This window comes from Teichococcus aerofrigidensis, from assembly GCF_054073225.1.
Genome location: NZ_JBSXMU010000002.1, coordinates 1 through 55568, shown reverse-complemented (window position 1 = coordinate 55568; position 55568 = coordinate 1). Strand labels below are relative to the sequence as shown.

Here is a 55568-nt window from a genome sequence, read left to right as displayed (position 1 = left end):
CTGGTGGACGGGCGGACCGCCTCCTCCGCCGAGATCGTCGCCGCCGCCCTTTCGGATCGGGCCCGGGCCGTCGTCGTGGGCAGCGCGACGCTGGGCAAGGGGTTGATCCAGATCGTCTATCCGCTGGCCAATGGCGCGGAGGTGCTGGTCTCCTGGTCTCGCGTCCTCGCCCCCCTGGGCTGGCCGGTGCAGGGGCTGGGGATCATCCCGGCCGTCTGCACCAGCCTGGGAGCGGACTCGCTGCGAGGCGCGTTGCAGGCCCTGTCGCAGGGCACCTCTCCCATGGCGCCCGTCCTGCAACGCCTTCGCCAGGCCCGGGCCCCGGTTCCGGCCAGCGAGGTCGCCGCCCTCCGGGCGCAATGTCCCCCGGCCGAGGGCCGCCCGTGGGATCAGGAGGCCGCGCGCTACCTGATCGATCATCCCGCGGCCTATCAGGCGGCGGCCGGCCCCTGAATCGGCTTGACTGGCCGCACAGGATGGCTAGGTTGCGGCCTCTCGCGTCGCACCCGGGTGCGCGGCTTTGTGCCCCCGGCTTGAGGTGCTTCAAGGCGCCCACGGAAGAACGTTATGGCCAAGTCGAACACCATTCTGATCAAGCTCGTCAGCACGGCTGACACCGGGTACTTCTACGTGACCAAGAAGAACACCCGCAACACCACCGGGAAGATGGAGATGCGGAAGTATGATCCGGTCGTGCGTAAGCACGTCGCCTTCCGCGAATCCAAGATCAAGTAAGCACCCCAGCCGGGCGGCAACCGCCGGGAAGGCCGCGTCCGAGGAGGGTGCGGCCTTTTCCGCATGTGGCGCCTGGCTGCCCGGCGTCAGCCAGGCTATCTGCTCCAGTCGTCGGCCGTGGCCAGCTGCACGCGGTTGCGGCCCAGGGCCTTGGCCCGGTAGAGAGCGGCATCGGCGGCGCTGACCAGCCGCGACAGCCCCTCACCCTGCACCGCCAGGGCCACGCCGATGCTGGCGGTGATGGGCAGCGGCAGGGCCTGGGCGGTCATCACCGGCTCATCGGAAATCGCCCCCCGCAGACGTTCGGCGACCTGCATGGCCTCGGCTTCCGTCGCGCCCGCCATGGCGATGACGAACTCCTCACCGCCGAAGCGCGCCACCACGTCGATGGCCCGGATATGCTCCTTCATCCGCGCCGCCACGGCCCGCAGGACCTCATCCCCCGCCGCATGTCCATAGGTGTCGTTGACCGACTTGAACCGGTCGACATCGATGAGCAGCAGGGCGGTATCCCCGTTGCGCAGCAGGCCTTCCAGATGCCGCGTCACATAGCGCCGGTTGCGCAGGCCGGTGAGGCTGTCCGTCACCGCCATCTCCAGCGACCGGTCCAGATCGGAACGCAGCTGCTCCTGGTACCGCTTGCGGCGCACCTGATTGCGAGCCCTGGCCCGCAGCTCGTTCGCATCCACCGGTCGCAGGACGTGGTCGTTCGCCCCGAGGTCGAAGCCACGCAACACCTGCGCCCGCTGGTCAGAGTCGCCGATCAGCAGGATCGGCAGATCGCGCATCCCCGCCTGCGCCCGCAGGCGGGATGCCAGGCGCAGTCCCTGCCCCTCATCCAGTGAAAGGCTGAGCAGGACCAGATCGAAGCTGCCATGGTTCAGCAGAGCCCAGGTCTCCGCGCCGTCCCGGGCGACAGCCAGGGAAACCCCATCCTCCCGCATGACACCGCCGATCAGCTCAGCCTCGTTCACGTCCTCCGTCGCCAGCAGGATCGAGGCGCCGGTGATGTCTTCGGAAGGGCGCGACTGTGGCTCGAAGCCCAGATCATGGGCAGCCTCCACGCGAACCCTGAAGGCGTCCAGAACCTGCTTCATGCGCAGCAGGGCGCGCAGGCGCGCGAAGAGCGTAGTGTGGTCCACGGGCTTGGACAGGAAGTCGTCCGCTCCGGCCTCCAGCCCCCGCACCCGCTCGGCCAGGTCGACGAGCGCCGTGACCATGACGACGGGGATATGGGCCGTTGCCGGATTGGACTTCAGCTTGCGGCAGACCTCGTAGCCGTCCATCCCCGGCATCATGACATCGAGCAGGATGACGTCCGGCAGCCAGTCGAGCGCCCTGACCAGGGCTTCCGGGCCCGAAGAGGCCAGCGCGACCTCATAATACTCCGCGTTCAACCGGGCCTCGAGAAGCGGCAAGTTGGCAGCGATGTCATCCACAACCAGAACCCGGGCGGTCATCTCGAGTGCTAAGCCTCCCCACGGGCCAGGACGACATGGCCAGGTAAAGTATCATGTCGTGCCCGAGACGGAAATGGTGGGTTTTGCCGACAATAGTTTACGCTATCCGGCAATCCATCAGCCTGCACTTGCTGCCTCCGCATTCAACAGAGCCGTTATGAATTCCGATCAAGGCAGAAGCAAAGCACTTTCAATATGGAAGCACGAGATCGCTACCGGCCGCCGGACAGCGGAACCTGTGAGGCAATCCGTGCCGCTCATCTCATGAAGACAGGCGGGACATGCCACGATGCGGGGAAGGACCATGTCCCCTTCCCGCATCCCCTCGTGGCTCACGGCCGAGGCCGACTCAGTCGCGCAGCAGCTCGTTGATCGAGGTCTTCTCCCGCGTGCGCGCATCCACGCGCTTGACGATGACCGCGCAATAGAGGCTCGGCCCCGGAGTGCCATCCGGCAGCGGGCGGCCGGGCAGACTTCCCGGCACCACCACGGAATAGGGCGGAACCTTGCCGATAAAGACCTCGCCCGTGCCGCGGTCGATGATCTTCGTGGAGGCGCCGAGGAAGACGCCCATCGCCAGCACGCTCCCCTCCCCGACGATCACGCCCTCCGCCACCTCGGAGCGCGCGCCGACGAAGCAGTTGTCGCCGATCACCACCGGGTTGGCCTGCAGGGGCTCCAACACGCCACCGATCCCGGCGCCGCCGGAGATGTGGCAGTTCGCACCGATCTGGGCGCAGGAGCCGATCGTCGCCCAGGTGTCGACCATGGTGTTGGCGCCGACATGGGCACCGAGATTGACGAAGGAAGGCATCAGCACCACGCCGGGCGCGATATAGGCCGAGCGCCGCACCACCGCGCCCGGCACGGCGCGGAAGCCGGCCTCGCGGAAGCGGTTCTCTCCCCAGCCGGCGAACTTCAGCGGCACCTTGTCATAGGCGCCGAAGCCGGTCGGGATGACGGCGGACTCCTCCAGCCGGAAGGACAGCAGCACCGCCTGCTTCAGCCACTGGTTGACCCTCCAGCCGCCCGCCCCGTCCGGCTCCGCCACGCGTGCCTTGCCGCTGTCCAGAAGCTCCAGCGCCGCCTCCACCGCCTCCCGGTCCGCCCCCTTCGTGGCGGGCGAGAGATCGGCGCGACGTTCCCAGAGGGCTTCGATGGTGGCGGCAAGCGACATGGCGGCTATCCTGCTCGGAAAATCTCTGCCGCCGGTATCGGAGGCGTGGCGAGCGGTGTCAACGCCGGCCGCCACGCCTCAGGGACGGATCAGCGTCCCCGCACCGCCATTGGTGAACAGCTCGATCAGCACGGCATGCGGTACGCGCCCATCGACGATCACCGCGCCCTTCACGCCGCGCTCGATGGCGTAGATGCAGGTCTCGACCTTGGGGATCATCCCGCCGGAAATCCAGCCGGCCTCGATGCCCGCCCGGACCTCGGCCACCGTCATCTCGGGGATCAGGCGTTTCTCGGCATCCAGCACCCCGGCGACATCGGTCAGCATGAGCAGGCGCGAGGCGTTCAACGCCCCGGCGATGGCGCCGGCCGCGGTGTCGGCATTTACGTTGTAGGTCTGCCCGTCCGCGCCGACGCCCACGGGCGCGATCACCGGCACGATATCGGCGGCGATCAGCAGCTCCAGCACATGCGGATCGACATGCTCCGGCTCGCCGACGAAGCCCAGATCGAGAACCTTCTCGATCTGGCTGTCAGGGTCCCGGTAGGTCCGCTGCAGCTTGCGCGCCCGGATCAGCCCGCCATCCTTGCCGGAGATGCCCACGGCGATGGCGCCGGCGCGAGTGATGCATCCCGCGACCTGCTTGTTCACCGTGCCGGAGAGGACCATCTCCACCACATCCACCATCTGCGCATCCGTGACGCGCAGGCCCTGCACGAAGGTCGACTGCACGTTCAGCCGCTTCAGCATGGAATTGATCTGCGGGCCGCCGCCATGCACCACGACCGGATTGACGCCCATCTGTTCCAGGACCGCGATGTCGCGGCCGAAACGCAGCGCGCTCTCCTCCTCGCCCATGGCGTGGCCGCCATACTTCACGACGACGATCTGATCGTCATATCGCTTCAGGAACGGAAGCGCCCGGGCGAGAATCTCCATCTGGTCGCGCGCATTCTCAGTCATGGGCGTTCCTTCCGCCAAGCTGCAGACAGGCGCCTCTAAGACGGCAGGCGCCGCAGGGTCAAGGGCCTGCCGCCGCGCGGGACCGGGGTGGCCCGGCTACTCCGGCTCGGCCAGGGAGGAGAGTTCGGCGCGCAGCAGGTCGATGCCGGTGCCCTTCTCGCTGCTGGTGGTGATCACCAGCGGGTGGGCGGCCGTGTGCTGCTTGACAAGGGCGGCCGCCTCCTCCTGGCGCTGCTTCAGCCAGAAGGGCTTGGCGTCGTCAGCCTTGGTCAGCACGATCTGGAAGGTCACCGCCGCCTCGGAGAGAAGCTCCATGGCGGCGCGGTCGGAGGCCTTGGTCTCGATGCGCGCATCCAGCAACAGTACCACGCGGCGCAGATTGGGACGTCCGCGCAGGTAGTCGAACATCAGGCCCTGCCAGTCCTCCTTCACGCTGCGGGAGGCCTGGGCGTAGCCGTAGCCAGGCATGTCCACCAGCACGAGGCGGCCGCCCAGGTCGAAGAAGTTCAGCTGCTTGGTGCGCCCCGGCGTGTTCGAGACCCGCGCCAGGCTGTTCTGGCCGGTGAGCGCGTTGACCAGGGAGGACTTGCCGACATTGGAGCGGCCGCAGAAGGCCACCTCGGGCAGCGAGACCTCGGGGAGCTGGTCCAGCCGCTGCGCCGCGAAGAAGAAGTTGCAGGGGCGGCAGAACAGCAGCCGCCCCTGTTCGATCAGGGCGGCGCGCGCCTCGTCGTCGCGCGCCTCCAGCAGCCCGCCGGCGCTCACCCCTTGGCCTTCGCGGTCTTGCCCAGGGCCTTCTGCTGCCGCCGGGCCGCCCGCTCATGCCGCATGATGTAGTACTGCTGGCCCACGGAGAGCAGGTTGTTCCACGACCAGTAGATCACCAGGCCGGCCGGGAAGCTGGCCAGCATGAAGGTGAAGATCACCGGCATCCAGGTGAAGATCTTGGCCTGGATGGGGTCCGGCGGCGTCGGGTTCAGCTTCTGCTGCACGAACATCGTGATACCCATGATGATCGCCCAGACCGGCATATGCAGCATCGCCGGCGGATCCCACGGGATCAGCCCGAAGAGGTTGAACAGGTTGGTCGGGTCCGGCGCCGAGAGATCGTGGATCCAGCCGAAGAAGGGCGCGTGGCGCATCTCGATGGTGACGAAGAGCACCTTGTAGAGCGCGAAGAAGACCGGGATCTGGATCAGGATCGGCAGACAGCCGGACGCCGGATTGATCTTCTCCGTGCGGTAGAGCGCCATCATCTCGGCCTGGGCCTTGGCCGGATCGTCCTTATAGCGCTCGCGGATCTCCGTCATCTTCGGCGCCATGTCCTTCATGCGCGCCATAGACTTGTAGGCCTTGTTGGCGAGCGGGAAGAAGGCGAGCTTCAACGCCACCGTGAAGACCAGGATGGCCACGCCGAAGTTGCCGAACAGCTTGTACAGCCAGTCGAGCGCGTAGAAGAAGGGCTTGGTCAGGAAGTAGAACCAGCCGAAGTCGATGGCCTTGTCGAAGTCGGTGATGCCGAGTTCCCGGGCATACATGTCCAGGAGGTGCACTTCCTTGGCGCCGGCGAACAGGCGGGTGTCCATCGTCGCCGTCGCCCCGGCCGCCACGGTCTGGGCCTGCGGCGCCGCGAAATCGACCTGCCAGCGATCCTGGCCGTTCTCGGTCAGGTGGCGCCAGCTGGCCCGCAGCGTCGCGGCCGTGTCGACCGGCGCGATGGCGGAGAGCCAGTACTTGTCCGTGAAGCCGGCCCAGCCACCCTGGGTGTCCTGCTGGAGCGCGATGCCATTGGTCGCGTCGCTGCGGGCGGTCTTGAAGGTCTGCTCGTTCAGCCGGCCGCCCAGCACGCCCACGAAGCCTTCATGCAGGATATAGTAGCCGGCGACATGCGGCGTGGACTCGCGCCGGATCCGCTGCCAGGGCAGCACGGAGACCGGCTCGGCGGCGTTGTTCACGACGCTCTGCTCGGCGCGGAACATGAAGTTGCGGTCGAGGCTCAGGACGATGCGGAAGACTTGGCCCTGGCCATTGTCCCAGCTCAGCGTCACCGGGCTGTCCGGGCCGAGCGGACCACCGCTCGCCGTCCAGTCCGTGTCGTTGCCGGGAACGCGGGTGCGGCCATCCGCCGCCGACCAGCCCCACTGCGCGAAGTAGGGCTGGACCTCCTCGCGCGGCGCGAAGAGCCGGACCAGCGGGGAGTTCGGCGCCGTGGTCTCGCGATAGTCGCGGAGCACCAGGTCATCCAGCTTGGCGCCGCGCAGCAGCACGCTGCCGGCCAGGCGCGGACTGTCGATCTTGAGCCGTTCCGGCGGCGGCAGATTGGCCGCGGCCGCGGCCGTGGCGTCCGCCGAGCCCGGATTGGCCGGTGCGACGGCCTGGGGCGTTCCCGAGGCGGGGGCGGAGCCGGAAGCCGGGGCCTGCTGGCTGATGGCCGCGGGCGAGGTTTCGGGCGCCGGCGTGGTCTCCCGCTTCCAGAGGTCGAAAGCCAGGAGAATGCCGATCGAAATCGCGATCGCGGCGAAGAGTCGCTTCTGGTCCATCGGATCCGTGCCGTCAGGCCTTCTTGTGCGCCACCGAGGGCGGCGAAGGGGAGGAAGGCGCCTCAGCGGGCGCCGCGGATGTCGTCTCCGGCTCCGTCACCGCCGGCACGGGGTCATATCCACCCGGATGCCACGGATGGCAACGCAGGATGCGCCGGGCGGTCAGCCAACTGCCCCGGAGCGCGCCGTGCCGATCCAGGGCCTCGATCGCATAGGCGCTGCAATGCGGATGGAAGCGGCAATGACTGCCGATCACGCCTCGCAGGGTCAGCTGATAGGCACGGACCGCGCCCTTCAGGACCGTGGCCGCCGGGCCGGGTCCTCCCGGCCGCAGGCGGTTCATGGCTGCAGGACGCCGGCCTGACGCAAGGCTCCGCGCAGATCCGCCAGCAGCTGATCGAAGCGTCGCTTCCGGGTTCCCTCGCGCCCCACCAGGACCAGGTCCCAGCCGGCCGGCGCCCCGGCACCGAGAGTCAGGCGCGCCGCCTCACGCAGGCGACGCTTGGTCCTGTTGCGGACCACGGCATTGCCCAGCTTCTTCGTGGCTGTGAAGCCGACGCGCAGCGGGGCACCGGTGCCGGGCAGGGCCTGCAGCAACAGGGTCGGCCGCGCGGCGCGGCCGCCCTTGCCGGCGACGCGAAGGAATTCGCGCCGCCGCTTGAGCCGGGGCGGCGAGGCCGCCATGAGCGCCTCCGCGATGCAGGCCCGAAGGCTCAGGCCGAGAGCTTCTTGCGGCCCTTGGCGCGGCGGTTGGCCAGAACATTGCGGCCACCGACGGTCGCCATCCGCGAGCGGAAACCGTGCCGGCGCTTCCGGACGAGCTTGGAGGGCTGATAGGTACGCTTCACGACGCGCTACTCCGAAATAAGGTCCAACCGGGCCGCCCTACCCGGAACGCCCGGTTATGTCACGGCACAGGCCGGCCATCCCGCGAGGGCAGCCGGCGAAGGTGGGGACGTATAGTGAGGCGCATCACGCGCCGTCAACCATGGAGGCCCCGACGGCGGCCGGTGAGGCTCCGGCACGCCACCCTCCCCCCTTGCGCAACCCCTTTCGCCGCCGCCACTTGTGCCGGCGCGCCCGGCCGGCATCCTGCCGCGCCGCATGGGACTCGGCGGCGGCCATCCGCCGCGAGGTTGGGGGAGGAGACGAGCGAAGATGCGTGACCTGGACGTGGCGATCATCGGTGCCGGTGCCGCCGGACTCTCCGTTGCCGCCATGGCCGCCGGGCTCGGCCGCAAGGTCACGGTGTTCGAGCGCGCCCCGGCCGACCACCGCCGCCCGGCCGATGCCGCCATCATGGTCAAGGCCCTGCTCGCCGCCGCGCATCGGATGCAGGGCCTCCGCCAGGGTCGCGACCTCGGCATCGTGGCCGAGGGCGTGACGGTGGACTGGCCCCGGCTCCGCCACCACCTCGCGGCCACGGCGGCGGGCTCGGCCGGCCGCTCGGCGCTGCAGGAGCTGGCGGGCCACGGGGAGGGCCATGGGGAGGGCCAGGAGGCGGGCCACGGGATCGAGGTGATCGGCGCGCGCGCCTTCTTCACGGGACCGGATCGCATCCAGGCGGGCGACAGGAGCTACCGCTTTCGCCGTGCCGTGATCGCGGCGGGCTGTGAACCCCTTCTTCCGGATCTGCCCGGCCTGGTGAACGCGCCCTGGTGCACGCCGGACGGACTGGCGGAGCTGCCCGCCCTCCCCACGCACCTGCTGGTTCTTGGCGGCACGCCCATGGGGCTGGAGGCGGCGCAGGCCTTCGCGCGGCTTGGCAGCCGCGTCAGCCTGATCGAGGCGTCGCCCAACCTCCTGGCGCAGGAGGATGCGGAGCTGCGGCTGCCGCTGCGGGAGGCGCTGCGGCGGGATGGCGTGGGGCTGCATGAGAACACGCGCGTCCTGGCCGCGGAACGGACCGGAGCCGGCATCGCGCTGCTCACCGCGGAGGGGGCGCGGATCGAGGGCAGCCACCTGCTGATCGCGCTGGGCGAGACGCCACGGCTGGCGCCCCTCGACCTGGCGGCCGGCGGCATCGCCGCCAGCGAGCGCGGCATCGCCACCGGGCGGGACCTGCGGAGCCGCAGCAACCGCCGGGTCTGGGCAGCGGGCAATGTCGCCGATCCCGAGGGGCTCGGGCCGCGCCGCTTCACACGATTGGCGGCACGCCATGCCGAGGTCATCGCCCGCTCCATGCTGTTCCGGCGGCGGGCCGTGCTGGACTATGCCCGCCTGCCCTTGCGGCTGGACACCACGCCGCAACTGGTCCGTGTCGGGCTGACGGCGCAACAGGCCCGCGAGCGCCACCGGGAGGTCGAGGTCCTGCGGCAGGACTTCTCCGGCCTTGATGCGACGCTGGCCGGAGGGACGATGACAGGCGAGGTTCAACTGGTGCTCGGTCCGGGCAGGACGCTTCTGGGCGCCGCCGCCGTGGGGGATGGCGTGGGCGAACTCGGCGCCCTCTTCACCCTGGCGCTCGAGCGCGGCGTGCGGCTCCATGAACTGGCCACGCTCGATCTGCCCTGGCCAAGCCTCGCGGAAGCGGCCCGGCTGGCGGCCGATAAACCCTACGCCGGCCAGCGGTTTTCGCCCATTCTGCGGCAACTCGCCTCCTGGCTGGGCCGGCTCCCCTGACCATCGCCCGCGATACAATAAGGAGAATCGCATGGAAAAGACCCTCGAGGGCCGTGGCGCCCTGATCACCGGCTCCACGAGCGGGATCGGCCTCGGCATCGCCAAGGCACTCGCCAGGGCGGGCGCCAAGGTGATGCTGAACGGCTTCGGCTCGCCGGAGCAGATCGCCGAGGCGCGGCGGGAGGTGGCCAAGGCCGGCAACAGTGCGGAGCCCGCCCATTCCGCGGCCGATCTCTCGAAAGCCGAGGAGATTCGCGCCCTGTGCCAGGAGGCGGAGGCGGTCCTCGGCCAGGTCGATATCCTGGTCAACAATGCGGGCATCCAGTTCACCAGCCCGGTCGAGGATTTCCCGGACGAGAAGTGGGACGCCATTCTCGCCCTGAACCTCTCCTCGAACTTCCACGCGATCAAGGCGTTGCTGCCCGGCATGAAGGCGCGGGGCTGGGGCCGCATTGTCAACGTGGCCTCGATCCATGGCCTGGTCGCTTCGCCGGAGAAGGTCGCCTATGTCGCCGCCAAGCACGGCGTCGTCGGCCTGACACGGACCGTGGCGCTGGAGATCGCGGAAAGTGGCGTGACCTGCAACGCCGTCTGCCCGGGCTTCGTCCGCACGCCCCTGGCGGAGAAGCAGGTGACGGCGCTCGCCGAGAAGCACGGCATCACGCCCGAGGCGGCCCTGAAGGATTTCCTCCTCGTCAAGCAGCCGAGCAAGCGCTGGGTCGAGGTGGAGGAGGTGGCGCGGATGGCGCTGTTCCTCTGCGGTCCGGAAAGCAGCAGCATCAATGGCGCCGCACTGTCCATCGACGGCGGATGGTCGGCCGCATAATACTTCAGAATCAAGGTATTAAAGAACTCTATCGAGATTCGGGATGGGCTTCAGCCCTCCCGAGCCCTCCAGGACAGCGCCAAAGCCTGAATTTCACACAAGGATTGAACAAAAGCCTTTTAAGTACCTGAATATAAACAATATTCCATATTCAGTGCCGCAGCCACTTCAGCTGGGCCAGGCCATCCCGACGGATCACTACAATGGCCAGTTGGCGAAATCGCCGCGCCAGTTTGAGGGCTTTGCGCGTACTGCATCCGATGAGGCAATGCTCCTCGCGCCATCCCTGCCCGTATCCCGCGCCTCTGATCAGCGGAACACGCCGTGCAAGGGCCTCCAGGCGCATCTGAGCACGGCGGTTCCAACCCTCGGGATGGCGGCGGGCCAGCGGATTCCAGGCCGTTATGATAGCGCCCTGACGCTGGCCTTGCGCTTGGAGAAGGGCCCGCATCGAGGGGCTGCGTCGGCCGATCCGCGCGGTCGCGCCGCCGGCCTCGTAGCGCGTCTGGTGGAAACTGCGCACCAGTCGTTCTGATATCATGCGGGAAGATGCAGCAATAAACCTTTGAGATAGGCGCTTTCAGGCAGCATCGGATGCACCGGATGGTCCAGCCCCGCGCCCGTGGTGGCCAGCAACCGCGCCGGCCGGCGGGCACGGCCGAGACCATAGGCGATGGCGTCGGTGAATTCGCCGGTCGAGACGTGGTGCGAGCAGGAGGCGATGAAGAGAAAGCCTCCGGGCTCGACAAGCCCCGCCGCCAGCCTGGCCAGGCGCGCATAGCCCCGCAGCGCCACGGCGTGATCCTTGCGCAGCTTGGCGAAGGCCGGCGGGTCGGCCACCACCAGGCCATAGCGCCGGCCCGCGCCCAGCATCTCCTCCAGCACCACCATCGCGTCCCCGCGCCGGGCCGAGACGATCTCGCCGAAGCCGTGGCGGGCCGCCGTGTCCATCGCCAGGGCCAGGGCGGGTTCGCTGCGGTCGAGCAACTCGATGCTCCGCGCGCCCTGCGCCGCCGCCGCCAGCCCGAATCCTCCGGTATGGCAGAAGGCATCCAGCACGCTGCGATCCCGGGCCAGGGAGGCAACACGGGCCCGGTTGTCGCGCTGGTCGAAGAACCAGCCGGTCTTCTGACCGGACAGCAGGTCGATGGAGAAATCCAGCCGCCCCTCGCGGACGTGCGCCGTGGCCTCCTCGCCCAGCAGCAGGCCGCTGCTGTCCGGCAGGCCCTCCAGCTTGCGGGCCGGCGCGTCGTTGCGGGCCACGATGGCGCGCGGGGCGATCAGCCGGGACAGAGCCTCCACCAGCAGCGGCAAGGCCCGGTCCATGCCCGCCGTATTGGCCTGTATCGCCAGGACGTCGCCATAGCGGTCGATGACCAGGCCGGGGAGGCCATCGGCCTCGGCATGCACGAGGCGATAGTAGGGGTCCGGGTAGAGGGCGCTCCGGAGCGCGAGGCACTCCGCCAGGCGTGCGGTGAAGAAGTCGAGGTCCAGCTCGACCCCTGGGTCCTCCGAGAGGAAGCGGGCGGCTATCAGGCTGTGGGGATTGAACAGCCATGTGCCGTAGGGCCGCCCGTCATCGCCCACCAGCCGCACCGGCAGGCCGGGCGCCAGGCCGCGCGCCGCCGGCCCCATGGCGATCTCGTTGGAGAAGGCCCAGGGGTGGCCGGCCCTGACACGCCGGTCGCGTCCGGGAAGCAGCCGCAACACCGGGCGGTCCTGCGGGCGGTCGAGGGGGGCGGCCTGGGGGAGATCCATGCCGCGGCTCATAGCCCGGCGGCGCCGGGGCCGCCACTCAGCGGCGGGAGGCCAGCAGGATGCTGGTCAGGATCAGCGCCAGCGCCACGGCATGCTGCCAGCCGAGCGGCTCGCCCAGCAGCAGCACCCCGGCCAGCACCGCCAGCACCGGCACCAGCAGCGTGCCCATGGCGGCGATGCCGGCCGGCAGGCGCCGCAGCGCGGCGAACCAGGTGATGTAGCAGACGGAAAGCGGCAGCACGGCCATGTAGATCACGCCGGCCCAGCCCAGGACGGACACCCGGCCCCATTCCGGCCTCTCCGCCAGCCAGGATGCGCCGAGGATCGGCAGACAGCCCAGCCCGACCTGCCAGACGACCTGGGTCAGCGGCGGCAGCCGCAGCGGCCGGCGCTTGCTCATCACGGCGCCGGTCCCGAAGCAGAGCGCCGCGGCCAGGATCAGCGCCACGCCGGGCAGCTTGCCGAGCCCCAGGCCCAGCGGCTGGCCGCCGACCAGCACCACGACTCCCAGCAGGCCGAGCGGCAGCGCCAGGGTCTGCGCGGCGCCGGGCTTCTCCCCCAGCATCAGCCAGGCCAGGAGCGTCGTCCAGACCGGCAGCGTGGCCGAGACGATGGCGCCCTCTCCCGAGGAGAGCCAGGTCAGGCCGAGGGTGGAGAGGCCCATCCAGGCGCTGAAGTTGAGCAGGGCAGCCAGGGCCAGGCTGGACCATTCGCCGCGCGGCACCCGCAGCGGCAGGCGCATCAGCATCGCGGCGATGGCGAGGCCGGCCGCCGCCAGGAGCGCGGCACTGCCGCGTGCGGCCAGCGGCGGAAGGTCCTGCAGCACCGTCTTCAGGACCGGCCAGGTGAAGCCCCATCCGGTCGCGGTGACCAGGAGGAGGGCGAAGCCCGTCCGCCGATCGGAGGATGGCGCTGCGGCGAGGCTGGAGATGTCGGAAACTCCCTGGACCATCCCCCCGGCGCGGTGTCTCCGGGCGGCGACTCCGGACCATTGGCCCGGGCAGGCTTGCAGAGGTGTGCCGAGCCGGCAAGATGAGCCCCCTGCACCAGCGAGAGGTCACGATGTCAGGCACCAATCAGCGGATCGACGCCAAGCGTCTCTGGGACACCCTCATGGACATGGCGACCATCGGCGCCACGGCGAAGGGCGGCGTCCGGCGCCTGACGCTGACAGAGGTGGACAAGGCCGGCCGGCAGCGCTTCACCGAATGGTGCGAGGCGCTGGGCCTGACGGTCCGGGTGGACGCGATCGGCAACATGTTCGCCCGGCGCGAGGGGCGCGACAGCAGCCGCCTGCCCGTGCTCATGGGCAGCCATCTCGACAGCCAGCCCTCGGGCGGCAAGTTCGACGGCGCGCTCGGCGTCATCGCCGGGCTGGAGGTGATGCGCAGCCTGAAGGACCTCAACATCGTCACCGAGGCGCCGATCGAGCTGGTCAACTGGACCGACGAGGAGGGCAGCCGGTTCGGCCATTCGCTGATGGGCAGCGGCGTCTGGGCCGGCATCTATACGCTCGACAAGGTCTATGCGCTGGAGGATGTGGAAGGCGTCAAAGTCGGCGAGGCGCTGGAGGCCATCGGCTACAAGGGCGAGCATCCCGCCCGCCCCTTCCCCGCCGACGCCTATTTCGAGCTGCATATCGAGCAGGGCCCGATCCTGGAGAAGGAGGGCCGGCAGATCGGCGTCGTCACCGGCGCCCAGGCGCAGGTCTGGTACGACGCCACGATCACCGGCCAGGATTCCCATGCCGGCACCACGCCCCCCTCCGCCCGGCGCGACGCGCTGGTCGCCGCGGCGCGCGTCATCGAGAAGGTCGACGCGCTGATGCGCGCGCGCGGCGAGGACGGCCGTGGCACGGTGGGCTTCCTCCAGGTGTCGCCGAACAGCCGCAACGTGGTCCCCGGCGAGGTGCGCTTCTCGGTCGAGTTCCGCCACCCCGTGGACGCGGAGATCGACGGCTTGGCGGAGAGCTTCCCCGCCGAGGCACGCAGGCTGGTGGAGGAGAATGGCTGCGCCCTGGAGCTGACGGAGCTGTTCCGCATCCCCGCCCAGCCCTTCGATCCGTCCTGCGTCGATCTGGTGCGCCAGGGCGCGGCCAAGCTCGGCTATTCGACGCGGGAGATCGTCTCCGGTGCGGGGCATGACGCGGTCTATGTCGCCCGCAGCGTGCCGACGGCGATGATCTTCACGCCCTGCAAGGACGGGCTTTCGCACAACGAGGCGGAAAGCATCCTGCCGGAAGAGGCCGCGGCCGGCTGCCAGGTGCTGTTCGAGGCCGTGGTGGCCCGCGCCAACCGCGCGCTCTGAAGCAGGCGGGAGGGCGCGGGCCCTCCCGTCTTTATTGGCCATCATTGTGCTATGTTATATCGTAGCAGAATGAGCAACGACCGCACGCTGCGGGACCAGATGTGGTTCCGCCATCCCGGCCCGGACTGGGAGGCCTTCGACGCCCTGCCGCCCGCCATACGCCAGCGCCTGCGCGAGCATGCCTATGATGCCTGGAGCGTGAACGCGCTGCTGCTCTGGCGCTATCTGCGCCGCCGGCATGCCTCGTCCCGGCGGGCCGAACGCGTGCTGCTGCGCCATCTGGATCACTGCGAGACCCTAGAAGGCGCGGCCTTCGATGCCGCCTACCGGGCGCGGCATGGCCGACCCTTGCCGCATCATGCCGCCGGAGCCAGCATCCTGCGCTATGGCGCGATGAGGAAGGGATTGACCGGCGGGGATGCCGGCGGGGATGATGGTAGCGGCGGGCGGACTTGAACCGCCGACCCCGGCATTATGAGTGCCGTGCTCTAACCAGCTGAGCTACACCGCCACACCGTCTGGGAGGCGCCGTTTAAGCGGCCCGGCCGGCGCTGTCAACCGCCTCGGGACGGGGCAGGATGAAGCCGCCGCCGAGCACCCGCTCCCCCGCATAGAGCACGCCACCCTGGCCCGGCGCGGCGATGGCCGGCTGCTCCAGCCGCAGGCGAAGGCACCCGGCCCGCGCGTCCCAGCTCGCCACCGCCGGCTGCGGCATCTCGCGGGCGCGCAGCTTGACCTGGCAGGCGAGCGGCGCCTCGGGTGGCGGAATCAGCCAGTTCACCTGCCCGAGTGTCACCTCATGCGTGCTCAGCTCGCCTCGCGGCGCGACGACGATCCGGCGGCGCGGCGCGTCCAGGGCGGCGACATAGAGCGGCTCCTCGCCATCCCGCGAGGCCTGGCCCAGCCCCCGCCCCTGCCCGACGGTATAGCGCCCGATACCCTGGTGGCTGCCCAGCACGCGGCCATCGATGTGCTCGATGCGCCCGGCCTCGCCGGCCTCCGGCCGCAGGCGGCCGACCAGCTCATGATAACGGCCCTGCGGCACGAAGCAGATGTCCTGGCTGTCCGGCTTCTCCGCCACCGCGAGTCCGAGCCGCTGAGCCTCGGCCCGGACCTCCGCCTTGGAGGCATAGTCGCCGAGCGGGAAGCGGCTGAAGGCCAGCTGCTCCGGTGTCGTGGCGAAGAGGAAGTAGGACTGGTCGCGGGCGGCGTCGGCGGCGCGGCGCAGCTCGGGGCCGTCCGGCCCCTCCACCCTGCGGACGTAATGGCCGGTCGCCAGGGCCTCCGCGCCCAGGTCACGGGCCAGGACGAGCAGGTCCTGGAACTTCACCGTCTGGTTGCAGCGCACGCAGGGGATGGGGGTTTCGCCGCGGGCATAGGAGGCCGCGAAATCCTCGATCACCGCGTCCCTGAAGCGCTGCTCCCGGTCCAGCACATAATGCGGAATGCCGAGGCGGTCCGCCACGTCGCGCGCGTCGTGGATGTCCTGGCCGGCGCAACAGGCGCCCTTCTTCTGGACGGCGGCGCCATGGTCGTAAAGCTGCAGCGTGGCGCCGATCACCTCATGGCCCCGTTCCTTCAGGAGGCCGGCGACCACGGAGGAATCCACACCCCCCGACATGGCGACGAGAATCCTCATGCCGCGGCGTTCAGCCCCATCTGCCAGAAGGCCGCCTCCAGCCGCGCCGCCTCGGTGAAGGTGGCCGAGAGGGTCGCGAAGCGGACCTCGCCGCCATGGCTCACGCCCAGCCTGTCCAGGCGCAGGGCGGCGTCGCTGGCCAGCGCCTGATAGCCCGGCGAGGAATAGGTCTCGATCCAGCTTTCGTAGGGATTGCCCTGGCGCAGCCGGCCGGGATGCGCCCGGATGCGCTGAGCGATCTCGCCATAGCCGATGGTGCAGGGCGCCAGCGCGACCTCCAGGTCGAGGATGTCGCCTGCCATGCCGCGGTCGAGCACCCAGCGCGTGTAGGCGACGGTCTCGGCCGCCTCGGGCGTGGCCAGCACATCGGCCTCCGACAGGCCCCATTCGCTGCAATAGGCGAAATGCATCTGCATCTCGGAGAGCAGGGCGTTGAGGGCGGAGGCCTTGCTGCGCAGCGCGTCGAGGCTCTCCGCCTTGAAGGCCGCCAGCGCCTTGGCGCGCGCGAACTGCACCAGGAACAGCCAGTCCTGCACCAGATAGCGCTGGAAGGCGGCCTTCGGCAGCGTGCCCTCGGCCAGCCCCTGCACGAAGGGATGCCAGCAATAGGCGCTCCATTGCGCCTCCGCCGCCCCGCGCAGGCACCGATAGAGACCGCCGGGCTGTCCGAGACTGGGTTTCATGGCGGAACTCAACCGGCGTTTCGCGTGCCGGCCGGAAGCTTGACCACGAGCCCGTCCAGCTCGTCGCTCATGATCAGCTGGCAGCCCAGGCGGGAGGTCTCCTGCAGGTCGAAGGCGAGGTCCAGCATGTCCTCCTCGTCCTCGGAGGGGGACTCCAGCTTCTCGAACCAGCCGGCATCGACGATGACATGGCAAGTGGAACAGGCCAGGCTGCCCTCGCAGGCGCCCTCGATGTCGATGTCGTTCCGGTGCGCGATCTCGAGGACGGACAGGCCGAGCGGGGCCTCGACTTCGCGGCGCGTCCCGTCGCGCTCGATGAAGGTCATTTTCGGCATCGCCGTCTGTCTACTCCGCCGCGTCTCGTGTTTCGGAAAGGGCTTCGCGCCAGGCCTCGGCCAGCAGGGCGGCCGCGCGGTCCATATCGGCAGGCGAAGTAAAGCGGCCAATGCCGATCCGCAAGGTCGCGCGCGCTTCCGCCTCCGGCAGTCCGAGGGCACGCAGGACATAGGACGGCTCGACCTCGGCCGACGAGCAGGCGGAGCCGGTGGAGACGCAGAGCCCCTGAAGCCGTGCCAGCATGGCCTGGGCGGAGGCGCCGCCGGGGAAGGTCAGGCTGAGGTTGCCGGGAACGCGACGCGCCGCGTCACCATTCAGCCGCAACCCGGGGATCGTGGCGCGGAGCGCGGCCAGCAGACGGTCGCGGCATGTCCGGATCCTCTCCGCATCCGCCTCCCGATCGGCCCCCGCCAGCCGCGCCGCCTCGCCAAGGCCGACCAGCAAGGGCGCCGGCAGGGTTCCCGAGCGCAGCCCGCGCTCCTGCCCGCCGCCGGAGAAGAGCGGCTCCAGCCGGACACGGGGACGGCGGCGGACATAGAGGGCGCCCACCCCCTTGGGGCCATAGATCTTGTGTCCCGAGAGGGACAGCAGATCGACCGGCAGGGCACCGAGGTCGAGGGGAACGCGGCCCGCGGCCTGGGCCGCGTCGCTGTGCAGCAGCGCGCCGGCGGCCTTGACCGGCGCCGCCAGGGCGGCGAGGTCCTGGATGACGCCGATCTCGTTGTTCACCGCCATGACGGAGACCAGGAGCGTCGGCACGCGCAGCGCCTCGACCAGCAGCGCCGGGTCCAGCAGGCCGTCGTGGCCGACCGGCAGGATCACCGGCTCGAAGCCCTCCTCCGCCAGGTCGCGCACGCTTTCCAGGACGCATTTGTGCTCGGTCGCCAGGGTGATCACCCGGCGCCGCCCGCTCCCCTGCCGCCGGGCGAAGCGGGCCGCGCCCTTGATGGCCAGGTTGTTCGCCTCGGTCGCGCCGGAGGTGAAGACGATCTCGCGGGCCTCGGCACCGATCAGCGCCGCGACCTCGGTCCGCGCCGCCTCGACCGCCGCCTCGGCGGCCCGCCCCGGGGCGTGTTCGACGCTGGCGGGATTGGCGAAGTTCTCCTCCCACCAGGGGCGCATGGCGGCGAGCACCCGCGGGTCCACGGGCGTCGTCGCGTGATTGTCGAGATAGATCGGCGGGGTCTCGGCCAGCATGGCCAAAAGTATGGGGCCGACCCCGCCGGATCGGAAGCTTTCGCTGCCCCGGGAATGGCGGCCATGAGCCCAGGTCGGGCCATGGCCGCGGGACCGGTCAGTCCGCCTCGCGAACGCCGCACCAGCTGGCGATGAAGGTGGCGATGGAGAGCGTGGTCTGGCGCAGGCTCTCCAGGTTGGTGCGCTCGTCGAAGCCGTGGTTGCCCTCGCCCGAGGGGCCGTAGCAGAGCGCCGGAATGTCGTAGTAGAGGCCGTAGAACCGGGTGTCGTTGACGGCGGTGGTGATGCGCGCCGGCATCTCCTCGCCATGCACCTGGCGGTGCGCCTCCGCCAGGACCTTCTCGGCCTCCGAACCGGGCTCCAGCACGAAGCCGTCCGCCTGGAAGCCGTGCCAGATGACCTCGGGCGGATTGTTGGCCAGGAAGTTGTCGCCCGCCCGCGCCTCGCTGACGCAGCGCTCCACCGCCGCCATGGCCTGCTTCACGTCCGTGCCGGGCAGCAGGCCGATGCGGCAGTCCACCTCGCACCAGGAGGGCGTCGAGCTGGCCCAGTCGCCGCCGCGGATGATGCCGGGGTTGAACTTGATCGGATCGGGCGTGCCGGCGTACCAGCGGTCCTCCCGCGCCGCCACGTTCTGCAGCCTGGTGTGTTCCTGCAGTGCCTGGATCAGCTTCATGGCGGAGAGGATGGCGTTGCTGCCATCCTGCGCCACCGCGACATGCACCGGCACGCCGCGCACCCGGAGGCGGAACCACAGCGTGCCGGTATGGGCGCGCGTGATGCTGTGTCCGGTCGGCTCGGGAATCAGCACGGCATCGGCGCGATAGCCGCGCGCCAGTGTCGCAAGGGCGCCGTTGCCGGTGCTTTCCTCCTCGGTGACCGTCTGCAGGTAGACATCGGCCGCCGGCTTCAGGCCCGCTGCGCGCAGGGCGTCCATGGCGAAGATCATCGCCGCCACGCCGGCCTTCATGTCATTGGCGCCGCGCCCGTAGAGCCAGCCATCCTGCACCACGCCGGCATAGGGAGGATGCGTCCACATCTCGAGCGGGCCCTCGGGCACGACATCGATATGACCCTGCAGGATCAGGCTGCGGCCGGTGGGATTCTCCGCCCGGCAGGCGGCGACCACCTGCACCGAACCCGCCGGATCCACCTCGATCATCGGGCTCGCCTTCTCATGGCTCGCCAGGGGCGTCTCCGCGATGGTGAAGCGGTCCACCGCATAGCCCCGCGCCGCCATCTGGCGCGCCATCCAGTCCTGCAGCGGCGCCTCGCGCCCGCGCAGGCTGGGGAAGCGGACGAGATCGGACAGGAAGCCGACCTCCTCCTCGAAACGGTCGTCCACGGCCTTTCTCAGGCGGTCGAGCAGGGCGGCGCTGGTCATGAAGGGTTCTCCGATCGCGGATGGCGAGGATGCGGCGGTTTCCGAAGTGCAGGCTAGTGCCGCCGGCGATGGCCACCATGCCGTAGGCGGAAGCGCCTGCACCGCAAGCCGTTCGCCCGGCGGCCGGGGCGGGTGAACCACGCGGCCCGCGCGCATCGCGATACTGCCGGATACCGGAACCTCAGGCGGAGCGGGAGGCCCGCAGCCGGTCGCGCATCGCGCGGTAGGCGGGGATGAAGCGGTCCACATCCTCGTCACTGGCATTCCAGGGCAGGGAGACCCGGATGGCGCAGGCGGCGTCGGCGCCCAGCCCCATGGCCAGCAGCACCGGGCTGGGGCCCACCTTGCCGGAGGAGCAGGCGGAGCCGGCCGAGACCCGGAAGCCGGCGAGGTCGAGCGCGATCACCTGGGTCTCGGCGGGCACGCCGCGCAGCAGGAGGCAGGTGGTGTTCGGCAGGCGTGGCGCGTCGGCACCGATGACATCGGTCCCGCATTCCCGCTCGATCCGGTCCCGCAACGTCCGCAGGCGGGCGGCGGCGGAAAGGTCGTAGGCCGCCATGGCGGCGGCGAAGCCGGCGATGGCCGGAACCGCCTCGGTACCACCACGGCGCCCCCGCTCCTGCCCCCCTCCGGGCAGCATGGCGGCGAGGTCGAGGCCAGGCCGCAGCAGGAGTGCCCCGGCGCCCTTGGGACCGCCCAGCTTGTGGGCGGAGATCGCCAGAGAATCGGCGCCCATCTCCGCCACGGTCAGCGCGATCCGCCCGACGGCCTGGACCGCATCGACATGCAGCAGCGCGCCATGCTGGCGGCAGAGCCGTAGCGCGGCGTCGATCGGGTGCAGCACGCCCGTCTCGTTGTTCGCGGCCATCAGGCAGACCATGGCGGCCCCGCCCTCCCGCAAGGCGCGCTCGAGAGCATCGAGGGCGATGCGGCCATCTCCCTGCACGGGCAGGATCCCGATGCCGGGCGCGGCCCGCAGCACGGAGGGATGCTCCGTGCCGCCTGCGAGAATGCGGCGCCCCCGGCCCAGACCCAGGATGGCCAGGGCATTGGCCTCGGTCGCACCGGAGGTGAAGACAAGGTCCTGTGGCCGCGCGTCGAGCCGCTCGGCCACGCGGCGCCGCCCCTCCTCCAGCAGGCGCCGGGCGGCACGGCCGTCGGCATGGATGGAGGACGGGTTTCCGGGAAGCTCCAGGGCGGCGATCATGGCATCGCGCGCCTGGGGGCGCAGCGGCTCCGTCGCATTCGCATCAAGATAGACCGGCATGGCGGGCTACAACGCCAGGGGCGGCGCGGCGCGGCCGCGGACGCGGCCCTCGATGACATCGGCGAGGCTGGTCTCGGTCAGGAAGAGGCGGATCTGCTCGCCGAGCTCGTGCCAGAGGTCATGCGTCAGGCACTTCCGGCCGGCGACGCAGCCCGTTCCGCCCACTTCACACCGGGTGGCGCTGATGGGCTCCTCGACGGCGGCGATGATGGCGCCGATGGAAATCCGCGCCGCCGGGCGGGACAGGCGATAGCCTCCGCCGGCCCCCCGCGCCGAGGCCACCAGACCGGCGCGCCGCATCCGGGCGAAGAGCTGTTCCAGATATGCAATGGAAAGTTGCTGCGCCTGGGCGATATCGGAGAGACTGACCGGCGGCTCCGTCAGGCAGGCCTCTTCCTCCCCCGTCGTCACCGCATGGCTGACCTTGGACAATTCACGGTCTCGCATACGAATGGCGAGCTCCGCCATCGCCATCACCGCGTAACGTCCCCTTGTAGACAGGCGCATAATTCACTTCTCTCCCTGTCCTGGCCAGCGGGCGTGCCCAGCCTCTTTCGCCCATGACAAAAGATTGCGGCAAAGGGGCCATGCCTGTTTCCGTTGTGAAACCCCGGAGCGGCTGCGTATAATATTGTCCGTGTCGCGGGGAGCGGAAGCCTGCCCCGCGATGACGACGCCATAAGTTGGGGGAGCCGGCGCCTCGTCTCGCTGCGGGTGCGGAAGGCTATTGGCCATGGGCTGGCGCGTCAACCGCGCCGCATGGCGAAGCCGTTGCCGCATCGGACCCCGATGAATGTCTTCGTGCGTTCGGGCGGATGGAAGTCCGCCGGAGCGGCCATGGTTTCCCAACCGGGCGCTGCCGCGCCCACCGTACTGGATGCAAGGGGACGATGCCCGAGGTCATGTTCGCCGGGCCGGATGGCCGGCTTGAGGGTCGTTACCACCACGCGAAACAGCCCAATGCCCCCGTGGCATTGGTGCTTCATCCCCACCCGCTGCATGGCGGGACGATGAACAACCGGGTGGTCCACGCGCTGTACACACGCTTCCAGGACATGGGGTTTTCCACTCTCCGCTTTAATTTCCGGGGCGTCGGCCGCAGCCAGGGCCGCTACGATGGCGGCATCGGCGAGATTTCCGATGCCGCGGCCGCGCTGGACTTCCTGCAGGCGGTCAATCCCAATGCCTCCATGCTCTGGGTCGCCGGCTATTCCTTCGGCTCCTATGTCGGCATGCAGCTGCTGATGCGTCGTCCGGAGATCGGCGGCTTCGTCTCCATTGCCGCGCCGGCCAGCCACTACGATTTCGGCTTCCTCGCCCCTTGTCCATGCTCCGGGCTCATCCTGCATGGCGCCGAGGACGAGCTGGTGCCGGAGAATTCCGTCCGCAAGCTGGTCGACAAGCTCAACACGCAGCGCGGCATCCAGATCGACTACCGCGTCCAGGAAGGCGCCGGCCACGTCTTCACCGCGGACCAGACGGCGCGTGTCGCCGATGCCGCCGAGGATCATGTGCGGACCATGCTCAACCGGGCCCGCATGGCGATGGCCGCGGACTGACCGCCGGCCTCCATCGGATGGCCGCGAAAGGGGCCTGGGGACTGTCCTCAGGCCCCTTTCCTATGGCGGGGCGGTCAGACGGCCGCCGCGGAGGGGCGCGGACGCTCCGGTGGTGCCCGGGAAGGTCAGCGGCAGGCCCCGCAGGACCCGCGCGGCAAGGACGCCGAAGGCCTGTGCCTCCAGGGCATCGCCATCCCAACCGACCGTCTCCACCGCCTGCACCGGCGCGGCCAGAACACGCGCGAGCGCCTGCATGATGGCGCCGTTGCGGCGGCCGCCGCCCGTCACCAACCATCGATGCGGCGCCTCGGGGCAGTGGGCCGCCGCCGCCGCCACCGACAGGGCGACGAATTCCACCAGGGTCGCGGCACCCTCCGCCGGCGCCAGCCCGGCCAGCCCCGCCCGTTCCAGGGCGTGATGGAAGTCGAGGCGGTCGAGCGACTTGGGCGGCGGTGCCGCGAAGTAGGGGTGCGCCATCAGCTCGGCCAGAACCCGCGCCTCGGGCCGTCCCGAGAGAGCCAGCGCTCCATCCCGGTCGAAATCCACCCCGGCCCTCTGCCGCATCCAGTCATCCAGCGGCGCATTGGCCGGCCCGGTGTCGAAGGCGATCAGCCGGCCATCGCGGCCGATCCAGGTCACGTTGCCGACGCCGCCCAGGTTCAGGATGGCCACCGGCTTCGGCAGTTCCGCCGCGAGGGCGGCATGCACCACCGGCACCAGCGGCGCGCCCTGCCCGCCCGCCGCCACATCGGCGGAGCGGAAGTCATGCGCGACCCGCGTTCCCGTCAGCCGGGCCAACAGGGCGGCATCGCCGATCTGCCAGGTGCGCCCCTCCCCCGGCCGTCCCGCCACCGGCCGGTGCAGGATGGTCTGGCCATGAAACCCGATCAGCTCCGCCCCCGCCCCGAGCCGCCGGACCGCCTCGGCATGGCGCTCCGTCAGGCGCCGGACGCAGGCGGCGAGGAAGGGGTCGTCCGCCGCGATACTCCCCGCCAGGTCCAGCAGGCGGCGCAGATCCCGCCGCAGTTCCGGCGCATAGGGCAGGGTCAGGCTCGGCCCGAATCGCCCGATCCTCTCCCCGTCCGTCTCGATCCACGCCGCATCCACGCCATCCAGCGAGGTGCCGCTCATCAGCCCGATGGTTCGCAGCATGGCCGCACTGTGCTAGGGCCGGGGCCCGGGCGGAAGCCCCCGGGCGGTCAGAACGGACAAGAGCGACGATGGACGAGTTCCTGCAGGCCGCGCGCGAGCGCGGCTACATCCACCAGGTGACGGACGAGGCGGCGCTCGCCGCGCGCATGCAGCAGGGGCCCCTCTCCGCCTATGTCGGCTTCGACTGCACCGCGGACAGCCTGCATGTCGGCCATCTGCTGTCCATCATGATGCTGCGCCTGCTGCAGCGGATGGGCCACCGTCCCGTGGCGCTGCTCGGCGGCGGCACCACCCGCATCGGCGATCCTTCCTTCCGCGACGATGCGCGCCCCCTGCTGTCGGACGCGCAGATCGAGACCAACAAGGCCGGCATCCGCAAGACCTTCGACGCCTTCCTCCGCTTCGGCGAGGGGCCGTCCGACGCCATCATGCTGGACAATGCGCGCTGGCTCGACAGCCTGCTCTACATCCCGTTCCTGCGCGACGTCGGCCGCCACTTCAGCGTCAACCGCATGCTGACCATGGACAGCGTCCGCCTGCGGCTGGAGCGCGAGCAGCCGCTCTCCTTCCTCGAATTCAACTACATGCTGCTGCAGTCCTACGACTTCCTGGAGCTGCGCCGGCGCCATGGCGTGGCGCTGCAGATGGGCGGCTCCGACCAGTGGGGCAACATCGTCATGGGCGTCGAGCTGAACCGGCGCATCGACGCCGCCGAGGTCTTCGGCCTGACCACCCCGCTGCTGACCACCGCCTCCGGCACCAAGATGGGCAAGACCGCGGGCGGCGCCGTCTGGCTCAATCCCGACCGCCTGCCGGCCTATGACTACTGGCAGTTCTGGCGCAACACGGAGGACGCGGATGTCGGGCGCTTCCTCGGCCTGTTCACGGAACTGCCGATGCCGGAGGTCCGGCGCCTCGGCGCGCTGGGCGGGGCGGAGATCAACGAGGGCAAGAAGATCCTGGCCACCGAGGCCACGGCCCTGCTGCACGGCCGCCCCGCCGCCGAGGCCGCGGCCGAGACCGCCCGCCGCGCCTTCGAGGAGGGCGAGGCCGCCGCGACCCTGCCCGGCATCACCGCCAGCCTGCCGGCCGCCCTGATCGACCTCGCGGTGCAGGCGGGCCTGGCCACGAGCAAGGGCGAGGCGCGCCGCCTCGTCCGGCAGAATGGCCTGCGCCTGAACGACGCGCCGGTTTCCGACGAGGCCCTGGTGGTGACGGAGGCGGATCTGCGGGACGGCGCGGCCAAGCTGTCCGCCGGCCGCAAGCGGCACGTCCTGGTGCGCGCGCCGGGCTGAGCGGCCCGGCGCGCGGCCGGTCAGCGCTGCGCGTTGCCCGCCGTGCCGCCGCCGAAGATGCCCCGCAGGAAGCCGGGCGTCAGCGCCGCGAGCGGGTTGACCGAAACCGAGGGGTCCTGCACCGGCCCCTGCATCCGCCACGTCGCGGCCAGCAGGCCGCCGCCGCGCTCCGGGCTGAACAGCCGCCCCAGCAGCGGGATCTGCCCCAGCAGCGAGTTCAGCACATAGGCGGGCACGATGGTGCCCTCCAGGTCGATCGCGCCGCCCTGGCGCGGAATGGTGCCGCGCGCGGTGACACCCAGGGAGGCCGAGAAGGCGCGCGCCTCATCCACCATCAGGCTGCGCGGCGTCAGGCGGAAGGGCGCTTCCAGGCGGGAGAAGCTCAGGCCCGGCCCGCGCACCGCGTCGAACATGCCGTAGACCGTCAGCGCCTGCAGCAGCTTGCCGACCCCCTCGGCCTCACGCACCGAGAAATCCGCCATTTCGGCGGTGCCGGTCAGGGTGGCGCCCGGCCTGTTGCCGTCCCATCGGGCGTTCACGGCGAGCCGCCCACCCTCGACCTGATCGAGGATGTCGAAAGCCCGTAGCAATGCGCCCGCGTCGGCGGCGTTGAGCAGCAGGCTCCGGCCGCCGCCCTGGGGGAGCACGGTGACATCGAAGGCCCCCCCCGGCCCGGCCTGGCCGGCGATGCGGGCCTCGCGCAGCACGCCGCGCGGATCGGCCGTCACCCGGCCCTGAATGCCGGCCAGGCTGCGGCCGCCGCCCAGCAGCACCCGGTCGAACTGCGCCTCCACGGAGACCGAGGGTCCGGTCGCGGGCGTGTCGGACGCGCCGCCATCCGCCGCGGCATTGGCGGCCAGGGCGGCGCCGAGGTCGAGCACCGGGCCGGAGGCGCGGAAGCGCCAGGGCGCGCCCGCCTGCGCCGGCGGCCTCGCCTCGGCCGTGAAGCGGCTGTCCTGCACCCGGGCCTCGGCGATATCGACCCGCTCCAGCCGGTTGCCGGCGGAGAAGCCGACCTTGCCCCTGGCCCGAAGCTGCGGTGCCTCGACCTGGAACCGGTCCACCGCCCGCAGGTTCTCGTGATCCACCACCAGCTCGGCCTGCGCCGCCGCCGGCGTGCCCGGCGCCTTCTGCCAGGCGAAGGGCGACAGGGTCATGCGACTGTCGCGCAGATTGGCATCGATACTGACGCGGCTCTCGCCGCTGCGCCGGCGCTCCACCAGGGCGCGGATGCCCACCGGGCCGCTGACGAAGCCCTCGAGGTCCAGTCCGAACTCGGCGATGCGGCTGGCATCCGGCCGGGCCTCCGCGCGGTAGCGCTCGACCACCTGCGCGGCATTGCCGGGCCGGAAGTCCATCTCGAGGCTCAGCTGTGTCGGGATGCCGGCGAGCTGCGCCTCTCCGCTGGCCTTCAGCCGCGCCGTGTCGACGGTCAGCTCGGCCGTACCGCGCTCCAGCCGCTTGCCCATGAGCACGTCCGACAGCCGCATCTGGGTGATGCGCATCTGCGCCTGCACGCGCAATGCCTCGTTCGGAATGTCCGCCAGGAGAGGCAGGCCGAGCCGCAGCATGCCCTCCACCTGACCGCCGGGCTGCTTCAGGTCCAGCGGCCGGTTCTCGAACAGCTTGAGGCGGGGATGGCGAATCAGCGCGACGATATCCGGCACGGGGCCCCGCAGCTGCGCCTCGATCTCGGCCTGTTCCTGGCCGGCGTCCAGATTGAGCAGGCGAATGGTGGCGCCCGGGCTGCTCAGGGCGGTGCCGGATTGTCGAGCGCCCGCCAGCTGGATGCGGATCTCGTCGAGGCCGAACTCGGCGCGCGCCTCCACCTCCTCCAGCGGCGGAATGGGCCGCAGCCAGTGGACCCTGCCGCGCTGCAACTGCATCGTGCCATCGAGCCGGGTGACGCGCAGGCCGGACAGGTCGGCGCCCGCCTCGGCCCGCAAGGTGAAGCGTCCGTTGCGCAGCTCGCCCCCGGTGAGGTTCTCCACCAGCCATTTGCGCGCGCCGTCGGCCAGCCCCGCGGGCCAGTAGTCGCCCAGATCCGCCGCCGGCACCGCGTCGAGGCCGAAGATCAGCGAGCCAATCCAGGCCGCGTCCTGCAGACGGGCCTCACCGCTGGCCTCGAGCACCGGCGGCCGCCCCCTGGCGCGGGCGGCGCCGGGGTCCGCCGCGGCGGGGACCAGGCGCAGCTTCTCCAGCCGCAACGCCGTCGGCGATCCGGTCGCATCCAGATGGAGGCTGGCGAAGCCGACGCGGAGCTTCTGCGCGGTGAAGCGCCCGCCCTCACTGTCGACCTGGAGACGCAGCTGCGGCTCGGCGCCCCGCGCGCCGCCATCGAAACGGCCGGACAGGGTGACGGCGAGGGGCGCATCGAAGAGCGCCAGCGGCGCCAGGGCTGGGATCAGCCCGGCCAGTCGGGCCGGTTCCAGCCTCGGGATCAGGATCTCGCCGGAGAGCGTCGGCCCCGCCCCCTCCACCGCGCCATTCAGCTGGACCTCCATGCCCTGCCCCTGGCCCGGCAGGCGCAGGGCGGCCGTACCACCGAGGGTCATGCGCCCGGCGGCCCCGCGCCGCAGCGCCAGGTCCACCTGTTCCAGCCGCCAGACGAGGCCGAGCTGGCGGTCCAGGATGGTCAGGCGCCCCTCCTGGATATCGACTTCCCTGAGCGCGCCGAGCCAGGTCTCGCGCTCTCCGTGCCGCGGGGAATCGAGAAGATCGCCGAGCAGGCCGCCCCCGGGGGCATCCGCCGCTGCCGACGGCGTGGCTTCCGCGGGCTGAGGATCCTCCTGCCGCAGCCGTCCCATGGCGAGGGCGATACTGCCCGTCTCGTCGCGCTCCAGCACAACGCTGGGCGCCTGGATGGCGATGCGGAACAGCGACAGCCGGCCGCGCAGGAGTTCGCCCAGGGCCAGGCTCACCGTCGCATCCGGCAGTTCCTGCCGCACCGAGCCCGCGGCATCGCGCAGCTGGACCGCCGTGAGCCGCAGCTGCAGCGGCGCCTGCCGGTCCTCGCGGAAGCCGTGCCAGGCGATGGCCGCGTCGCCGATGCTCAGTGTCTGCCCCTCGGCCGGCGGCGGCACGGCGCGCTCCAGCGCCCGCGCCAGGGCCGGCAGGTGCAGCGGCCCCTGTGAAAGGCGCCATCCCAGCGCCGCCGTCCCCAGCCCGGCGAGCAGCGCGACAGCCATCAGCAGGCGCAGGAGGAGGCCGCCGCAACGCAGCACTTGACCGGTCAGCGGGCGCATGGATTGGCTTCCGCATCATGTCCCAGACATCCAGCCTGCTGCCGCCCGCCTTCGACAAGCCAGCCGCGGAGGCACTGACCGAGGCCTTCGCCGCGCGTGGCGCCGCGGAGAGTGACTACGCCGGCTCCGGCTCCGGCCGCGCCCTGCTGGCGGCGCTGGGAGGCCACAGCCCCTATCTCGCCGACCTCGCGGAGCGCGAGAGCGATATCCTGCTCAGATTCGGCCGCGACGGGCCGGACAACGCCCTGGCCCACGCTCTCCTGCCCCTGCGCCGCGCCGATCCGTCCGCGACGCGGGCCACCGTCTCGGCGCAGCTGCGACAGGCCAAGCGCCAGGCCGCGCTGGTCATCGCGGCGGCCGACCTCACGGGCTTCTGGCCGCTCGACAAGGTGACGGGCGCGCTCTCCGACCTGGCCGAGGCGGCCATCGATTACGCCTGCGCCCATCTGCTGCGCGAGGCCACCGCCCGCCAGGAACTGCGCCTGCCCCGCGCCCGCCGCCACGAGCCGAGGGAGGTCGCGCGCGGTTCAGGCCTCGTCATCCTCGGCATGGGCAAGCTGGGGGGGCGTGAACTCAACTATTCCTCCGATATCGACCTGATGGTGCTCTACGAGCCGACGGCCGCAGCCTATCACGAGGAACGCGCCGGCGCCCTATACGTGCGCATCGCGCGTGATCTCGTGACGCTGATGGAGGAGCGGACGGCGGGAGGCTATGTGTTCCGCACCGACCTTCGCCTGCGCCCCGACCCGGCGGCCACGCCGCTCGCGGTCAGCATCCCGACCGCCATCACCTACTACGAATCGATGGGCCAGAACTGGGAGCGGGCGGCGATGATCAAGGCCCGGCCCGTCGGCGGGGACCGCGCGCTGGGCGAGGCCTTCCTGGCCGAGATCCGCCCCTTCGTCTGGCGCCGGCATCTGGATTTCGCGATGATCGCCGATATCCACGGCATCAAGCGCCAGATCCACGCCGCCCATGCGGGGCGCGGCGCGCATGCCGAGGTGCAGGTCGCCGGGCATGACGTGAAGCTGGGCCGCGGCGGCATCCGCGAGATCGAGTTCATCGCTCAGGTTCTGCAGCTGATCTGGGCCGGCCGCGATCCCGGCCTGCGCGATCCGACGACGCTCGGTGCCCTCGCCGCCCTGACGATGGCCGGCAAGATCGACCGGCGGGCGGCCTCCCGCCTGGCCGATGCCTATGTCTTCCTGCGCAATGTCGAGCACCGGCTGCAGATGGTGGCCGACCGGCAGACCCAACGGCTGCCGGAGGATGAGGAGAATCTGGCGCGCATCGCCAGCTTCATGGGCTTCCCCGATGCCGACGCCTTCCGCGCCGCGCTGATCGATCACCTGCGCGGCGTCGAACATGTCTATGCCGAGATGTTCGAGGACCGGCGGCCGAGCCTGCCACGGGCCGAGGCGGCGGCGGGCCCGGACTTCACCGCCGGCCCGGAGGATGCGCAGACCCTGCATGCCCTGGAGGAGCTCGGTTTCTCCGACCCCGCCAAGGCGGCGGCGACCCTGCGGGCCTGGCATCTCGGACGCCCGCGCGCGACCCGCAGCGAGCGCGCGCGGGAACTGCTGACGAGCATGCTGCCGGGCCTGGTGAACGCCGTCGCGGCGCAGCGCGAGCCCGACGCGGTGCTCTCGCGCTTCGACATGGTGCTCTCGCGCATGACGGCCGGGGTGCACATGCTGTCGCTGTTCCAGCGCAACCCGGCGCTCCTGGAGCGCATCGCCGGCATCCTCGGCGCGGCCCCCGCCCTCGGGGACCACCTGGCCTATACGCCCTCCTCCCTGGAGGGCCTGCTGGGCGGCGGCGGGCCGGGCGGCGCGGCGGCGATGCTGCCGGGGCTGGTGGGCGGGGCGCGGCACGTCGAGGAGGCGCTGGACGGCGCCCGGCGCCTGGTGACGGAAGGCAAGTTCGAGATCGACGCCGCCGCCCTGGAAGGCGCCATCGGCGCGGACGACGCCGGGCGCGCCCGCAGCGATCTGGCGGAGGCCGCCATCTCCTCCCTGCTGCCGCATGTCGTGGCGGATTTCTCGGCGCGCTTCGGCCGCGTCCGCGGCGGTTCCCTGGCGGTGGTCGCCCTCGGCAAGCTGGGCGGGCGGGAAATGCTGCCGGCCTCCGACCTCGACCTGCTGCTGATCTACGATCATCCGGAAAAGGCCGAGGGCAGCACCGGCGCCGCCCGTTCCCTGCCGGCCAGCACCTATTTCAGCCGGCTGGCGCAGCAGGTCATCGCGGCCGTCACCGCGCCCGGCGCGGAGGGCAAGCTCTATGAGGTGGACATGCGGCTGCGGCCCTCGGGCAACAAGGGGCCGGTCGCCACCTCGCTGTCGAGCTTCCGCCGCTACCACGACGAGAGCGCCTGGACCTGGGAGCGCATGGCGCTCACCCGGGCACGTTGCGTCGCCGGGCCCGTGGCGCTGCGGCGGCGCATCGGCGGGGCGATCCGGCAGGCGGTGCTGGCCCATGCGGGGGATGCCGCCATCGCCGACGCGGTGGCCATGCGCCGCCGCATGCTGCGCGATCTGCCCGCCGATGGGCCCTGGGACGTCAAGGCCATGGCCGGCGGCCTGATCGAGGTCGAGTTCATCGCCCAGGCGCTGCAACTGGCGCATGCCGCGCAGCATCCGCGCATCCTCTCCCCCACCACCGTCGAGGCGCTGTCCCGCCTCGCCCGGGCCCGCCTGCTGCCGGCGGAGGAGGCGGAGCGGCTGATCGCCGCGGATCGCCTGTGGCGCACCATCCTGGGTCTGCTCCGCCTCACCGTCGGGCGCTGGCGCCAGGCGGAACTGCCGACGCCGACGGCCGCGGCCCTGCTGCACGCCACCACGCCGCTGCTCGGCAGGGGCGCGATTGACCTGCCGGCGTTACGCCACATGATGCAGGATCACGCCGGGCAGGTGCGGGCCATCTTCGAGCGCCGCCTGGGCCGGCTCACCGGAGAATCGGGATGAGTGTCGAGGAAGGTCTGCCGGCGCCGGATTTCACCCTGCCGGCGAGTGGCGGACGGACCGTTTCCCTGGCCGCCATGCGGGGCAGGCCCTTCGTGCTCTACTTCTATCCCAAGGCCGACACCTCGGGCTGCACGCGCCAGGCCTGCGATTTCCAGGAGGCCCTGCCGGCGCTGGAGCGCGGCGGGCTCGAGGTGATCGGCGTCTCGCCCGATCCCATGCCGCCCATCGAGAAATTCGCCCAGAAGTACGGGCTGAGCTTCCCTCTCGCCTCGGATGCGGAGAAGCAGATAGCCGCCGCCTATGGAACCTGGATCGAGAAGTCCATGTACGGCCGCAGGTACATGGGAATGGATCGCGCCACCTTCCTCATCGACGCCGGGGGGCGGATCGCGCGGATCTGGCGCAAGGTGAAGGTGCCGGGCCATGCCCGGGCGGTGCTGGAGGCGGCCGCCGCCCTGCCACGCCCCTGATGCCCGGCGCCGCCGGACGTGCCTCTTGTCGCCGCGCGGCGCCCCGTTCATGCTGGCCCGCGAGGGAGGAAGGACAACCATGCCGACACAGCCGGGGCCCGGCCAGGACCTCCGCCCCTCCCCCGTCCCCGCGCTGATCTTCTGCGCCGTGCTGGCCGCCGCCCTGGCCATGGGGCTGCGGCAATCCTTCGGGCTCTTCCTCGCGCCGATGACGGCGGCGCATGGCTGGACCGCCAGCGGCTTCGCCTTGGCCATCGCGGTCCAGGTGCTGGTCAACGGCCTGTCGCAGCCGCTCTGCGGCCAGCTGGCCGACCGTTTCGGCGGCCGTGTGGTGGTGATGGGCGGCGCGCTGCTCTACACGATCGGCCTCCTCGGCATGGCGCTCTCGGACGGCATGCCGCTCTTCACCGTCTTCGCCGGCCTGATCATGGGCATCGCCGTCTCGGCCGCGGGGATGCCGGTCATCATGGCCAGCCTCACCCGGCTGCTGCCCGAGCAGCACCGCGGCCGCGCCACCGGCCTCGGCACCGCCGGCTCCTCCTTCGGCCAGTTCCTGGTGGTGCCGCTGGCGGGCGTTGGCATCGCCAGCCTGGGCTGGCAGACGGCGCTGCTGGTCATGGCCGCCGTCTCGCTGGCGATGGTGCCGCTGGCCCTGCCGCTGCGGGACAGCCCGCAGGCGAGGCCGCAGGCCGCCCTGGCCGCCGAGGAGGAAGGCGCCGGCCGCGCCCTGCGCCGCGCCTTCGCCAGCACCTCCTTCTGGTGCCTGTTCAGCGGCTTCTTCGTCTGCGGGCTGCACGTCAGCTTCCTCACCGTGCATCTGCCGGGCTTCGTGGCCAGCTGCCACCTGCCGCTCTATGTCGGCGCCGGCGCGCTGAGCCTGATCGGGCTGTTCAACATCGCCGGCTCCCTGATCTCGGGCGAGCTGACACAGAGATGGCGGCGGCGGGAGTTGCTGGTGGGCATCTACGGCGCGCGCGCCGCGCTGATGGTAGTGTTCTTCATGGCCCCCAAGACCACCGGCACCATCCTGGTCTTCTCCGCCCTCATGGGCCTGCTCTGGCTGTCCACCGTGCCGCCCACCGTCGCCCTCTGCGCCCGCAACTTCGGCACGCGCTGGCTGGCCACGATCTTCGGCCTCGTCTTCCTCGGCCACCAGCTGGGCGGCTTCACCGGCGCTTGGCTGGGCGGGGTGATCTTCGACCGGACGGGCAGCTATGACCTGATGTGGATCATCAGCATCCTGGCCGGCGTCTTCGCCGCGCTGGTGCACCTGCCGGTGCGGGATGCCGTCCAGCCCATTGCGCGGCCGGCCTGAGGACGCCAAGCCCCTCTTCACTTACGCTTCCGGAGAACCGCGAGAATGCTCCTCGACCACCGCACCTATGTCTGCCGGCCCGGCACGCTGAAGAAGCATCTCGAGATCTATGAGAAGCACGGCTGGGCCGCGCAGACCCGGCATCTCGGCATGCCCGTCGCCTATCTGACGACGGAGACGGGCAATGTGAACACCTATGTCCACATCTGGGCCTATGCCGACGCCGCCGATCGCGCGGCAAAGCGCGCGGCCATGCAGGCGGACCCCGACTGGATCAACTACCTGCGCCTCAGCGCCGAGGCGGGCTATCTGGTGAGCCAGGAGAACCGGCTGATGACGCCGGTGGCCTTCGCGCCCACGCCCCTGCGGCAGGGCGCCTAAAGCCGGGCGCCGGACGCGCCGCGGCTGAGGTCCCGGCCGCCTCTGGCGGCCGGGGCGCGCGTCACTCCGGATCGCCGGTGTCGGCGATGAGGCCGGCCGCCTCGATGCCCGCCACGGCGCAGACCTCGTCCTTGTCCGAGGCATCGCCGGAAATGCCGACCGCGCCGAGGACCGTCCCCCCGGCATCGCGCACCAGCACGCCCCCCGGCACCGGCACCGCACGGCCACCGCACAGGTCGGAGAAGGCGTTCATGAAGCCCGGCATCTTGGCCGAGCGGCGCGCCAGCTCGCGCCCGCCGAAGCCCAGCGCCATGGCACCGAAGGCCTTGCCCGCGGCGATATCGGGGCGCAGCAGGCTGGCGCCATCCTCCCGCAGCAGGAGCTTCAGCTGCGCGGCCTGATCCAGCACCACCACCGTGAGGGGCGCGAGGCCGAGGGCGCGGCCCTTGGCCAGCGCCGCCTCGCCGATGCGCGAGGCGACGTCGAGCGCGATGCCGGGCGCGAAGCCGGTCGGGGGATTGGGCATGTCCTACCTTCCACGTGTTGCGCGGCGGCGTATCAGGCCGCCGCTTCCTGGAGCGCGCGCCACACCACCTCGGGCGTGGCCGGCATGTCGATATGGCGCACGCCGCGCTCCGACAAGGCATCCACCAGCGCATTCATCACCGCCGGCAGCGAACCGGCACAGCCGGCCTCGCCACAGCCCTTGGCGCCCAGCGGGTTGGTCTTGGCCGGCACCGCATGGCTGTGGAAGGCGAAGCTCGGCAGATCGCCCGCGCGGGGCACGGCGTAATCCGAGTAGGAGCCGGAGAGCAGCTGTCCGTCCTCGCTATAGGCGGTCCGTTCCATCAGCGCCTGGCCGATGCCCTGGGCGATGCCGCCATGCGCCTGCCCCTCGACCAGCAGCGGATTCACCACCACGCCGAAATCGTTGACGGTGACATAGCGGTCGATCCGCACCATGCCCGTCTCGGGGTCCACCTCCACCTCGGCGATGTGGCAGCCATTCGGATAGGCCATCGGTGCCTCCTCGAAGACATGCCTCACATCGAGGCTTCCGGGCACATCCTCCGGCAGGGCACCGCCTTCCCGCAGGCGCGCGGCCAGGTCGATGAGGCTGATGCCACGGTCGGTGCCGGCGATCAGCAGGCGCGCGCCGCCCTCGGCATGGGGCTCGAACTCGATATCGGCCTCGGCCGCCTCGAGCAGATGCGCGGCGGCGCGGCGCGCCTTCTCGACCACCTTGGCCGAGGCCTCGATGATCGCCGCGCCCGACGCCATGAGCGATTTCGAGCCGCCGGTGCCGCCGCCCGCGATCAGCTCATCCGAATCGCCCTGCAGCAGCCGGATACGCTCGAAGGGGATGCCGAGCGCCTGGTACAGCACCTGGGCGAAGGGCGTCCAATGGCCCTGGCCGTAGTCCAGGGTGCCGGTGATGATGGTGACGGTGCCGTCGGCCTCGAAGCGGATGCCACCCATCTCCTTGGCCGGCGGCGCCGTGCATTCGAGGAAGTTGCCGATGCCGCGCCCGCGCAGCAGCCCGCGCGCCGCGCTCGCCGCCTTGCGCGCCGCAAAACCTTCCCAATCCGCTTCCCGCAGCGCCTTGTCGAGGACGGCGGTATACTCGCCGCTGTCGTAGCTGGAGCCGGAGGCCGCCTTGTAGGGCAGTTGCTCGGGCCGGATATGGTTGCGGCGGCGCAGCTCGATGGCATCGATGCCCATCTCCGCCGCGGCCGTCTCGATCAGCCGCTCCATGAAGTAGTTGCCTTCCGGGCGGCCGGCGCCGCGATAGGCCGAGACGGGCGTGGTATTGGTCAGCAGGCAGCGTGTCGCCACCTCGATCAGCGGCGTCGCGTAGTTGCTCTGGATGTTGCGCACGAAGTTCATCGTGCCCATCAGCGGGCCGACGGTGCTCAGATAGCCGCCCATATTCGCGAAGGTGGTCAGGCGCACCGCCTGGAAGCGGCCCTCGGCATCCAGCGCCAGCTCGGCGCTGACCTCATGATCCCGGCCGTGGCAATCCGACAGGAAGCTGCCGGTGCGCTCATCGGTCCACTTCACCGGCCGGCCCAGTTGCCGCGCCGCATGCAGCAGGCAGACATATTCCGGATAGGCGGAGGCCTTCATGCCGAAGCTGCCGCCGACATTGCCGGTCAGGATGCGCAGCTTCTCCGTCGGCACCTTCAGGAGGTCGTTGGCCATCTGGTTGCGCAGGCCGAAGACGCCCTGGCTACCGACATGCAGGGTGTACCGGCCGGTCGCCTCGTCGTACTCGCCGATGGCGCTGCGCGGCTCCATCGCACAGACCACGATGCGGTTGTTGCGCAGATGCAGACGCGTGACATGCGCCGCGCCCGCGAAGGCCGCCTCCACCTTTTCCCTGTCGCCGAAATGGAAGTCGAGAACCTGGTTGCCCGGCACATGCTCGTAGAGCTGCGGTGCCTCCGGGGCGGCGGCGGCGGCGGCCTCGGTGACGGCGGGCAAGGTGTCGATGTCCGGCAGCACCGCCTCGGCGCCGTCCCGCGCCGCGTCCCGGGTCTCGCCGATCACGCAGGCGATGGGATCGCCCACGAAGCGGACACGATCCAGCGCCAGGGCGGGGCGCTCGACATTGATCAGGCCGGGCAATGGCAGGGTGCAGCGCATCGTGCCGAAGCCGGCGGCCTGAAGGTCCCGCCCGGTATACACCGCCACCACTCCCGGCGTGGCCAGGGCAGCCTCCACATCCAGCCCACGCAGCACGCCGTGCGCGTAGGGGCTGCGGACCATGACGCACCAGAGCTGGCCCGGCCGCTGCAGATCGTCGGTATACCGGCCTTCGCCCCGCAGCAGGACCGGGTCCTCGTTCCGCGGCACCGCCTGTCCGACGCCGAACTTCATTCCGGAAGGGGAAAGCGGAAGGGAATCCGGCATGCAGAGTGCTCCGTGGCAGGGCGGGGAGCCAGGGAGCCTAAAAGCATCCGGGCCACAGCGCGAGCCTCGGAAGGCAGGATAATGCACGCCGGGGTGCGGGAGGGACGATCGACCCCGGCACCCCCATCCCGGCGCGATAATCCAGGATCAGAACACAACCCTGGATTGTATATCTCATTTTGGCATCACACCGCCTTACGGGCGAGCTCTTCCGAATTGGCCGGCTTGGAGGGGGTGAGGGTCCGGGCCGTGGAGTCGGCCTCGACCATCATGCCTCGCAACTCCCGCAAGAAGGCGGCACCCTTGACGGTGCGCTGGATCAACACGCTGCGGCGATCCTGCGGATCGGTCTTGCGGCGCGCGAGATCGAGTTCGCCCAGGCGGTCGAGGGCGCGGGTGATCGCCGGTTTCGACACGTTGAGGGTCGCGGCCAGCCCACGGACGGTATGCGGATTGTCAGAGAGATAGACGGTCAGGAAAACGCCAAGCTGGCGGGCGGACAGGTCATGACCGTCCCTGCGCACCAGAGACACGACAGTATCCCGCAGGATGCCTAAAAGCTGCTCCGGGGCATTCTGAACTGCCATGTTCCACTTCTCCTTCTCTTGGCTGACTGGACCGCCACATCACTTTTATGTGAAATCGGCGGTTCGCGCGCAGTGTCGTCGTCTCGAATGTGAAAAAATCCTACCGGGCAGATCCATAACGGTGCCTGTCTCGGTCAGCGGGATATGCCTCTTCTCCGTTGCTCATGGAGCCAGACGTCGCGGCGCGGCGCCTCGCTCGGAGGACGGGAATCGAAAGCCCATTCGACACGTCCATCTAATAATATTGGCAACCAAACTGTCCAGCGACGAAACGTAACCGCCCCTCAGAAATCATTACGATAAGGGAGTCGGATCAGGACTTCGCCGCTCGCTTCCAGTGGAGCACAGCAGTCTGCCGATCTCCATGCGGCGTTGTCGTCATCCTCATGGAAGCAGCATGCTGTCCTACTTTCCATGCCGTCAGTCCCGGCCCGAAGAATCTTCTTTCCGATTGTAAATATTGACTGTTACCCGGCTCCGGTTCACATGGCTCCATTTCGCAGTATCCGCTCGACAATCGCCTGTACTTCGAACGCCTCGCGCAGGGTGGCGAGATCCTGTGGCTTGCCTTCGACGAGCGCCCGCAGCTTGCTCAGTTGCCGTTGCAGGACCAGCGGTCGCATTTCCGCGTTGGACAGCGCTTCCGCGGCGGGTTGCCAATTCCCATCCTGGAGACGTTCCGCCAGGGACCAGTTCCGAAGACGGATGGCGCCGGCCTCGCCGCTCAAGGTCCAGGAATGCTGCTCGTCCTCCGCGATCCGGCCGACCGTGCCCGAGACGGAGAGAGGGATCTCCCCGGCCCGCAATTCGGCGGCCATGGCGGTCTCCGCGGCATCGTCATCTCCGTATGCTACCGCTGCCGAAACGACGGCGAGAGGGCCGAGTTGCCGCAGTGCAAGAAACAGGAAGTGGGACAGCACCTCCCGCGTGAAGCCTCCCTCCTGCCGCCGCGCCAGCCAGGGCGCCGCGGCAGCCTGCCAATGGCGCGGCCAGCGGGCGAAGTCCGTCACGATGTCGAGCCGCAGGGGCGCGCCGACATGGCCATCCTGGCGCCAGCGACTCACCTGCTCGACGGCGGGAGAGGACGCCATGGGGAAGTTGACGGCCGCCCGGGCCCGGCCTTCCTCGGCCTCGGCGACGAAGGCCGCGGCCTCGTCGAGGTCGGTGGCCAGCGGCTTCTCCAGGAACACGGCCTTCCCGGCCTTGAAGGCGCGGCGCGCGAGCGGAATATGCGCGGCCGGCGGTGCCGCGATATAGAGAACGTCACAGGCCTCGATCACCGCATCGGCATCGGGGAGGAAGGGGGCTGCCCCCGTCACCTCCCTCCAGCGCGCGGCCGCCCGCGGCGAGGGGTCCCAGCCGCCCGCGATCCGGATATCGGGATGCGACAGGGCCGCTCCCGCCAGGCGCTCGCCCATGACCCCGAAACCGACGATACCCAGTGTGATGGCGCCCATGACGTCGCGGCGAGCTCCCTGAAAGGGGCGGGACAGTAATGCTGACGCTTGCCGCCCACCACCCCCAAAACAGGGCGTTTCTGCGTCATGTCCGCACGACCCGCCGCGCGCTCCGGAGCGGTGCGGACTTGCCCCCTGGCCCCCTCAGCCGCTACTTCCCCCGCGCCCCCAAGGCTGACCGGGTCTCTCGCAGCCCGCCGTGACGGTCGCCGCCTCATGCCCAAACGGATCCCTGCCGCATCATGACCCCGCCGCGCGACCCGCTTGAAGTCCTGCATCAGGTCTTCGGCCATGGCGGCTTCCGGGGCATGCAGGAAGAGGTGGTGCGCCACGCCGTCGCCGGCGGATCCGGCCTGGTGCTGATGCCGACCGGCAGCGGCAAGAGCCTCTGCTTCCAGGTTCCCGCCCTGTGCCGCCCGGGCCTCGGCGTCGTGGTTTCGCCGCTCATCGCGCTGATGGAGGACCAGGTCGCGGCGCTGCGCCAGCAGGACATCGCCGCCGCCGCGCTGCATTCCGAGCTCGATCCCGATGAGGCGCGCGGCGTCTGGCGGGAGCTCAACCGTGGCCAGCTGAAGCTGCTCTACGTCTCGCCCGAGCGGCTGACCAACGAGGCCACGCTGGCGCGGCTGGACGAGATGCGGATCGCGCTCTTCGCCATCGACGAGGCCCATTGCGTCAGCCAATGGGGGCACCACTTCCGCCCCGAGTATCGCGCCCTGCCGGTGCTCGCCGAACGCTTCCCGGAAGTGCCGCGGCTCGCCCTGACCGCCACCGCCGACCCGCGGACGGTGCTGGACATCCAGCGCCAGCTCCGGCTCGAGCAAAGCCCCCTCTTCCGTGCCAGCTTCGACCGGCCCAACATCCACATCGCCGCCCAGCCCCGCGAGCAGGAGCGCGCGCAGCTCCGTCGCTTCATCGCCACCGCCGGCGACGGCAGCGGCGCCGGGCTGATCTATTGCGGCACGCGGCGGAAGGCCGAGCAGACGGCGGATTGGCTGCGGCAGGACGGGCACGACGCCCTGGTGTTCCATGCCGGGCTCGAGCCGCGGGAGAAACGCGAGACCCACCGCCGCTTCGCCCGGGGCGATGCGGTCATCATGGCGGCGACCATCGCCTTCGGCATGGGCATCGACCGGCCCGATGTGCGCTACGTCGCCCATACCGACCTGCCGCGCAGCCCCGAGAGCTGGTACCAGGAGATCGGCCGCGCCGGACGCGACGGGCTGCCGGCCCGGGCCCTCCTCCTCTACGGCGCGGGCGACATCGCGCTGGCCCGTCACCGCATCGGCGAAAGCGGCGCCGCCGACGAGCAGAAACGGGTGGAGCGGCAGCGCCTCGACGCCATGGTGGGCATCGCCGAGGCCGCCACCTGCCGCCGGCAGATCCTGTTGCGCTGCTTCGGGGAGGCCGCGCCGGAAGCCTGCGGCCAGTGCGACATCTGCCAGGCCCCGCCACGGCTGTTCGACGGCACGGTGGCGGCGCAGAAGCTGCTCTCCGCCGTGCTGCGCACCGGCCGCCGCTTCGGCCTCGGCCATGTGGTCGATGTGCTGCAGGGCCGCAGCACCGCCAAGGTCACCCAGTTCGGGCACGACCAGCTGCCCACCTTCGGCGTCGGGCGGGACCTGCCGGAAGCCACCTGGCGGGGCGTCGCGCGGCAGCTCGTCGCGCAGGGCGTGCTCGATGTCGCGGTGGAGAATCACGGCGAGCTGGTGCCGACCGAGGCCGCCCGCCCCGTCCTGAAGGGCGAGGCCTCGATCATGCTCCGGGAGGAGCTGGTCCTGCCGCCGGCCGGCCGGCTGGCCACCAAGAGCCAGGCGGGCCCGGCCATGACGGCCGATCCCTGCTTCAGCGCGCTGCGCGACTGGCGCCGCCGGACCGCGACCGCCCAGGGCGTGCCGGCCTATGTCATTTTCCAGGACCGCACTCTGGCGGAGATCTCGGCGCTCCGCCCGGCCGATCTGGCCGCGCTCGGGACCATTCCCGGCGTCGGCGCCACCAAGCTGGAGCGCTACGGCAAGGCCGTTCTGGCGGTGTTGCGAGACTGCGAATGACTTGCAGATCGGTTTGCGAGCGTCTATCAATTGCAAATCGACAGCCGTGGTGCCTGCCTCATGTATGTCTGCATCTGCAATGGCCTCACCGACGCGCGGATCCGCTCCGCCATCGCCGAGGGCGCGCGCCGTCCGAAAGAGGTCTATGCCGCCTGCAATTGCAACGCGCAGTGCGGCTGCTGCACCGGCACCATGCTCTCCATCCTCCGCGATCAGCCCGCGGAACAATCCGCGCTGGGTGGCAACTGAGACCGTCTCTCAGTCTCATTCACAAGCAAAAACAACAACTTGACTGAGTTCATCGGATCGCTAAACCTCCGCGCCTGAAAGTTCCAGGCACGGAGTTCCGTCATGCTGCGCGATCCGAAGGTCATCGAGTATCTGAATACTCAGCTCACCAACGAGCTGACGGCCATCAACCAGTACTTCCTGCATGCCCGCATGCTGGACAACTGGGGCGTGACCAAGCTCGGCAAGCACGAATATGCCGAGTCCATCGAGGAGATGAAGCATGCGGATGACCTCATCAACCGCATTCTCTTTCTCGGCGGGCTGCCGAATGTGCAGCGCCTGAACCAGATCCTCATCGGCGAGAATGTCGAGGAGGTGCTGCGCTGCGACCAGAAGATCGAGGAGAAGGCGATCAACGACCTGCGCGATGGCATCGCCCATTGCGAGAGCGTGCGCGACTACGTCTCGCGCGATCTGCTGCTGCGCATCCTGGCGGATGAGGAGAAGCACGCCGACTTCCTGGAGACGCAGTTCGACCTGATCAAGCAGATCGGCCTGCCCAAGTACATCACGCTCAACAGCGACGCGGCGCCCGACCAGCACAAGGACTGACCCGGCACAGGACGGACCAGGCCGCGCCGCCCTCCGTCAGGCGGCGTAGACCAGATTGACGTCCTGGCCGAAGCGCTCGAAGGCCGCGCCGTAGACATGAATGGAGAGGGCCTCCTCTCCATCCAGATTGGCCAGCCGGTGCGCCGCGGCCGGGTCCGCCGCGCCATGGACGATGGCGCCCGGGCGGTGCAGCAGGCTCGCCGTCTGCGCCGGGTGCCCCTCCTCCACGCCGCGATAATATCCCTCCGTCAGCACGCCCCGGTGCACGCCGAAGCTGCACCATGTGCGGTGCGCATGGATCGGGCTCATCTGCCCCGGCCGCCAGCTCAGCGCGACGACGGCGTATCGCCCGTCCGGGTCGGCCTGCAGCAGATGCCGCGTATAGCCTTCCGGGCGCGAGGCGCAGTCCAGCCCGGCCAGCAGCAGCGGATCGTTCAGGAAGGGCCGCAGGGCCTCCGCGACACGGCGCGGGCGCCCGCCGGGATCGCCCGCGACGGCGGTTGCGATGTCGCGCAGCATGGCGCGCAGCGCGGATCCCTTGGAGATGTAGGACATGTCCGGCTCCCTCTCAGATGAACAGGGCGGAATCGGGTTCGATCAGCGCATCCAGCACCATCCGGCGTGAGGCCTCGACCTGCCCGCGCATGATGCGCGCCGCCTCCTCCGCATGACCCAGGGCCAGCGCCTCGATCAGCTGGTGGTGCTCATGCGCCATCTCCCCGGTGCGGTCGCGCCGCCGCAGGCCGAGGGCCAGCATCCGCGTGCTCTCGTCCAGCAGCCGGTCGACCTGCCGCGCCAGGCGCCCGTTGCCGGAGAGTTCGGCAATGGTGACGTGGAAGGCCTTGTTGGCGTCGAGGAAGGCATGCGTGCTGTCCTCATCCTCCGGCTGGTAGCCACAGGCGCAGACCGCATCGAGGCGACGCAGCAGCGCCGCGTCCACCCGCCCCGCCGCCCGCCGCGCCGCCTCCGGCTCCAGCAGCAGCCGCAGGCCGAAGACCTCGTGGATATCGCGGATGGTCACCAGCGAGACGATCCAGCCACGCCGCGGCACCGCCTGCACCAGCCCTTCCTCGGCCAGCCGCGCCAGGGCGGCGCGCACGGGCGCCTTGCCCAGTCCCAGCATCTGCGCCGCGCTCGCCTCGCTGAGGCTGGCGCCCGGCAGCAGGCGCGTGGTCAGGATCTCGCGGCGCAAGGCCGCCACCGCCTGCCCGGTCAGGGAGGCGGGCGGCTCAAGGGGCGGCAGAACACTCATCGCGGATCAATCCAAATGTCGCTGACATGTCAGTGACATTCGCACAAGGCGGCCGAGGGCCGCAAGGGTCGGGTGGACCTCTTAGCGCGCCCGCGCGATGCAGAATTCGACGATGCCCGCCAGTGCGCGCCGTTCCGCCCCCTCCGCGAAGGGCTCCAGGCCGGCGAGCGCCAGATCGCCATAATGGCGCGCCCGCGCGATGGTGTCCTCGATGGCGCGATGGCGTTGCATCAGGCCCAGGGCGTGGCGGAGATCGTCCTCGCCCTGCTCCCGCTGCTCCAGCACGCGGCGCCAGAAATCCTGCTCCGCGGCATCGCCCCGCGCGAAGGCGAGCAGCACGGGCAGGGTGATCTTGCCCTCGCGGAAGTCGTCGCCGACGGTCTTGCCCAGCCGCTCCTGCTGCGCCGAATAGTCCAGCGCGTCATCCACCAGCTGGAAGGCGATACCGAGGTTGCGGCCATAGCTCTCCAGCGCCGTCACCTCGTGGCGCGGCCGGTCGGCCACCACGGCGCCCACCTTGGTCGCGGCGGCGAAGAGCGCGGCGGTCTTGCCCTCGATCACCTCGAGATACTGCGCCTCGGTCGAGGCCGTGTCGTTCTGGATGACGAGCTGCAACACCTCGCCCTCGGCGATGGTGGCGGCCGCGCTGCACAGGATGTCGAGGATCTCGAGCGAGCCGTCGGCCACCATCAGCTGGAAGGCACGGGCGAAGAGGAAGTCCCCCACCAGCACGCTGGCCTTGTTGCCGAAGATGGCATTGGCGCTGGCCTGGCCGCGGCGCAGCTCGCTCTCGTCCACCACGTCGTCATGCAGCAGCGTGGCGGTGTGGATGAACTCGACGCAGGCGGCGAGGCCGATATGCCGCTCGCCCCGGTAGCCGCAGAGCCGCGCGGCGGCCAGGGTCAGCAGCGGACGCAGCCGCTTGCCCCCCGCGGCGATGAGATGCGCCGCCAGCTGCGGAATCAGATGCACCGGGCTCTGCATGCGCTCGACGATCAGCCGGTTGCACGCCTGCAGATCCTCGCCCACAAGCCCGACCAGCGCGGTCAGCGCATCCTCGCCATCCCGGGTCGCGGGCGTGACGGATGCCTCGGTACGGCTGCGCATCGGTGCGTCCGGAAAGTTCACGCGACCATTGACCTCTTCGCTGGGACGCGCACCATAGCTACGGGGATGGGGCCCAGCAAGGCACCGCCCCCCGCTGGCCCGTCGCCGGCCGGAAGCCCACGCCGCGGGAGCGGGATGCAACAGGGAGACCGTCGCCGTGCAGGTCCTGGCGGAGAGCCCCGATCCCGTTCGCCTGTCCTTCCTGGCGGCCCTGCTGCGCGATGCCGGCATCGAGGTTTTGGTGCTGGATGGCCATGTCAGCGCGCTGCATGGCGGCATCGGCGCCTTTCCCCGCCGCCTGGTTGTCGCTGACGACGCCTATGGCCGGGCCCGGCGGGTCCTGCGCGAGGCGGGCGAAGAGGTCGCGGACTGAGGCTCATGGATGCCGCCGACCTGACGCTGGATGGCCTGCTCGACGGCCGGGTCCGGCTGCGCCAGCCGCGCGGCGGGCTGCGCGCCGGGCTGGACGCGGTGTTGCTGGCCGCCGCCATCCCCGCGCGGCCCGGGGACATCGTGCTCGAGGGCGGTTGCGGCAGCGGCGCCGTTGCCCTCTGCCTGATGGCGCGCGTACCGGACATCACGGTCTACGCCATCGAGCGCGATCCGGACCTGGCCGGGCTGGCGCGGGACAATGCCGCCCTGAACGGCGTCGCGGAGCGCCTGACGGTGCTGACCGGCGATATCGCCGACCGCGCGCTGACGCGGGCCCTGCCGCCGGTGCATCACGCCATGGCCAACCCGCCCTACTGGCCCGCCGGCACGATCCCGCCCGGAGCCTTGCGAGCGGGCGCGACGCATAAGGCCATGGGGCCGGACCTCGCCGCCTGGGCCCAGGCGCTGGCACGGCCGCTTCGCCGCGACGGCAGCCTCACCCTGGTCCTGCCCGCCGAGCAGGCTCTCGCCGGGGCGGAGGCCCTGCGGGGCGCGCGGTGCGGGAGCCTGGCCTTGCTGCCGCTCTGGCCCCGCGCTGGTCAGGCCGCGCGGCGTGCGCTGGTCCAGGGCCGACGACTCGGCCGGGGACCGGACCGGATCCTGCCGGGGATCGCCTTGCATGAGGGTGACGGCTGGAGTCCCGCTGCCGAACGGTTGCTGAGAGATGCCTTACCCGTTACTTGGAGTTGATCGGAGAGCGCGGGGCTCCCGTCCTTTTTCGCGGTGAGGACTGTATGGATCATGCTTCCTCCGAGCTGACGCTCACCCCTGGCGGATCGGACGATCCAGACGCTCTGCTCGCGGTCGCCGACGCCCATCGCGCCCTCGGCGCCTGGGAGGAAGCCGCGGGGCTCTACGCCCGCGTGGTCACGCTGCGGCCGGATGCTTGGTCGCTGATCGTTCAGGAAGGGCATTGTCTGAAGGAGGCGGGGCGCGTCGCGGCGGCGCTGGAGCGCTACAAGGCGGCGCTGGAGCTGGCGCCCGAGGATGCGGATCTCCATCTGCAGCTCGGCCACGCGCTCAAGCTGCTCGGCCTCCGGCACGAGGCCGCCGAGGCCTATGCCCGCGCGCTTTCGCTGGACCCGGAGAATCCCGACGCCTGGCAGGAAGCCTCCGCCAGCGCCGAATGGCTGACCGAGGAGCCGCCCGCCCCGGCCTTGCCGGAGCCCGACGGACAGGCCGAGACCCTGTCGGATCAGGTCCATCAGCTCGCCTTCGATGTCACGGACGTGCTCGACTACTTCAATGGCGCGCGGACGCCGACCGGCATCCAGCGCGTCCAGATGAGCATTCTCGGCCGTGCCCTTGGCGAGCCGCTCCCCGAGGGGGTGGAGATCGCCCTCGTTTCCTACGATCCGGCGCAGCATTGCTGGCACGCTGTCGAGCCCGCGCGGTTCGCCACGCTCTGCGAACTGGCGGCCAGCGGATCCGACACCGAGGACCCGGACTGGACCCTGGCGCGGGACACGCTGCGCGAGGCCGTGGGACGCGCGCCCGCCCTCGCCTTCCCGGCGGGCACCCTGCTGGTCAATCTGGGCAATTCCTGGGGCTTTCCGGACTATTTCCGGGCGCTGCGCGAGATCCAGCGGCGCCATGGCGTGCGCTACGTCCCCTTCGTGCACGACTGCGTGCCCCTCGTCGTGCCGGAGCATTGCCTGCACACCATGGTGCAGGACTATGCCCGCTGGTTCAGCGCGCTGGGCCTGCACGCGCATGGCCTGCTCTGCAATTCGGAGAACACGCTGCGCGACGTGCGGCACCAGCTGCAGCGGCTGATGCCGGGGCTGGACCTGCCGGGGCAGGTCATCCGGCTGGATGGCGACCCGCGCGAGGCCATGCCGGCCCGTGGCGACACGGCGATGCCGGCGCTGCGTGTCCTGCGGCCCGGCGAGCCCTACGTTCTCTTCGTCGCCACCATCGAGAGCCGGAAGAACCACCTCCTGGTGTTCAGCGCCTGGCTGGCCCTTCTGCGGCAGTACGGCCCCGCCCGCGTGCCGCGCCTGGTCTGCGTCGGCAAAGCGGGGTGGCACGCGGAGGCGGCGCTCGCCCTGCTGCGCAACGCGCCGGAGCTTCAGCGGCACGTCGTGATCCTGTCGCGCATCTCCGACCTGGAGCTGGACGCGCTCTACGAGCACTGCCTCTTCTCGGTCTACAACAGCCACTACGAGGGTTGGGGACTGCCCATCACCGAGGCGCTGGCGCATGGCAAGGCGGTGCTCACCGCGGGCCATTCCGCCCTGACCGAGGCCGGCGGCGAGGCCGCCCTCTACTTCACGCCGCAGAGCCTGCCGGACCTCCAGTCGAAGCTGGAGGCGCTGATCTTCGATCCCGAGTTCCGCGCCGCGCAGGAGGAGAAGGCGCGCGAGAAGGGGCGCCCGCGCAGCTGGAGCGCCATCAAGGACCAGGTCCTCGACGCCACCCGCGGCCTGGCGCGCCAGCCCGGCCCGGAAGCTGGCCGGCGTGCCCCGATCGAGCTGGCGCGGCGCTATGCCGTCCGCCGCAGCATGCTGGACCGGCCGGACCTGCATCTGGCCAGCGCGGCGGCGACGCTCAGCGGGGCCGGCTGGCATGCGCTGTCGGAGGAGGGTGCCTGGGCCGGGAATGCGGCGGTGGGCCTGCGCCTTCCCCTGGCTCCGGCCGGCTCCGACGCGGCCCTGCGCCTCTATCTCGAGCTGAAGCCGGCCCCGGGATGCGGCCTGCCCGCCCTTCTCTGCGCCACCGGTGCCGTGACGCGGCGCTTCACCATCGAGCCCGGTCCCGGGGAGCAGGTCACGGTCATGCTGGACCTGCCGGAGACCCGCGATGGCGGCCTGCTGGAGGTGGAGTTCGAGACGGAGGCCGTGGCCGAGGACGGCCGCAGCTTCTGCCTGCTCGGCTTCATGATCTGCCGCGCCGACGACCTGGCCGCGCGCCTGGCCTATCTGGAGAGCCAGAGCCACACCCCGGCCCAGCCGGAGGCCTGAGGGGGGAAGGCGCCGGAGGCCGCGCCGTCAGGGGCGTCCGTGCCGCGCCAGGACCTCGCGCAGCGCGGTGAGGTCGATGGCCTCACCGCGCCGGCGGCGTCCGCTCAGCGGGTCGCGGCTCTCCACGGTCGTCGCCATCAGCAGGGAATTCAGCACCGCCTCCTCCACCGCCTCGGCCGCGCCCACGAAGAGGGGCGACATGCGCGCATTGGGCCAGTCCGGCACCCGCTCCTGACCGCGCCGCACCTCCGGATGGGTCGAGAAGGCGATGGCATAGTCGCCCGAGCCGTCGGAGAAGGCCGCGCCGGTGCGCGCCAGCCCGGCCATGGCGCGCAGCGCCAGGCGGGAGAGATTGCGGTCCGAGAGCGGCGCATCGGTCGCCAGCACCACCATGACCGAGCCATCGGCGTCACCACGATCGGCATGGTCGCGCAGATAGAAGCGGCCGAGTTCGCGCCCGACGGGCACGCCGTCCATCGTCAGGTTGCCGCCGTAGTTGCTCTGCACCAGCGCGCCCAGGGTGAAGCCGCCCAGCGCCCCGGGCAGCCGGCGCGAGGCGGTGCCGATGCCCCCCTTCCAGCCGAAGGCCAGGGTCCCCGTGCCCGCCCCCACGCTGCCTTCCGCGACCGGACCCTCGACGGCGCACTCCAGCGCGGCGAACACATCGGCAGCCGTGACGCCCCGGGCCCGGATATCGTTCAGCCGCCCGTCATTGGTCTCGCCCACCAGGGCGTTGACGGACAGGACGGCCTCGTTGCCCGGCTGACGCAGCGTCCAGTCCACCACGGCCTCCACGGCGCGCCCGACCGCGAGAGTATTGGTCAGCACGATCGGCGTCTCCAGCTCGCCAAGCTCGCGCAGCTGGGTCGCGCCCGCGAGCTTGCCGTAGCCATTCATCACCGACAGCCCGGCCGGAACGCGCTCCTGATAGAGATTGCCCCCGTGCGGCAGGATGGCGGTGACGCCGCTGCGGAGCCCGTCGCCCTCGATCCGCGTCACCTGCCCGACGCGCACACCGGTGCAGTCGGAGATGGCGTTGAGCGGCCCGGGCGGAAAGATGCCGGGCCGCAGCGGGGGGCTAATCCGGGGGGCCCCCAGGCCGAGATCGCGCGCCCGGCACCGCTCCGTCATCGCACCCTCAGCCGGCCAGGCTGGCGCGGATGGCCTGCAGCGCCGCATCCGCCTGGGCCACGTCGGGGCCGCCGGCCTGCGCCATGTCGGGGCGGCCGCCGCCGCCCTTGCCGCCGACCGCCGCGCTGCCGGCCCGCACCAGCGCCACGGCATCCGCGCGCCCCCGGGCCGCCTCGCCCACGCCCACCACGATGCTCGCCTTGCCCTCGGCCGTGGAGACCAGCGCCACGACATCGGCCGCGCCGGACTTCAGGATGGCATCGGCCAGGCCCTTCAGGTCGCGCGGCGGCACGTCGCCGAGGTTGCGGGCGGCGAGCCTGAGCCCGCCCACCTCCTCCGCCGCGGCGGCGCCGCCACCGGTGGCCAGCTGCTTGCGAAGCTCGGCGACATCACGCTCCAGCCGCCGCCGCTCCTCGGTGAGCGCCACGATCCGCGCCGGCAGCTCGGCCGGTGACACCTTCAGCGTCGCGGCCGCCTCGCGCAGGGTCTTCTCGGCCTGCTCCACGAGCGCGAGGGCGGTGGCGCCCGTCACCGCCTCGATGCGGCGGACGCCGGCGGAAACCCCGCCCTCGGAGACGATCTTGAACAGGCCGATATCACCGGTGCGCCGGACATGCGTGCCTCCGCAGAGCTCCAGCGAATAGACGCCGTGCCGGGCCGTGGCCTCCGGATCGTAACCCATGCCGACCACCCGCACCTCGTCGCCATACTTCTCGCCGAACAGGGCCATGGCGCCGGCCGCCACCGCCGCCTCGGGCGTCATCAGCCGTGTCACCACCTCGGCGTTCTCGCGGATGCGGCCATTCACCTCGGCCTCGACCCAGGCCAGGTCCTCCGGCCCGATCGGCGTCGGCTGGGACACGTCGAAGCGCAGGCGGTCCGGCGCGTTCAGGCTGCCCTTCTGCGCGACATGGTCGCCCAGGCGGCGGCGCAGCGCCTCGTGCAGCAGGTGGGTGGCGGAATGGTGGGCGCGAATGGCGCCGCGGCGCCCGTGCTCGACCTCGGCCACCACCGCCCGGCCCAGCTCCGCCTCTCCCGCCTCGACCGTGCCGAGATGCACGAAGAGGCCGAGCTTCTTCTGCGTGTCGCGCACGGCGATGCGCAGGCCATCCATGCCGGTGATGACGCCGCTGTCGCCCACCTGGCCGCCGCTCTCGGCATAGAAGGGCGTCTGGTTCAGCACCACCGCGACCTCGCTGCCCGGACCCGCGCGCCCGACGAGCCGGCCCTCGGACACCACCGCCAGGATCTCGCCCTCGGCCTTCTCGGTGGAATAGCCCAGGAACTCGGTGGCGCCGCCGAGCTGCTCCTTGAGGTCGAACCAGAGCGTCTCGGTGGCGGCCTCGCCGGAGCCGGCCCAGGCGGCGCGGGCGCGCTGCCTCTGCTCGGCCATCGCGGCCTCGAAGCCGGCCACGTCCACCGCCTTGCCCTCGCCGCGCAGCGCGTCCTGCGTCAAGTCGAGCGGGAAGCCGAAGGTGTCGTAGAGGCGGAAGGCGACATCGCCCGGCAGCGTGCCCTTCTCCCCCAGTCGTGCGCTTTCCTCCGCCAGCAGGCCGAGGCCGCGCTCCAGCAGGCTGCGGAAGCGCGTCTCCTCCAGCTTCAGCGTCTCGCCGATCAGCGCCTCCGCGCGGACCAGCTCGGGATAGGCGGCGCCCATCTGCCGCACCAGCACCGGCAGCAGGCGGTGCAGCAGCGGCTCCTTCGCGCCCATCAGATGGGCGTGGCGCATGGCGCGGCGCAGGATGCGGCGCAGCACGTAGCCGCGCCCCTCGTTCGACGGCATGACGCCATCGGCGATCAGGAAGGCGCCCGAGCGCAGATGATCGGCGACGACGCGGTGGCTGACCTTGAACGGCCCGTCCGCCGCCTGCCCGGTCAGCTCGGCGCTCGCCAGGATCAGGGCGCGGAAGGTGTCGGTGTCGTAGTTGTCGTGCTTGCCCTGCAGGATGGCGGCGAAGCGCTCCAGCCCCATGCCGGTGTCGATCGAGGGGCGCGGCAGCGGGTTTCGCGTCCCCGCCGGCTCCTCGAGATACTGCATGAAGACCAGGTTCCAGATCTCGATGAACCGGTCGCCGTCCTCGTCCGGGCTGCCGGGCGGCCCGCCGGGGATGGAGGGGCCGTGGTCGTAGAAGATCTCGGAGCAGGGGCCGCAGGGGCCGGTATCGCCCATGCGCCAGAAGTTGTCGCTGGTCGGGATGCGGATGATCCGCTCGTCGCCGAGCCCGGCGATCCTGCGCCACAGCGCCGCCGCATCCTCGTCCTCGGAGAAGACCGTGACCAGGAGCTTCTCCTTCGGCAGCGCGAAGTCGCGCGTCAGCAGGGTCCAGGCATGCTCGATGGCCTGTTCCTTGAAGTAGTCGCCGAAGGAGAAGTTCCCGAGCATCTCGAAGAAGGTGTGATGGCGGGCGGTGTAGCCGACATTGTCCAGGTCGTTGTGCTTGCCGCCGGCGCGCACGCATTTCTGCGCCGTGGTGGCGCGGCTGTAGGGGCGGCGCTCCTGTCCGGTGAAGACGTTCTTGAACTGCACCATGCCGCTGTTGGTGAACATCAGCGTCGGGTCGTTGCGCGGCACCAGGGGCGAGGAATCCACCACCGTGTGGCCATTGCGGGCGAAATAGTCGAGGAAGGTGGCCCGGATGTCGTTGCTGCTGGTCATCGTCCGCTGTGTCGCCCGCTCTTGGCCCCGCCGGGGGAGGTTTGGTCGGAGGAAAAATGCCTGCTGACGTAGCGCGGCGGGCGGATGGTGGGAAGGCCCGCGCGCCGCGCCCTATATAATGCCGACGATGCCCACCTCCCCCGGTCCTTCCCCTGGTTCCCCGCCGGGCCTGTTCGACGACCAGGCTCCCCGCCCCCTGGTCGATCGTCCCCTGGCCGACCGCCTGCGCCCCGCCAGCCTGACGGAGGTGACCGGCCAGGACCACCTGCTCGGCCCCCAGGGACCGCTGGCCCGGATGGTGGCGGCGCGCGCCATCGCCTCGATGGTCCTCTGGGGCCCGCCCGGCACGGGCAAGACCACCATCGCGCGCCTGCTGGCCGGCGCGACCGATCTCCACTTCGAGGCGGTCTCCGCCATCCAGGGCGGCGTCGCCGACCTCCGCCGGGTCTTCGAGGCGGCGCGGGCCCGGCGCGCCGGCGGGCGCGGCACGCTGCTCTTCGTGGACGAGATCCACCGCTTCAACCGCGCCCAGCAGGACGCCTTCCTGCCCTATATCGAGGACGGCACCATCACCCTGGTCGGCGCGACGACGGAGAACCCCTCCTTCGAGCTGAACGGCGCCATCCTCTCCCGCGTCCGCGTCTTCATCCTCAACGCCCTGGGGGCGGAGGCGCTGGGCCTGTTGCTGCAGCGGGCGGAGGCGCATCTCGGCCGCGCCCTGCCCCTCGTCCCCGAGGCGCGGCAGGCGCTGATCGACATGGCCGGCGGCGATGGCCGCTACATGCTGAACATGGCCGAGCAGATCTTCGTGCTGGCGGAGGGCGAGAACCTCACGGTGGAGGATATGGGCCAGCTTCTGCAGCGGCGCATGCCCAGCCACGACAAGGCCGGCGACGGGCATTACGACCTGCTCAGCGCCTTCCACAAGTCGCTGCGTGGCTCCGACCCCCATGCCGCGCTCTACTACGCCGCCCGCATGGTGCATGCCGGCGAGGCGCCCGAGGCGGTGTTCCGCCGCCTCGCCTGCGCCGCCTCGGAGGATATCGGCATGGCCGATCCCCAGGCCATGGTGCAGGTCCTCACCGCCTGGCAGGCCTTCGAGCGCATCGGCTGGCCGGAGGGGCGGCTCTTCCTGGCCCAGGCGATCAACTATGTGGCGACCGCGCCGAAATCGAACGCCAGCTACCTGGGCTGGGAGTCCGCCATGGCGGCGGCGAAGCGCAGCGGCCACCTGGCGCCGCCGATGCGCATCCTGAACGCCCCGACCCGGCTGATGAAGGAGATGGGCCGCCACGCCGGCTACCGCTACGACCACGATTACCCCGACGCCTATGCCGGCCAGGACTTCCTGCCGGAGGCGCTCGGAGAGGCCGCCTTCTATGCGCCGAACGAACGTGGCTTCGAGCGCGACGTGAAGCGGCGGCTGGACTACTGGGCCGGCCTGAAGGCGCGCCGCCGCCCGCCCGACTGAGGTCCGGCGTGGCGCTGTCCTCCGCGGCTGGCGCCGGCCGTGCCGGGCTGGCAGGATCGCGCGCGCAAGGCAGGAGGGCCCGCATGTCCGCCGCACCGGAAGACGCCACCTGGTACACCGGCCCGGCGGGCGGGGCGCTCGACCCTGGCTCCGGGCGGGAGAAGCCGCATCCGCCGTTGCCCGCGGGCTGACGCCGCGTGACGCCCTTCACCCCGTCGTTGCTGGCGCTGGTGGCCCTGGGGGGCGCGGCGGGCTCGCTGCTCCGCTACGCCGCCGGCATCTGGTTCGCCCGCTGGTTCGGGGTCTTCCTGCCCTGGGGCACGCTGGCGGTGAACGTCGCCGGCAGCGCCGTGATCGGCCTGCTCGGCGGGTTGATGCTGGCGGGCGTCCATCTCTCGCCCGAGAGCCGCGCCCTCGTCATCACCGGCCTGCTCGGCGGCTTCACCACCTTCTCCGCCTTCTCGCTGGATGTCGGCACGCTGGCGCTGCGCTCGCCCGCCCTCGGCGCCGGCTACCTGGCGCTGACGCTGGCGGGCGGCCTCGGGGCCTTCGCCATGACCTTCGGCCTGGGCCATGCACTTGGCCGTGCCCTGGCGGGCTGACGTTTTTCACCATGCCGCAGGCGAACGGCCCGCCATGGACCTCGCTCCTCCGACCGGTGCGGAGGGGGAGGCATCGTCGCGACCCGGGAAAGCGCGGCGGCTTTCATCCCCTGGGCCTCAATGGGTGTATTTTCCTTTACTTCGCCGATGCTGCCGCCTTATCCTCACGGCCATCGCCAGGCAGTTCCGCGCCTACCCACCGGCCGGGCCAGAGGAGGAGCACGCCCTCATGGACCTGCACGCGGAAGTGGCTGGGCCGGCCCAATGCCTCGACCACCGATGCGGGCAACGTGAGCTGGTTCTTGCTGGTCAGTTTCGCCATCCGCATCGGACGCTCCCAGGGCCGGTAAGGAAGTAAGGGAATAAGGAATTTATTCCTTTTCGTCAAGCGGAATTGGCTCGACGCCGCCCTGGCCGGCGGCTACTTCCCGCCCATGACCATCCAGCACCGCACCGTGCACGCGGCGGACGCCGATTCCCGGCTGGACCGCTGGTTCCGCCGCCATTTCCCGCAGCTCACCCAGGGCGCGTTGCAGAAGCTGCTGCGCACCGGACAGATCCGCGTGGACGGCAAGCGCGCCGAGGCCAATACCCGTCTCGAGCGCGGACAGGAGATCCGCATCCCTCCCCTGCCCGAGGGTCCCGCGCCGGAGGCGGCGCCGCGCGAGCGGGGGGTCAGCGAGGCGGATGCGCGCCTGCTGGAGACGATGATTCTCTACCGCGACGACAGCGTCATCGCCCTGAACAAGCCGCACGGCCTGCCGGTGCAGGGCGGCCCGAACATCCGGCGGCACCTGGACGGAATGCTGGACGCGCTGCGCTTCGGCCATGAGGAGCGGCCGCGGCTGGTGCACCGGCTGGACCGCGACACCTCCGGCGTCATCCTGCTGGCGCGCGACCCTCGCGCGGCCGGCCGGCTCGCCGCCGCCTTCCGGGGGCGGGACGCGGAGAAGACCTACTGGGCGATCGTGGTCGGGCAGCCGCAATATCAGGCCGGGCGCATCGACATGCCGCTGGCCAAGCTCGGCGGCCCGCATGGCGAGCGCACCGCCCCGGCGGAGGGCCGGGAGGGCGCGCATGCCATCACCGAGTTCAGCACGGTGGACGTGGCGCGGCGGCATGCCACCTGGCTGGAACTCCGGCCGCTGACCGGTCGCACCCACCAGCTCCGCGTGCACTGCGCCGCGGCGCTGGAATGCCCGATCCTGGGCGATGGCAAGTATGGCGGCCAGGCCGCGCATCTGGACAATCTCTCGCACAGCCTGCACTTGCACGCCCGCGCCATCCGCGTGCCGCATCCCGAGGGCGGCACGCTGGAGGTCACGGCGCCGCTGCCGCCGCACATGCTGGAGAGCTTCGAGACGCTGGGCTTCGAGAAGCCGCGCACGCCGCAGCCCCGGCGGCAGGGCTGAGTCATGGCCCGCCGCCTCCTGATCGTCGCGGGCGCCGGCCTCGTCGCCGCGCCGCTGCTCGTCTGGGGCGCGGCGCAATGGCTGCTGCGGGATTCGGTGCTGCGCCCGCGCGTCATCGCCGCCGTGGAGCAGGCGACCGGGCGGAGGCTGACCCTCGGCGGGCCGGTGGGCGTGAAGCTCTCGCTGCTGCCGACGGTGACGCTGGAAGGCGTTTCGCTGGCCAATGCGCCAGGTGGCAGCCGGCCGGAGATGCTGACCGCCCGGCGCATGGAGGCGCGGCTGGCGCTGCTGCCGCTGCTCTCGCGGCAGCTGGCCTTCGAGCGCATCCGCCTCGTCGAGCCGGATGTGCTGCTGGAGGTCGACGCGGCGGGCGAGGGCAACTGGCGCCTCCGGCCACCGCCTCCCCCCGCCGCCGACGCGCCCGGGCCCGCACCCGCGGCGCAGGACGGCCGGGCCGCGCGGCCGCTGGCCTTCTCGGTCTCGGAGATCCTCATCGAGGGCGGCCGGCTCACTTGGCATGACGCGCGCGGCGGGGGGCACGAGACGCTGGAGATCCGCGACCTCGCCCTGACCGCGCCGGAGCCGGCATCGCCGCTGGGCCTGCGCGGACAGCTGGCGCTGCGGGGCGTCGAGATCGCCGTGGAAGGCACGACCGGCCCCTTGCCGCGCCTCACGGGTGCCAGCGCCGAGCCGGCGGACTGGCCGCTCGAACTGACCGCGACATCGCCAGGCCTGCGCCTGCAGGTTCAGGGCAGCCTGTCCCGGCCGGAGGCGCTGGCGGGCTGGCGCCTGCAGGTCGAGGCCTCGGCCGATCGGCTGGGGCGGCTGTCGCCTTTCCTGTCGCCCGCGCAGCCCTGGCCCGCGGCGCTGGAAGGTCTCGCCGTGCAGGCCTCGCTGAGCGATGCGGGGCCGGGGCGGCCGCCGCACCTGCTTGGCCTCTCCGCCAGCCTTGCCGGCGGCGCGATGGCCCCCCTGGCGCCCGATCTGGTGCTGGGCGCCGGCAGCCTCCGCTTCACCGATGGCGAAGGGCCCGGTGAGGCCAGCCTGTCCGGTCAGTGGCGCGGCCTGGCCTGGCAGGGCGAGGCCCGCCTTCCCCCTCTGGCCGCCCTGGCGGCGCCGGGCCCCTGGCCGCTCGAGGCCACGCTGCGGGCCGCGGGGCTGGAGGCGCGGCTGCAGGGGGCGCTCAGCGGCACCGCCCCGCTCGGCGCCCGAGGCCGGTTCGAGGGCCGTGGGGCGGACACGGCGCCGCTCCTCACCGCCCTGGGCCTGCCCGGGCCGCGCCTGACCGAGGCCCATCTCGCCACGGCCTTCGACTGGTCCGGCGGCACGGCGCTGTCGCTCGAGGATCTGCGATTGTCGTCGCGGGAAGCCTCCCTTGGCGGCACGCTGCGCTGGCAGGCGGGCGCGGCGCGTC

General features: G+C 71.0%; 52 protein-coding genes and 1 tRNA gene (1 of these 53 running past the window's edge). 22 read left to right on the top strand and 31 right to left on the bottom strand.

The window, feature by feature from the left end; translation table 11 throughout:
- Both ACVMLK_RS01100 and rpmG read left to right on the top strand, forming a co-directional pair.
- On the top strand, positions 1–453 hold the end of the coding sequence (locus tag ACVMLK_RS01100) for a S41 family peptidase (RefSeq protein ID WP_457485362.1). Its footprint begins 1104 nt before the window's first position; only the last 453 of its 1557 coding nucleotides appear in the window; the start codon falls outside the window, past its left edge; it ends in the stop codon at positions 451–453.
- A 114-nt stretch (positions 454–567) separates the two neighbouring features.
- Complete coding sequence (gene rpmG, locus ACVMLK_RS01095; RefSeq protein ID WP_198364882.1) at positions 568–735, top strand: 50S ribosomal protein L33; 168 nt, start codon at positions 568–570, stop codon at positions 733–735.
- A 95-nt stretch (positions 736–830) separates the two neighbouring features.
- On the opposite strand, the gene ACVMLK_RS01090 is transcribed toward rpmG, so the two are convergent.
- The 8 genes from ACVMLK_RS01090 to rpmH all read right to left on the bottom strand — a co-directional run bounded on the left by ACVMLK_RS01090 (position 831) and on the right by rpmH (position 7723).
- Positions 831–2195: a PleD family two-component system response regulator gene (locus tag ACVMLK_RS01090; RefSeq protein ID WP_457485361.1), complete on the bottom strand. Its 1365-nt coding sequence runs from the start codon at positions 2193–2195 to the stop codon at positions 831–833.
- A 349-nt stretch (positions 2196–2544) separates the two neighbouring features.
- The gene (gene dapD, locus ACVMLK_RS01085; protein ID WP_232476816.1) at positions 2545–3372 is read right to left on the bottom strand and encodes a 2,3,4,5-tetrahydropyridine-2,6-dicarboxylate N-succinyltransferase; all 828 of its coding nucleotides are present in this window, start codon (positions 3370–3372) and stop codon (positions 2545–2547) included.
- Positions 3373–3450: 78 nt separating this feature from the next.
- On the bottom strand, positions 3451–4335 hold the full coding sequence (gene argB, locus ACVMLK_RS01080; protein WP_198364880.1) for an acetylglutamate kinase: 885 nt from the start codon (positions 4333–4335) through the stop codon (positions 3451–3453).
- Positions 4336–4431: 96 nt separating this feature from the next.
- Positions 4432–5100, bottom strand: coding sequence for a ribosome biogenesis GTP-binding protein YihA/YsxC (yihA, locus tag ACVMLK_RS01075; protein ID WP_198364879.1), 669 nt, complete (start codon positions 5098–5100; stop codon positions 4432–4434).
- Entirely contained in the window at positions 5097–6875 is a 1779-nt protein-coding gene (gene yidC, locus ACVMLK_RS01070; protein WP_457485360.1) for a membrane protein insertase YidC, read from the bottom strand. Before yidC ends, yihA begins: the two co-directional genes overlap by 4 nt.
- 13 nt (positions 6876–6888) lie before the next feature.
- Positions 6889–7218 carry a membrane protein insertion efficiency factor YidD gene (gene yidD, locus ACVMLK_RS01065; RefSeq protein ID WP_198364877.1) on the bottom strand — a complete coding sequence of 110 codons (330 nt, stop codon included), beginning with the start codon at positions 7216–7218 and terminating at the stop codon, positions 6889–6891.
- On the bottom strand, positions 7215–7559 hold the full coding sequence (gene rnpA / locus ACVMLK_RS01060; protein WP_422924190.1) for a ribonuclease P protein component: 345 nt from the start codon (positions 7557–7559) through the stop codon (positions 7215–7217). Before rnpA ends, yidD begins: the two co-directional genes overlap by 4 nt.
- A 29-nt stretch (positions 7560–7588) precedes the next feature.
- On the bottom strand, positions 7589–7723 hold the full coding sequence (gene rpmH / locus ACVMLK_RS01055; RefSeq protein ID WP_198364875.1) for a 50S ribosomal protein L34: 135 nt from the start codon (positions 7721–7723) through the stop codon (positions 7589–7591).
- A gap of 310 nt (positions 7724–8033) precedes the next feature.
- On the opposite strand from rpmH, the gene ACVMLK_RS01050 reads away from it, so the two are divergent.
- The gene (locus ACVMLK_RS01050; RefSeq protein WP_457485359.1) at positions 8034–9497 is read left to right on the top strand and encodes a dihydrolipoyl dehydrogenase family protein; all 1464 of its coding nucleotides are present in this window, start codon (positions 8034–8036) and stop codon (positions 9495–9497) included.
- 31 nt (positions 9498–9528) lie between these two features.
- A complete protein-coding gene (locus ACVMLK_RS01045) occupies positions 9529–10323 on the top strand; it encodes a 3-hydroxybutyrate dehydrogenase (protein WP_198364873.1) in 795 nt (264 codons plus the stop codon).
- A 151-nt stretch (positions 10324–10474) separates the two neighbouring features.
- Here the strand turns inward: ACVMLK_RS01045 and ACVMLK_RS01040 are convergent, their stop codons facing one another.
- Genes ACVMLK_RS01040 through ACVMLK_RS01030 form a run of 3 tightly spaced genes read right to left on the bottom strand, consistent with a single transcriptional unit; the run spans position 10475 to position 13033 of the window.
- Complete coding sequence (locus tag ACVMLK_RS01040; RefSeq protein ID WP_457485358.1) at positions 10475–10864, bottom strand: DUF3293 domain-containing protein; 390 nt, start codon at positions 10862–10864, stop codon at positions 10475–10477.
- The gene (locus ACVMLK_RS01035; RefSeq protein WP_457485357.1) at positions 10861–12081 is read right to left on the bottom strand and encodes a class I SAM-dependent rRNA methyltransferase; all 1221 of its coding nucleotides are present in this window, start codon (positions 12079–12081) and stop codon (positions 10861–10863) included. Before ACVMLK_RS01035 ends, ACVMLK_RS01040 begins: the two co-directional genes overlap by 4 nt.
- 37 nt (positions 12082–12118) lie before the next feature.
- Positions 12119–13033 (bottom strand): DMT family transporter, encoded by a 915-nt coding sequence (locus tag ACVMLK_RS01030; RefSeq protein ID WP_457485356.1) that lies wholly within the window; start codon positions 13031–13033, stop codon positions 12119–12121.
- 110 nt (positions 13034–13143) lie between these two features.
- Between ACVMLK_RS01030 and ACVMLK_RS01025 the strand changes: the two genes are divergently transcribed.
- Together ACVMLK_RS01025 and ACVMLK_RS01020 are read left to right on the top strand one after the other, a co-directional pair.
- Positions 13144–14388, top strand: a complete 1245-nt coding sequence (locus ACVMLK_RS01025) for a Zn-dependent hydrolase (protein WP_198364869.1) — start codon at positions 13144–13146, stop codon at positions 14386–14388.
- Positions 14389–14457: 69 nt separating this feature from the next.
- Positions 14458–14844 (top strand): DUF6525 family protein, encoded by a 387-nt coding sequence (locus ACVMLK_RS01020; protein WP_457485355.1) that lies wholly within the window; start codon positions 14458–14460, stop codon positions 14842–14844.
- Here ACVMLK_RS01020 and ACVMLK_RS01015 read toward each other — a convergent pair.
- From ACVMLK_RS01015 to ACVMLK_RS00980, 8 genes are all read right to left on the bottom strand, one after another.
- Positions 14823–14899 (bottom strand) — tRNA-Met (locus tag ACVMLK_RS01015). The two genes, ACVMLK_RS01020 and ACVMLK_RS01015, sit on opposite strands and share 22 nt — an antisense overlap.
- Before the next feature lie 21 nt (positions 14900–14920).
- Positions 14921–16027 (bottom strand): tRNA 2-thiouridine(34) synthase MnmA, encoded by a 1107-nt coding sequence (gene mnmA / locus ACVMLK_RS01010; protein ID WP_198364868.1) that lies wholly within the window; start codon positions 16025–16027, stop codon positions 14921–14923.
- Positions 16024–16710: a TenA family protein gene (locus ACVMLK_RS01005; protein ID WP_457485354.1), complete on the bottom strand. Its 687-nt coding sequence runs from the start codon at positions 16708–16710 to the stop codon at positions 16024–16026. The genes mnmA and ACVMLK_RS01005 overlap by 4 nt, the downstream gene beginning before the upstream one ends.
- An 8-nt stretch (positions 16711–16718) precedes the next feature.
- On the bottom strand, positions 16719–17045 hold the full coding sequence (locus ACVMLK_RS01000) for a ferredoxin family 2Fe-2S iron-sulfur cluster binding protein (RefSeq protein WP_198364866.1): 327 nt from the start codon (positions 17043–17045) through the stop codon (positions 16719–16721).
- 10 nt (positions 17046–17055) lie between these two features.
- Positions 17056–18243 (bottom strand): cysteine desulfurase family protein, encoded by a 1188-nt coding sequence (locus ACVMLK_RS00995; RefSeq protein WP_457485353.1) that lies wholly within the window; start codon positions 18241–18243, stop codon positions 17056–17058.
- 97 nt (positions 18244–18340) lie between these two features.
- A complete protein-coding gene (locus ACVMLK_RS00990; RefSeq protein WP_457485352.1) occupies positions 18341–19627 on the bottom strand; it encodes an ArgE/DapE family deacylase in 1287 nt (428 codons plus the stop codon).
- Positions 19628–19808: 181 nt separating this feature from the next.
- Positions 19809–20894 carry a cysteine desulfurase family protein gene (locus tag ACVMLK_RS00985; RefSeq protein WP_457485351.1) on the bottom strand — a complete coding sequence of 362 codons (1086 nt, stop codon included), beginning with the start codon at positions 20892–20894 and terminating at the stop codon, positions 19809–19811.
- A gap of 6 nt (positions 20895–20900) precedes the next feature.
- Positions 20901–21401, bottom strand: coding sequence for an Rrf2 family transcriptional regulator (locus ACVMLK_RS00980; protein ID WP_457485350.1), 501 nt, complete (start codon positions 21399–21401; stop codon positions 20901–20903).
- Positions 21402–21784: 383 nt separating this feature from the next.
- Between ACVMLK_RS00980 and ACVMLK_RS00975 the strand changes: the two genes are divergently transcribed.
- Complete coding sequence (locus ACVMLK_RS00975) at positions 21785–22453, top strand: alpha/beta hydrolase (RefSeq protein ID WP_198364861.1); 669 nt, start codon at positions 21785–21787, stop codon at positions 22451–22453.
- Positions 22454–22513: 60 nt separating this feature from the next.
- Here ACVMLK_RS00975 and ACVMLK_RS00970 read toward each other — a convergent pair whose 3' ends face one another.
- On the bottom strand, positions 22514–23602 hold the full coding sequence (locus tag ACVMLK_RS00970) for an anhydro-N-acetylmuramic acid kinase (RefSeq protein ID WP_457485415.1): 1089 nt from the start codon (positions 23600–23602) through the stop codon (positions 22514–22516).
- A 71-nt stretch (positions 23603–23673) separates the two neighbouring features.
- Here ACVMLK_RS00970 and tyrS point away from each other — a divergent pair, with 71 nt between their 5' ends.
- Entirely contained in the window at positions 23674–24900 is a 1227-nt protein-coding gene (gene tyrS / locus ACVMLK_RS00965) for a tyrosine--tRNA ligase (RefSeq protein WP_457485349.1), read from the top strand.
- Between the two features lie 20 nt (positions 24901–24920).
- Here tyrS and ACVMLK_RS00960 read toward each other — a convergent pair whose 3' ends face one another.
- Positions 24921–28145, bottom strand: a complete 3225-nt coding sequence (locus tag ACVMLK_RS00960) for a YhdP family protein (protein ID WP_457485348.1) — start codon at positions 28143–28145, stop codon at positions 24921–24923.
- Positions 28146–28162: 17 nt separating this feature from the next.
- Between ACVMLK_RS00960 and ACVMLK_RS00955 the strand changes: the two genes are divergently transcribed.
- From ACVMLK_RS00955 to ACVMLK_RS00940, 4 genes are all read left to right on the top strand, one after another.
- The gene (locus ACVMLK_RS00955) at positions 28163–31111 is read left to right on the top strand and encodes a bifunctional [glutamine synthetase] adenylyltransferase/[glutamine synthetase]-adenylyl-L-tyrosine phosphorylase (RefSeq protein WP_457485347.1); all 2949 of its coding nucleotides are present in this window, start codon (positions 28163–28165) and stop codon (positions 31109–31111) included.
- On the top strand, positions 31108–31581 hold the full coding sequence (locus tag ACVMLK_RS00950) for a peroxiredoxin (RefSeq protein ID WP_422924219.1): 474 nt from the start codon (positions 31108–31110) through the stop codon (positions 31579–31581). The genes ACVMLK_RS00955 and ACVMLK_RS00950 overlap by 4 nt, the downstream gene beginning before the upstream one ends.
- Before the next feature lie 79 nt (positions 31582–31660).
- Positions 31661–32896 carry an MFS transporter gene (locus ACVMLK_RS00945; protein WP_457485346.1) on the top strand — a complete coding sequence of 412 codons (1236 nt, stop codon included), beginning with the start codon at positions 31661–31663 and terminating at the stop codon, positions 32894–32896.
- A 45-nt stretch (positions 32897–32941) separates the two neighbouring features.
- Entirely contained in the window at positions 32942–33277 is a 336-nt protein-coding gene (locus ACVMLK_RS00940; protein WP_457485345.1) for an NIPSNAP family protein, read from the top strand.
- A gap of 61 nt (positions 33278–33338) precedes the next feature.
- On the opposite strand, the gene ACVMLK_RS00935 is transcribed toward ACVMLK_RS00940, so the two are convergent.
- The 4 genes from ACVMLK_RS00935 to ACVMLK_RS00920 form a co-directional block, all read right to left on the bottom strand.
- Positions 33339–33803 (bottom strand): GlcG/HbpS family heme-binding protein, encoded by a 465-nt coding sequence (locus ACVMLK_RS00935; protein ID WP_198364854.1) that lies wholly within the window; start codon positions 33801–33803, stop codon positions 33339–33341.
- Positions 33804–33835: 32 nt separating this feature from the next.
- A complete protein-coding gene (locus ACVMLK_RS00930; protein WP_457485344.1) occupies positions 33836–36190 on the bottom strand; it encodes a xanthine dehydrogenase family protein molybdopterin-binding subunit in 2355 nt (784 codons plus the stop codon).
- A gap of 185 nt (positions 36191–36375) precedes the next feature.
- Positions 36376–36777: a MarR family transcriptional regulator gene (locus ACVMLK_RS00925; RefSeq protein ID WP_198364852.1), complete on the bottom strand. Its 402-nt coding sequence runs from the start codon at positions 36775–36777 to the stop codon at positions 36376–36378.
- Between the two features lie 482 nt (positions 36778–37259).
- A complete protein-coding gene (locus ACVMLK_RS00920; RefSeq protein WP_457485343.1) occupies positions 37260–38234 on the bottom strand; it encodes a Gfo/Idh/MocA family protein in 975 nt (324 codons plus the stop codon).
- A 242-nt stretch (positions 38235–38476) separates the two neighbouring features.
- On the opposite strand from ACVMLK_RS00920, the gene recQ reads away from it, so the two are divergent.
- The 3 genes from recQ to bfr all read left to right on the top strand — a co-directional run bounded on the left by recQ (position 38477) and on the right by bfr (position 41128).
- Positions 38477–40285: a DNA helicase RecQ gene (recQ, locus tag ACVMLK_RS00915; RefSeq protein ID WP_457485342.1), complete on the top strand. Its 1809-nt coding sequence runs from the start codon at positions 38477–38479 to the stop codon at positions 40283–40285.
- A gap of 30 nt (positions 40286–40315) precedes the next feature.
- On the top strand, positions 40316–40534 hold the full coding sequence (locus tag ACVMLK_RS00910; RefSeq protein WP_232476810.1) for a (2Fe-2S)-binding protein: 219 nt from the start codon (positions 40316–40318) through the stop codon (positions 40532–40534).
- Positions 40535–40636: 102 nt separating this feature from the next.
- On the top strand, positions 40637–41128 hold the full coding sequence (gene bfr, locus ACVMLK_RS00905; RefSeq protein ID WP_198364849.1) for a bacterioferritin: 492 nt from the start codon (positions 40637–40639) through the stop codon (positions 41126–41128).
- A gap of 36 nt (positions 41129–41164) precedes the next feature.
- Here bfr and ACVMLK_RS00900 read toward each other — a convergent pair whose 3' ends face one another.
- The 3 genes from ACVMLK_RS00900 to ACVMLK_RS00890 form a co-directional block, all read right to left on the bottom strand.
- On the bottom strand, positions 41165–41683 hold the full coding sequence (locus tag ACVMLK_RS00900; protein ID WP_457485341.1) for a cysteine dioxygenase: 519 nt from the start codon (positions 41681–41683) through the stop codon (positions 41165–41167).
- 13 nt (positions 41684–41696) lie between these two features.
- Positions 41697–42380 carry a GntR family transcriptional regulator gene (locus ACVMLK_RS00895; RefSeq protein WP_198364847.1) on the bottom strand — a complete coding sequence of 228 codons (684 nt, stop codon included), beginning with the start codon at positions 42378–42380 and terminating at the stop codon, positions 41697–41699.
- A gap of 81 nt (positions 42381–42461) precedes the next feature.
- Positions 42462–43487 (bottom strand): polyprenyl synthetase family protein, encoded by a 1026-nt coding sequence (locus ACVMLK_RS00890; protein ID WP_198364846.1) that lies wholly within the window; start codon positions 43485–43487, stop codon positions 42462–42464.
- Between the two features lie 157 nt (positions 43488–43644).
- Between ACVMLK_RS00890 and ACVMLK_RS00885 the strand changes: the two genes are divergently transcribed.
- The 3 genes from ACVMLK_RS00885 to ACVMLK_RS00875 are packed head-to-tail and all read left to right on the top strand — an operon-like array spanning position 43645 to position 46882.
- Positions 43645–43860, top strand: a complete 216-nt coding sequence (locus tag ACVMLK_RS00885; RefSeq protein WP_198364845.1) for a putative signal transducing protein — start codon at positions 43645–43647, stop codon at positions 43858–43860.
- Between the two features lie 5 nt (positions 43861–43865).
- Entirely contained in the window at positions 43866–44609 is a 744-nt protein-coding gene (locus tag ACVMLK_RS00880; protein ID WP_457485340.1) for a tRNA1(Val) (adenine(37)-N6)-methyltransferase, read from the top strand.
- A gap of 44 nt (positions 44610–44653) precedes the next feature.
- Positions 44654–46882 (top strand): glycosyltransferase family 4 protein, encoded by a 2229-nt coding sequence (locus ACVMLK_RS00875; RefSeq protein ID WP_198364843.1) that lies wholly within the window; start codon positions 44654–44656, stop codon positions 46880–46882.
- 27 nt (positions 46883–46909) lie between these two features.
- Here the strand turns inward: ACVMLK_RS00875 and ACVMLK_RS00870 are convergent, their stop codons facing one another.
- Positions 46910–48013 (bottom strand): DmpA family aminopeptidase, encoded by a 1104-nt coding sequence (locus tag ACVMLK_RS00870; protein WP_457485339.1) that lies wholly within the window; start codon positions 48011–48013, stop codon positions 46910–46912.
- 7 nt (positions 48014–48020) lie between these two features.
- The gene (gene alaS / locus ACVMLK_RS00865) at positions 48021–50669 is read right to left on the bottom strand and encodes an alanine--tRNA ligase (protein WP_457485338.1); all 2649 of its coding nucleotides are present in this window, start codon (positions 50667–50669) and stop codon (positions 48021–48023) included.
- Between the two features lie 127 nt (positions 50670–50796).
- Here alaS and ACVMLK_RS00860 point away from each other — a divergent pair, with 127 nt between their 5' ends.
- Both ACVMLK_RS00860 and ACVMLK_RS00855 read left to right on the top strand, forming a co-directional pair.
- The gene (locus tag ACVMLK_RS00860) at positions 50797–52140 is read left to right on the top strand and encodes a replication-associated recombination protein A (protein WP_457485337.1); all 1344 of its coding nucleotides are present in this window, start codon (positions 50797–50799) and stop codon (positions 52138–52140) included.
- Positions 52141–52337: 197 nt separating this feature from the next.
- Entirely contained in the window at positions 52338–52742 is a 405-nt protein-coding gene (locus ACVMLK_RS00855; protein ID WP_422924242.1) for a fluoride efflux transporter FluC, read from the top strand.
- 136 nt (positions 52743–52878) lie between these two features.
- Here the strand turns inward: ACVMLK_RS00855 and ACVMLK_RS00850 are convergent, their stop codons facing one another.
- Positions 52879–53064 carry a hypothetical protein gene (locus ACVMLK_RS00850; protein WP_457485336.1) on the bottom strand — a complete coding sequence of 62 codons (186 nt, stop codon included), beginning with the start codon at positions 53062–53064 and terminating at the stop codon, positions 52879–52881.
- A gap of 112 nt (positions 53065–53176) precedes the next feature.
- On the opposite strand from ACVMLK_RS00850, the gene ACVMLK_RS00845 reads away from it, so the two are divergent.
- Positions 53177–54154, top strand: coding sequence for an RluA family pseudouridine synthase (locus ACVMLK_RS00845; protein WP_457485335.1), 978 nt, complete (start codon positions 53177–53179; stop codon positions 54152–54154).
- A gap of 3 nt (positions 54155–54157) precedes the next feature.
- Positions 54158–55568 (top strand): AsmA family protein (locus ACVMLK_RS00840; RefSeq protein WP_457485334.1); only part of this gene is annotated, 1411 nt, incomplete at its 3' end.

Bases quoted from the DNA above. Each gene is read 5' to 3' on its own strand.
- ACVMLK_RS00990 (WP_457485352.1), bottom strand. From the start codon at position 19,627: ATGACCAGCGCCGCCCTGCTCGACCGCCTGAGAAAGGCCGTGGACGAC.
- ACVMLK_RS00930 (WP_457485344.1), bottom strand. From the start codon at position 36,190: ATGCCGGATTCCCTTCCGCTTTCCCCTTCCGGAATGAAGTTCGGCGTC.
- tyrS (WP_457485349.1), top strand. From the start codon at position 23,674: ATGGACGAGTTCCTGCAGGCCGCGCGCGAGCGCGGCTACATCCACCAG.
- ACVMLK_RS01050 (WP_457485359.1), top strand. From the start codon at position 8,034: ATGCGTGACCTGGACGTGGCGATCATCGGTGCCGGTGCCGCCGGACTC.
- ACVMLK_RS00925 (WP_198364852.1), bottom strand. From the start codon at position 36,777: ATGGCAGTTCAGAATGCCCCGGAGCAGCTTTTAGGCATCCTGCGGGAT.
- ACVMLK_RS01020 (WP_457485355.1), top strand. From the start codon at position 14,458: ATGAGCAACGACCGCACGCTGCGGGACCAGATGTGGTTCCGCCATCCC.
- ACVMLK_RS00935 (WP_198364854.1), bottom strand. From the start codon at position 33,803: ATGCCCAATCCCCCGACCGGCTTCGCGCCCGGCATCGCGCTCGACGTC.
- ACVMLK_RS00940 (WP_457485345.1), top strand. From the start codon at position 32,942: ATGCTCCTCGACCACCGCACCTATGTCTGCCGGCCCGGCACGCTGAAG.
- dapD (WP_232476816.1), bottom strand. From the start codon at position 3,372: ATGTCGCTTGCCGCCACCATCGAAGCCCTCTGGGAACGTCGCGCCGAT.
- ACVMLK_RS00960 (WP_457485348.1), bottom strand. From the start codon at position 28,145: ATGCGCCCGCTGACCGGTCAAGTGCTGCGTTGCGGCGGCCTCCTCCTG.
- ACVMLK_RS00880 (WP_457485340.1), top strand. From the start codon at position 43,866: ATGGATGCCGCCGACCTGACGCTGGATGGCCTGCTCGACGGCCGGGTC.
- ACVMLK_RS01035 (WP_457485357.1), bottom strand. From the start codon at position 12,081: ATGGATCTCCCCCAGGCCGCCCCCCTCGACCGCCCGCAGGACCGCCCG.
- yidC (WP_457485360.1), bottom strand. From the start codon at position 6,875: ATGGACCAGAAGCGACTCTTCGCCGCGATCGCGATTTCGATCGGCATT.
- ACVMLK_RS00950 (WP_422924219.1), top strand. From the start codon at position 31,108: ATGAGTGTCGAGGAAGGTCTGCCGGCGCCGGATTTCACCCTGCCGGCG.
- ACVMLK_RS00995 (WP_457485353.1), bottom strand. From the start codon at position 18,243: ATGCTGGCCGAGACCCCGCCGATCTATCTCGACAATCACGCGACGACG.
- ACVMLK_RS00945 (WP_457485346.1), top strand. From the start codon at position 31,661: ATGCCGACACAGCCGGGGCCCGGCCAGGACCTCCGCCCCTCCCCCGTC.
- ACVMLK_RS01005 (WP_457485354.1), bottom strand. From the start codon at position 16,710: ATGAAACCCAGTCTCGGACAGCCCGGCGGTCTCTATCGGTGCCTGCGC.
- alaS (WP_457485338.1), bottom strand. From the start codon at position 50,669: ATGACCAGCAGCAACGACATCCGGGCCACCTTCCTCGACTATTTCGCC.
- ACVMLK_RS01000 (WP_198364866.1), bottom strand. From the start codon at position 17,045: ATGCCGAAAATGACCTTCATCGAGCGCGACGGGACGCGCCGCGAAGTC.
- recQ (WP_457485342.1), top strand. From the start codon at position 38,477: ATGACCCCGCCGCGCGACCCGCTTGAAGTCCTGCATCAGGTCTTCGGC.
- rnpA (WP_422924190.1), bottom strand. From the start codon at position 7,559: ATGGCGGCCTCGCCGCCCCGGCTCAAGCGGCGGCGCGAATTCCTTCGC.
- bfr (WP_198364849.1), top strand. From the start codon at position 40,637: ATGCTGCGCGATCCGAAGGTCATCGAGTATCTGAATACTCAGCTCACC.
- yidD (WP_198364877.1), bottom strand. From the start codon at position 7,218: ATGAACCGCCTGCGGCCGGGAGGACCCGGCCCGGCGGCCACGGTCCTG.
- ACVMLK_RS01030 (WP_457485356.1), bottom strand. From the start codon at position 13,033: ATGGTCCAGGGAGTTTCCGACATCTCCAGCCTCGCCGCAGCGCCATCC.
- ACVMLK_RS00985 (WP_457485351.1), bottom strand. From the start codon at position 20,894: ATGCCGGTCTATCTTGATGCGAATGCGACGGAGCCGCTGCGCCCCCAG.
- ACVMLK_RS00850 (WP_457485336.1), bottom strand. From the start codon at position 53,064: ATGGCGAAACTGACCAGCAAGAACCAGCTCACGTTGCCCGCATCGGTG.
- ACVMLK_RS00860 (WP_457485337.1), top strand. From the start codon at position 50,797: ATGCCCACCTCCCCCGGTCCTTCCCCTGGTTCCCCGCCGGGCCTGTTC.
- rpmG (WP_198364882.1), top strand. From the start codon at position 568: ATGGCCAAGTCGAACACCATTCTGATCAAGCTCGTCAGCACGGCTGAC.
- ACVMLK_RS01025 (WP_198364869.1), top strand. From the start codon at position 13,144: ATGTCAGGCACCAATCAGCGGATCGACGCCAAGCGTCTCTGGGACACC.
- ACVMLK_RS00895 (WP_198364847.1), bottom strand. From the start codon at position 42,380: ATGAGTGTTCTGCCGCCCCTTGAGCCGCCCGCCTCCCTGACCGGGCAG.
- ACVMLK_RS00870 (WP_457485339.1), bottom strand. From the start codon at position 48,013: ATGACGGAGCGGTGCCGGGCGCGCGATCTCGGCCTGGGGGCCCCCCGG.
- ACVMLK_RS00845 (WP_457485335.1), top strand. From the start codon at position 53,177: ATGACCATCCAGCACCGCACCGTGCACGCGGCGGACGCCGATTCCCGG.
- ACVMLK_RS00920 (WP_457485343.1), bottom strand. From the start codon at position 38,234: ATGGGCGCCATCACACTGGGTATCGTCGGTTTCGGGGTCATGGGCGAG.
- ACVMLK_RS00955 (WP_457485347.1), top strand. From the start codon at position 28,163: ATGTCCCAGACATCCAGCCTGCTGCCGCCCGCCTTCGACAAGCCAGCC.
- ACVMLK_RS00980 (WP_457485350.1), bottom strand. From the start codon at position 21,401: ATGCGCCTGTCTACAAGGGGACGTTACGCGGTGATGGCGATGGCGGAG.
- mnmA (WP_198364868.1), bottom strand. From the start codon at position 16,027: ATGAGGATTCTCGTCGCCATGTCGGGGGGTGTGGATTCCTCCGTGGTC.
- ACVMLK_RS01090 (WP_457485361.1), bottom strand. From the start codon at position 2,195: ATGACCGCCCGGGTTCTGGTTGTGGATGACATCGCTGCCAACTTGCCG.
- ACVMLK_RS00890 (WP_198364846.1), bottom strand. From the start codon at position 43,487: ATGCGCAGCCGTACCGAGGCATCCGTCACGCCCGCGACCCGGGATGGC.
- ACVMLK_RS00875 (WP_198364843.1), top strand. From the start codon at position 44,654: ATGGATCATGCTTCCTCCGAGCTGACGCTCACCCCTGGCGGATCGGAC.
- ACVMLK_RS01045 (WP_198364873.1), top strand. From the start codon at position 9,529: ATGGAAAAGACCCTCGAGGGCCGTGGCGCCCTGATCACCGGCTCCACG.
- argB (WP_198364880.1), bottom strand. From the start codon at position 4,335: ATGACTGAGAATGCGCGCGACCAGATGGAGATTCTCGCCCGGGCGCTT.
- ACVMLK_RS00900 (WP_457485341.1), bottom strand. From the start codon at position 41,683: ATGTCCTACATCTCCAAGGGATCCGCGCTGCGCGCCATGCTGCGCGAC.
- ACVMLK_RS01040 (WP_457485358.1), bottom strand. From the start codon at position 10,864: ATGATATCAGAACGACTGGTGCGCAGTTTCCACCAGACGCGCTACGAG.
- ACVMLK_RS00975 (WP_198364861.1), top strand. From the start codon at position 21,785: ATGCCCGAGGTCATGTTCGCCGGGCCGGATGGCCGGCTTGAGGGTCGT.